A 55,287-nucleotide genomic window follows, 5' to 3' on the forward strand; every position below is an offset into this window, starting at 1 on the left:
AAGATCTCGATCGACTACGCGGTGATGGAGCGCACGACGCGCGCCGGCGTGCTGCCGGTGTCGTTCCCGTGGTCGGACGTCGGCACCTGGGACGCGGTCTGGCAGGTGCTGCCGCAGGACGCCGCCGGCAACGCGGTGCGCGGCCGGGTCGAGCTCCTGGGCACGCGCAACAGCCTGGTGCACAGCGAGGGCGAGGGGCTGACCACGGTGGTCGGCCTCGACGACGTGGTGGTGGTGGCGACCCCCGATGCGGTGCTGGTCGCCTCGAAGTCGCAGTCCGGCCGGGTGAAGGATCTGGTCGGGGTGCTGCGTTCGCGGGCCCATCCGGAGGCGGACGCGCACCGGCGGATGTACCGGCCCTGGGGCTGGTACCAGCGCGTCGACATCGGCGAGCGCTTCCAGGTCAAGCGCATCATGGTGACGCCGGGCGGGCGCCTGTCGCTGCAGAAGCACCATCACCGCGCCGAGCACTGGGTGGTGGTGAAGGGCACGGCGGAGGTGACGCTGGGCGAGCGCCTGGTCCTCGTGCACGAGAACGAGGCGGTGTACCTGCCGATCGGCTCGCTGCACCGCCTGACCAATCCCGGCAGGATCCCGCTCGAGCTGATCGAGGTCCAGGTCGGCTCCTATACCGGCGAGGACGACATCATCCGCGTCGAGGACGTCTACGGGCGGTGACGCGCCGGCGCGCCCGGCAGATGCATCCGATCCTCTGAACGACCCGGCCGCCGTCGGCGCGGAAATTGCCGGCGCTCAGTTGCGCAGCATCGCGATCCAGGACGAGACCGGGTCGACGACGTAGGCGGCGACCGAGGCCGCCCAGGCGCGGGCACGGGCCGGGAGCGAGCGGGCATCGCGTCCGGCCTCGACGTCGCGGGCGGCCATCAGCGCCGCGACGACGGCGTCCTCGCGCTCCTTGCATTCGTCGAGGGCGTTGCGCTGCGAGCCGGCGCGCCCCTGGGCCGGCGGCTGGTGCGCATAGGCTTCCCGCACGCAGTCGCGCCACGCCTGCTCCAGCGCCGCCGGGTCGGCCGCCCGCGGCGCCTGCGCAGCCGCGCAGGGCAGGGCGTTCAGGGACAGGAGGACAGCGAGGACGGGCATCCGCATGCGCGACGGTATCGCCGATTCGGGGCCGGCTCGGCAAGAACGAAGCGGCAACACGTTCGCGTGCATGCGCATGCCCCCGCTTATCCCCGCGCCGCGCGGGTCGAGCGGGTCGAGCGAGACGCTGCCGATCATCGCCGCGCCGGCGCACGGGTCTCGCGGGTTTTCGCGCGCGATCCGCACGCGTCGGCCGGCGGCTTAGGGGCGGATTAACCAAACGCGCGCCCAATACGGATCAGTCGCAGTTCTCTCGATCCCCGCACGGCCGACCCCATCGGCCGGCCCGCCGCCCGCCGATCCGTCGCGGGCGCGGGCCGGACGCTGCGCGGCTGCGGGCACCGGGTCGCCTTCGAGTCGAGTCCGCATGCCTCATCACCCGCGCTCCTCCTGCGGCCTCACGCGTCCCGCCCGCCGCCGGCGGGCACGCCGCCACCCGATCCTTCGCAACACGCTCGCCGCCCTGCTCTGCCTCGTCACCCTTGAGGGCGTGCCGCCGGGCGGCGGGACCGAGCCGGTGCCGCAGGTCGCGAGCCTCCAGGCCCGCAGCACCGGGTCGACCGCCCTCGCCGCCCTGTTCGATCCCCGGCCGATGCTGGGCCCGGAGGCCGGCGCGGACCGTCAGGGCGCGCCCCTCGGCGCCGCGCTCACCCCGCCCGAGCCGCGTTTCGCCCCGCCGGTCGCGACGCTCGCGGCCGCCGAGCCGCGTTCGACGGAAGCCGCGCCCCCGGTGCAGACCGGCCGGCAGGCCCAGGTCGTGGAGCAGGTGCGGGCCCTGCGGGCAAACCAGGTCTTACGGGACACGCAGGTCCTGCGGGTTACCCAGGTCCTGCGGGACACCGAGGTCGTGCGGCAGGCCCAGATCGTGCCGCTGCCGGTCGCCCGCCCGGCGGACCTGATCGCCGCCCCCGTGCCGCAGCGCCTCGCCCTGCGCCGCGCTCCGCGCCGGGTGCCCGAGGCGGTCCCGGCGCCCACCGCCGAGACGCCGTCGTTCTTCGAGGAGCTGTTCGCCGCGCGGAAGGATTCGGGCCCGGCTTTGGCCTACGCCGCCCTCGAGAGCCCCGGGCTGGAGCGGTCGCGCGGCCGCCTGTTCCCCGGCCCCGACGCGGGCGCCGGCACGGCGATCTACGACATCACCGCCCGCACCGTCCGCCTGCCGAACGGCGAGGTGCTGGAAGCCCATTCCGGCCTCGGCGCCAGCATGGACCATCCCGACTTCGTGCACCTGCGGATGCGCGGCTCGACCCCGCCGGGCACCTACGACCTCACCGAGCGCGAGGCTTTGTTCCACGGCGTGCGGGCGATCCGCCTCAACCCGGTGGGCGGCGCCGCCGCGATCCACGGCCGCGACGGGCTGCTGGCCCACACCTACATGCTCGGGCCGAGCGGCGCCTCGAACGGCTGCGTGTCCTTCCGCAACTACGACCGCTTCCTGCAGGCGTTCCTGCGCGGCGAGATCCGCCGCCTCGTCGTGGTGACCGGCCGCGGCGACGGCCCGGCCCGCTTCGCCGCGAGCCGCTGACGCCGTCACCGATCGGCCACACCCGGCGACGGCGTCCGAAAGCCGGATTGACGGGCCGGCGGCGCCCGACGCAACCTGCACGCGACGGTTCCTCATCGAGGATCAAAAGGGAACGCGGTGAGGGGAGGGCCCGACGGGGCCTTGCCCGAAGCCGCGGCTGCCCCCGCAACTGTAAGCGGCGAGCCTTCCACCACTGGACGTCACTGGATGCGCCGCATCCGGGAAGACGGTGGCGGGCGATGACCCGCGAGCCAGGAGACCTGCCGTCAGTCGTGGTCACACGCGAAGCGCGTCGGGCGGGGTGTTCCGGCGGGTGTCGAAGCCCCCGGCCGTCCGACGGACGGAGCGGTGGATCGGCCTCGTTCGCGGTGACGTGCCACGTCCGCGTCGCCCGAGGTCCCGTGTCCGCGTCCCAGTCCCCGCCCGTCTTCCGAACGCCAACCCTGCTCGCTCTCGCCTGCGCCGCCGCCCTCTCGGGCCCGGCCGCGCTGGCGCGCCCCGCCGCCGGGGAGGCCGAGGCGAACCTCGCCGAGATCTCCGTGACGGCCGACGATCCCAGGCCCGCCGCCGGGGCGGCGGCGAGCGCCGGCTACGTCGGCGGCACCATCGGCGCCGGCGGGGCGCTTCGGACGGTGGATGCGGCGAGCGCCGGCATCGTTTCCGGCGCCGAGATCAACAGCCGCCCGATCACGCGGCCGGGCGAGGTGCTCGAATCCGTGCCCGGCCTGATCGTCACCCAGCATTCGGGGGAGGGCAAGGCCAACCAGTTCTTCCTGCGCGGCTTCAACCTCGACCACGGCACCGACATCGCGATCGAGGTCGACGGGATGCCGGTGAACATGCGCACGCACGCGCACGGCCAGGGCTACGCCGACATCAACTTCCTGATCCCCGAGCTCGTCGGCGCGGTGGCGTTCCACAAGGGGCCGTACTTCGTCCGCGACGGCGACTTCGCCTCGGCCGGCTCGGTACGGATCGACTACCTCGACACCGTCGCCAAGAACGTCGCGCTGACCGCGTTCGGCAGCTTCGGCTACGCGCGGGCGCTGACCATCGCCTCGGCCCCCCTCGGCCAGGGCAACCTGCTCGTGGCGGGCGAGGCGCAGGTCTACGACGGCCCGTGGGACGTGCCGGATGCGCTGCGCAAGGTGAACGGCGTGGTGCGCTACAGCCAGGGCACGGCGCTCGACGGGTTCTCGGTCACCGGCATGGCCTATGCCAGCCGCTGGACCGCGACCAACCAGATCGCATCGCGCGCGGTGTCGGAGGGGATCATCGGCCGCTTCGGCACCCTGAACCCGACCGACGGCGGCGACAGCAGCCGGTTCTCGCTCTCGGGCCGCTGGAGCATGACCGACGACACCGGCGTCACGCGGGCCTCGGCCTACGTCATCCGCTCGCAGCTCAACCTGTTCAACGACTTCACCTACTTCCTCAACGATCCGGTCAACGGAGACCAGTTCCACCAGCTCGACCAGCGCATCCTCGGCGGCGGCGAGGTGAGCCACGTCTTCCAAGGCGACCTGTTCGGGCATCCGATGGAGAACGAGATCGGGGTGCAGACCCGCACCGACGCGATCCGCGTCGGGCTGTTCAACACCGCGAACCGCCAGTTCCGCACGGGCGTCCTCGACGACCGGGTGCTGGAGGCGAGCGGGGCGTTCTACGTCGACAACCGCGTGCGCTGGACCGACTGGCTGCGCACCAGCGTCGGCTTCCGGGCCGACGGCTACTACGGCGACGTGGTCTCCGACACGGCGGCCAATTCCGGCAAGGCACGGGACGGCATCGTCAACCCGAAGCTCGGGCTGGTGCTGGGGCCGTGGTTCGACACCGAGCTCTACGTGAACTACGGCGGCGGCTTCCACTCGAACGACGTGCGCGGCGTGACCGCGACGGTCGACCCGGCGAGCCCCCTCTTCAACATCGCGCGCTCGCCCTTCCTCGTGCCCTCGACCGGCTACGAGGTCGGCATCCGCAACCGCTCGATCGCCGGGCTGGAGACGGCATTGGCCCTGTTCCGCCTCGATTTCGCGTCGGAGAACCTGTTCCAGGGCGACACCGGCACGACGGAGCCGAGCCGGCCGAGCCGCCGCTTCGGCATCGAGTGGACCAACCGCTACGCGGTGACGCCGTGGCTGAGGCTGGAGGGGGACCTCACCGTCACCAATGCCCGCTTCTCCGACGTCGACCCGGTCGGCAACCGCATCCCCGAGGCGCCGACCACGATCGCGTCGGCCGGGTTCACCTTCGGCGAGGGCCTCGGCTGGTTCGGCGCGATGCGGCTGCGCTACTTCGGCCCGCGCCCGCTGATCGAGGACAATTCCGTGCGCTCGAAGCCGACGGCGCTGCTCAACGGCCGCGTCGGCTACCATTTCGACAACGGCCTCAGCCTGTCGCTCGACGTGCTGAACCTGACAAACGCCAAGTCGGACCAGATCACCTACTACTATATCTCGCGCCTGCCGGGCGAACCGGCCGACGGCGTCGCCGACCGGCACTTCCACCCGGTCGAGCCCACCGCCGTGCGGCTGACGCTGGCCGGGCGGTTCTGAGCGGCGGCCCTCGATCCGAGCGGCAGGCCCGGCGAAAACGGCCTCGCACGGTTCTGCCGCATTGACGGGGTGGCGGCCGGCGCCCTAGGCGTGGGACATGCGCATGTGGCGGCCAGATTGGCGGGTCTGCCGCGCGGTCATCGCCGTGACCGCGCTCTACGCGCTCGCCCTGCAGGCCGTCCTCGGCGGGATGACGGGCGTGCGCACCCTCGACCCGGCGCACGCGCTCTGCCTGCAGGAATCCGGCGCGGACGGGCAGGGCCCGGCCGACGCGCCCCATCACGGCGACCACCTGGCATGCTGCACGGCCGCGCAGGCGATGCCGATGGCGGACGTGCCGGTTCCGGCGGCCGTCGCGGTCGCCCGGTCCGCTCCCCCGGCCGTCGACGTTCCGTGGCGTCCCGTCCTCGCCGCCGCCGCCCGCGCTCCGCCGGGCATCGGCGCCGGCGCACGCGCCCCACCCGCCGCCTGATCCACCGCCCGGCCGCCGCCCAGCCGGAACGCGGCGTCGCGCCCTGCCTCACGGTTGCGCGCCGAAAGCCGTGCTCCGGGAAGGCCTCGGCCCGCATCGACCGATGCAGCCTGCCGCATCGCCGTCGCTCGGCCCCTCGCGATCGCGCGAGCCGGCATGCCCGGGACGCCGTCCCCCAACCGCCCGGCCGCCCGCGGCCGCGACCGATACCGCCCCCTTCAGGAGAGTTGCCATGTCCAAGCTGTTCCGTCGCCGCGCGACCGGCTCCCTCGTCGCCCTCGCGCTGCTCGCGGTCCCGGCCGGCGCCCACGAGTACAAGGCCGGCGCGCTCGCGATCGCCCATCCCTGGACGCGGGCGACCCCGAACGGCGCCAAGGTCGGCGGCGGCTACCTCAGCGTCACGAACACCGGCACCGCGCCGGACACGCTGCTCGGCGCCACGGTGACCGGGGCGGACCACGTCGAGATCCATTCGATGACGATGGACGGCACCGTGATGAAGATGGCTCCGGTCCCGGGCGGCCTGGTCATCGCCCCCGGCGCCACGGTGACGCTCGCGCCGGGCGGCTACCACATGATGTTCGTCGACCTGACGGCGCCCCTGAAGAAGGGCGAGCGCGTCAAGGGCACGCTGCGGTTCGAGAAGGCGGGGACCGTCCCGGTCGAGTTCGCGGTCGAGGCGATCGGCGCGAAGGCCCCCGAGGGCGCGCAAGGGGCGGCCGGCGGCCACGATCATGCCCATTGATCCGCCGCCCGTCACGCCGGCCCAGCGCCGGGCGGGCTACGGCATCCTCGCGGCGGTGCTCGTCGGCATCCTCGGCATCGCCGGGGGCGTCGTGGCGATGCTGCCGCGCGGGCCCGCCAAGCCGGCGATGTCGGTGGTCGGCGGCCCGTTCCGGCTGCAATCGTCCAAGGGTGGGATCCTCGATTCGGCGACGCTGGCCAACCGGCCCTTCCTGGTGTTCTTCGGGTTCACCCGCTGCCCGAACGTCTGCCCGACGACGCTGGCCGACCTCTCCAACCTGATCGACGACCTGCACAAGGCCGGCGGCGACATCGGCGCCTACTACATCACCCTCGATCCCGAGCGCGACGACGCCGCGGTGCTGCGCGACTACATGGGCTCGTTCAGCGATTCGATCACGGGGCTGACCGGGACCCGCGAGGAGATCGACCGGGTGGCGCGGTCCTACCGCGTCTTCTCCAAGAAGGTCCCGCTGCCGGGGGGCGACTACACCCTGGAGCACACGCTGATGGTCTACCTGATGGACCGGAACGGCGGCTTCGTCGGCCCGCTCGATCTCGCGGCCGGGCACGGGCTCGCCCTCCGGCAGATCCAGGCCGTCCTGTGACGGGTCGGGCGAAGCGCGTCGGCGCCCTCGGCACCGCGCTGATCCTGCTGGCGATCTGGGCGCAGTCGATCGTGCCGCTCGCCGCCCTGCGGATGGCGCCCGACGCCGCGCCGCTCGGCCTGTCGGCGATCTGCGGCCATGCCGGCGCAGCCGACGCCGCGGGGGAGCCGGCTCCGCTCGTTCCCGGCTGCCACGCCTGCCCGCTCTGCGCCGTGGGGCTCGCCGCGCCGGTCGTCGCCGCACCGCAGCCGGCGGCGCGGGTCCTGCGCTGGTCGCCCGTCGCCTGGCCGACCCCGCCGCCCGCCCGCACCCCGCATCGCCCCCGGATCGCCGGCCGGCCGAGGGCACCGCCGACCCTGCTCTGATCGAATCGCGAACCTCTTCCGGCGGGCCGATCCCGCCTGCCTCCCGATCAGACGAGCCCGCCCGATGCCCTTCCTGCCCAAGCTCCGGCTGCGCGCCGGCCTCCTCCTCCTGTCCGCCAGCCCGCTCGCCGTCGCGCAGGCGCAGGCGCAGGCACAGGCACAGGCACAGGAGAGCGTCACGCTCTCCGAGCTCTCGGTGGTCGGCGAGCGCGACGGGCCGGCACCGGCGGCCGGCATTCCCTTCGGCGTCGCCGCGCCGCAGGGCTCGGCGCCCAGCGTCATCGAGCATCCGGTCGGGCAGGTCGTGACCGGGATCGGGCGGCGCGACACGATCGAGAACCGGCCGGCGACGAGCGTCGGCGCGGTGCTCGCCAACAGCCCCGGCGTCACCGTGCGCCAGGGCAACGGCGGGCGCGACGTGATCATCTCGATCCGCGGCAACAACGCCCGCTCCACCGGCGTGATCAAGAACACGGTGGTGCTGGAGGACGGCTTCGTCCTGACCCAGCCCGACGGCGCCGCGCGCTTCGACCTCGCCGACCCGCGGGCCTATTCCCGCATCGACGTGTTCCGCGGGCCGCAATCGGCCCTGTTCGGCAACTACGCCACGGGCGGCGCGCTGGCCTTCCGCACCCGCACCGGCCGCGAGATCGACGGCTACGAGATCGGCACCGATGCCGGCAGCTTCGGCTATCTCAGCACCTCCTTCACGGTCGGCGGCGTCAGCGGCCCGTTCGAGATCAGCCTGTTCTCCAGCGACGTGCGCGCCAACGGCTACCAGGACCATTCGTCCTACGACACGCAGACCATCGACCTGCTGGCGAGCTACACCCCGACGCCGGACAACCGCTTCACCCTCAAGGTGATCAACAACGACCTGCACGCGGACCTCGCCGCCCGGTCGTCGCTGGCCGAGTTCCGCACCAACCCCTATCAGCGCGGCTGCGCGGCGGCGGCGACCGCGGCGGCGGGCTGCTCGCTCACCAACCTCTTCGTCAACGGCGCCTACGGCCGAAGGGTCGGCGTCACCGCCGACGAGGCCGGCTTCGAGCGCAAGGACCGGCGCACGATCGTGGCGGCGCGCTACGAGCACGACATCGACGCCCAGACCACCTGGCGCACGCAACTCGGCTTCGACGAGCGCAATTTCAACCAGCCGTTCTACGCGACCGCGTCACGGGGCTCGTACCCGTCCTGGAACTTTCTCACCGACCTCACCCGGCGCTACGACCTGTTCGGCCTGCCGGCGGTCGGCTACGTGGCTTTGGCCTACAGCACCATCGACAACCGGATCTCGACCTACAACCGCGCGCCCTACGGCGGCCCGCGGCTGGGCGCGTTGATCGGCGACCAGGAGGCGGTGCAGTCGAACCTCGGCGGCCGCGCCCGCACCGAGGTCGCGCTCTCCGAGCAGTGGACGGGCGTCGTCGGCATCGGCGCCGAGACCACGTCGATCACCGGGCGCAGCCTCGCCTACGCCTACGCGGCCGCGGGCGCGACCACGACGATCGCGGACGCGAACCGCAGCTTCCTCAACGTCGCCCCGGAACTGGCGCTGGTCTACCGCCCGAGCGCCGAATGGGCGTTCCGCGGCCACGTCGCCACCGGCTACACCACGCCGGCGGCGAGCAACCTGTTCGTGACCTCGGCGGGCCTGCCCGGCAACAACACCGGGCTGCAGACCCAGGAGAACCTCGGCTTCGACCTCGGCACCGACTGGACGCCGGTCGAGGGGCTGCGCCTCAGCGTCACCGGCTTCTACGAGATCTTCCGCAACGAGCTCGTCTCGCAATCGCCCGGGGCCGGCCTGCAGAGCTACACCTTCAACGCCCCGGCCTCGGAGCACCGCGGCCTCGAGGTCGGCGCCGACTGGGCCTTCGCGCCGGGCTGGCGCATCGTCGCCGCCTACACCTTCGACGACCAGGTCTACACCCGCTACGTCGAGCAGCTCAGCGCCGGAGCGCTGACCCGCCGCCTCGACCGCGCCGGCAACCGCATCCCCGGCGTGCCGGCCAACCAGCTGCTCGCCCGCGTCGGCTACGACGTCCCGGCCGGGCCGCTCACCGGGCTCGGCGCCTTCGTCGAGACCGTGTTCCAGGACGACTTCTACCTCGACAACGCCAACCAGCTGAAGGCGCCGGGCTACGCGATCGTCAACGCCAACGTCCACTACGCGACGGAACTCCCCGGCGGCTACGCCAAGCGCCTCACGCTCTACGCCGAGGTGCGCAACCTGTTCGACACGGTCTACGCCGCCTCGGCCCAGAACCTCGCCGACACGATCAGCGCGACGACCGGGCTGCAGAACGGCGCGGGCGTGCTCGCCGGCACCACCGGCTCGATCTATGCCGGCGCCCCGCGCAACCTCGTCGCCGGGATGAAGCTGGCGTTCTGATGCCGACCCTCGGTGAGCCCGGCTCATCGAGGTTCGGCCCCCGCGACCGCCGGGCGGCGGTCGTCCGCCGGACCTCATGGGTTCTCACCTACGAGGCTTGGCCTGAAGACTCGGCATGAGCCTCAGATCACCGCCTCGATCAGGCCGAGGGTGCGGGCCTCCTCGGCCTCGATGTACCAATTGTAGGGAGCCCGCTCGATCACCTGATCGAGGGTCACGCTCGAGCCCTCGACGAGGTTGGCGAAGCCCTCGTTCTGGATCGCGATCGAGCACTCGATCTCGTGGAGCGTCGCCTTCACCGTGGCGATGCAGGTGGTCAGCGGACCGTTGATCCGGAGCTCCTTGGCGAGCTTGCGCTCGTGGATCATCAGCCGCGTGCCGGGGGTGAGGTAGCGGTTCTGCCGGGTGAAGAAGCTCATGAAGGTGGTGCCGGCGGAGTAGATCGCCGCCTTGCCGAGGAAGGCGTAGCGGCATTGCGGGTTCATCGCGCTCTTGAAGCGGATGTCCTCGCCCATCATCCGCGCGACCTCCGGGTCGCCGCCGAGCGTGGTCAGCTCGACGACGACCAGCCCCTCGCACGGGGCCTTTCCGATCTGGGCCCGGAAGTCCCGGTACATGTCGTAATCCACCGTGCCGGCGAGCAGGACGGTTGGAGCCGCGAAGTCGGCGGCTTTCAGGGTCGTATCCGGGGTCGTGGTGTTCATGGGGCGGGGCGGCCTTGCGATGCGGACGGGTTTGCGATCCGAACGGGATCGCGGCCTGCACAACCCGCGCCGGACCTGTTCGTTCAGGAAAAGATCCGCATCGGGGACGCCGTCAGCGCGACAGCCCGTCGTCGGGCGCGCGCAGGCGGTAGCCGACGCCGGTCTCGGTGAGCAGCAGGCGCGGGCGCTCGGGATCGGCCTCCAGCTTCTGCCGGAGCTGGCGCATGTAGACCCGGAGGTATTGCGGGTCGGACGAGGCCGAGACCGCGCCCATCAGCTGGGCATGGGTCAGCACCTTGCCGGCATGCTGCACCAGCACCCGCAGGAAGTCGTACTCGCGCGGCGTCAGCTTCACCTCGCGCCCCTCCACCCGGACGATGCGGCGCACGAGGTCGACGCTCAGGGGCCCGACCTGGAACAGCGGGCGCTGCCCTTCCGTCGCGAGCTGGTGGCGGAGCGCCGTGCGGATGCGGGCCAGCAGCTCGCCCATGCCGAAGGGCTTGGTGACGTAGTCGTCGGCCCCGAGGTCGAGCGCCTCGACCTTGCCGGTCTCGTCGTCGCGGCTCGACAGCACCACCACCGGCAGGGCGGGATGCGCCGCGCGGATCCGGGCGAGGAGGTCGTGCCCGCGCATGTCGGGCAGCCCGAGATCGAGGATCACGAGGTCCACCGTCTCGTGGCCGGACGCCTTGCGGCCCAGGGTCTCCAGGGCGGTGCGGCCGTCGGGCGCCTCCAGCACGGCGTAGCCCTGGGTCCCGAGCCCGGTGCGCAGCAGCCGCCGGATCGGCGGCTCGTCGTCGACGACGAGGATGTGCAGGGTCATGCCGCCCGATCCGAGGCGGTCCGCGCGGGCTCGGCGGGGACCGGCAGGGTGATGGTGAACACCGCGCCGGAGCGGTCGCGGCGGTTGGCGCCGACGACCGTGCCGGCCATCGCCTCGATGAAGCCGCGGGAGATCGGCAGGCCGAGGCCGGTTCCGGCCCGCACGCTGTCGGCCTTGGCGACGCGGTAGAACGTGTCGAACACCCGTTCCAGGTCCGCCTCCGGCAGGCCGCCGCCCTCGTCGAGGATCTCGATCCGCACCCGCATCCCGTCCCGCCGCCCGCGCAGGCGGATGGTCGATCCCTCGGGGGCGTACTTGCCGGCGTTGTCGAGGAGGTTGACCAGCACCTGCTCGAACAGCACCGGATCGAGCCGCAGCGGCGGCAGGCCGGGCGCGATCTCCACCACGACGCGGTGGCCGGACAGGATCGCCTCCAGGCGGCGCAAGGCCGTGTCGGCGATCTCGGCGACGTCGTGCAGCGCGACGTTGGGCACCACGGCGCCGGCCTCCAGGCGGGTCATGTCGAGGAGGTTGGCGATGAAGCGGTTGAGGCGCTCGGATTCCGCGATGACGGTCGCGAGGAGATCCGCCTTCGCGGGGGCGTCGAGGGCGTCGTCGAGGTCGCGCAGCGTCGTGGCCGCGCCGAGCACGGCGGCGAGCGGCGTGCGCAGGTCGTGCGAGATCGAGGTGAGCAGCGCCTGGCGCAGGCGGTCGGTCTCGGCCGCGCGCTCGGCCCGGTCGAGGTCCTCGACGAGGCGGACGCGCTCGATGGCCAGCGCGCCCTGGTCGGAGAGCGCGTCGACGAGGCGCCGGCTCTCCGGTGAGAGGATCGGCCCGGCCCGGTCGGCGTCGAGGCCGATGACGCCGAGCGTCCCCCGGCCGGTCCGCATCGGCAGGAACAGGCGCTTGGCGCCGGGCAGGGTGTCGGCGCCGCGGCCTGCCGCCCGGTCGTTGTCGAAGGCCCACTTGGCGGCGGCGAGGTCGGCCGCGTCGAGGGTGTCCTCCGGCGGGTAGCCGGCGCGCACCGCGATCGCGCCGGCCTCGGGCAGGAGCAGCACGACGCGGACGTCGAGGCTCGCGGCGATCTGGTAGGCGGTCGCCCACAGCACGTCGTCGAGGGTGCCGCAGCCGGCGAGCTTGCGGCTGAAGCCGTAGAGCCGCTCGCTCGCCACGGCCCGCGCCCGCGAGACCACCGCCTCCTGGCGGGTGCGCGCGGCGAGGTTCGAGACCAGCACGGCGACCAGCGTGAACAGGCAGAAGGCGGCGACGTTGGTCGGGTCGGCGATGGTGAAGGTGTAGAGCGGCGGCAGGAAGAAGAAGTTGTAGGCGAGCGAGGCCGCCACCACGGCGGCGAGCGAGGGCCCGAGGCCGAAGCGCACCGCCACGGCGACCACGGCGGTGAGCAGGACGAGGTCGGCGTTCTCGACGCCGAGCATCGGCTGCAGCGCGAGCGCGATCCCGAGGGCGCCCCCGACGGCCGCGAGCGCGACCGCGTAGGGCCAGGCCGAGCGGGACGGCTCCGCGGCCGTGCGCACGCTCTTCGGCCCGGCCGCGTCCCCGCCCTGCGCCTCCCCACTCTGCGCCTCGCCCGCGATGACGTGGACGCTGATCTGCCCTGAGCCGCGCACGAGGTCGTGCACCACCGAGCCGTTCAGGATCTCGAAGAGCCGCGAGCGCTCGGACTTGCCCACCACGACGTGGTTGGCGTTGGCGCTCCGCGCATAGGCCAGGATGTCGTCGGCGATCCGCCGCGAGCCCGGCACGGTCGCCGCCTCGCCGCCGAGCCGGTCGGCCAGCCGCAAGGTGTCGGCGATGCGGTCGCGCGCGGCCTCCGACAGCGCCTGCGCCCGCGGCCCCTCGACCGAGAGCGCGGTCCAGGGCGCGTGCAGGCGGTCGGCCAGGCGCTTGGCGTAGCGCACCAGCCCGGCCGCGCGCGGATCCTCGCTGACGCAGACCAGCACCCGCTCGCCCGCGCCCCAGGGCCCGGGGATGGCGTTGGCCCGCATGTGGCTCAGGAGCTCGTCGTCGACCCGGTCGGCGGTGCGGCGGAGCGCCAGCTCGCGCAAGGCCGTGAGGTTGCCGCGGGAAAAGTAGTGCCGCAGCGCGCGGGCGGCGTTGCGGGGCAGGTAGACCTTGCCGTCCTCGAGGCGCCGGATCAGGTCGTCGGGGTTGAGGTCGATCACCTCGATGTCGTCGGCCCGGTCGAGGATGCCGTCGGGCACGGTCTCGCGCACCCGGATGCGGGTGATCTGGGCGACGACGTCGTTCAGGCTCTCGACGTGCTGGATGTTGAGGGTGGTGTCGACGTCGATGCCGGCGTCGAGCAATTCCTCGACGTCCTGGTAGCGCTTCGGGTGGCGCGAGCCCGGCGCGTTGGTGTGGGCGAGCTCGTCGACCAGCGCCAGGGCCGGGCGCCGGGCCAGCAGCGCGTCGAGATCCATCTCGTCGAGGCGGGTGCCCTTGTAGGCGACGGCGCGGCGCGGGACGACCTCCAGCCCGGCGAGCAGGCTCTCCGTCTCCGCGCGGCCATGGGTCTCGACCACGCCGATCACCACGTCGAGGCCGGCGCGGGCCTTGGCCTGGGCCGTGGTCAGCATCTCGTAGGTCTTGCCGACCCCCGGCGCGGCGCCGAGGAAGATCTTCAGCCGGCCGCGCGACCGGCTTTCGCGGCGCGCGGCTTCGAGCAGCGCGTCGGGGGAGGGGCGGGACGGGTCTCGGCTCGGCTCGGGCATCGGGGGCGCATCCTACCCGCAACGGGGCCCGAATGGGCCAGCGCCTATTTCGCCAGCCCGTCCAGCGCGAGGTTGAGCGCCAGCACGTTCACCCGCGGCTCGCCGAGGATGCCGAGCCAGCGACCGCGGACCTGCCCCTCGACGAGGTCGCGCACGGCCGGCTCGGGGAGCCCGCGCGCGGCCGCCACGCGCTTCACCTGGAACAGGGCGGCGGCGGGCGAGAGGTCGGGGTCGAGGCCCGAACCGCTCGTGGTCACGAGGTCGACCGGCACCGGCACGCCCGGGTTCTCGGCCTTCAGGCGGGCGAGGTCGGCGCCGACCCGCTCGGCGAGCGCCGCGCTCGTCGGGCCGAGGTTGGAGCCCGACGAGTTCGCGGCGTTGTAGGGCGCCGGCACGGTCTTGGCGGGGTCGGCCGGGTCGGCGGCGCTGGTCGCGGACGGCCGGCCCTGGAAGTAGCGCGCGCCGGCGAAGGCCTGGCCGATCAGGCTCGACCCGACGGGCTTGCCGTCGCGCAGGACGATCGAGCCGGCGGCCTGGCTCGGGAAGGCGAGGCCGGCGATCCCGGTCATCGCGAGCGGATAGGCGAGCCCGGTGAGCGCGGTCAGCGCGATCAGCAGGACGAGGGCGGGGCGAAGCTGGGTCAGCATGGCGGGGTCTCGTGACGCGAAGGGGGAGGATCAGGCGAGGCGGAGCGCGGTGACGGCGAGGTCGATCGCCTTGATGCCGACGAAGGGCACCAGGATTCCGCCCAGGCCGTAGACCGCCAGGTTCCGGCGCAGCAGCGCGCCGGCGCCGACCGCGCGGTAGGCCACGCCGCGCAGGGCCAGCGGGATCAGCGCGACGATGATCAACGCGTTGAAGATGATCGCCGACAGGATCGCGCTCTGGGGCGAGGCGAGCCCCATCACGTTCAGTGCCTGGAGCTGCGGATAGAGCCCGAGGAACATCGCCGGGATGATGGCGAAGTACTTCGCCACGTCGTTGGCGATCGAGAAGGTGGTCAGCGCGCCGCGCGTCATCAGCAGCTGCTTGCCGATGCCGACGATCTCGATGAGCTTGGTCGGGTCGGAATCGAGGTCGACCATGTTGCCGGCCTCGCGCGCCGCCACCGTGCCGGTGTTCATCGCGACGCCGACGTCGGCCTGGGCGAGGGCGGGGGCGTCGTTGGTGCCGTCGCCGCACATCGCGACGAGCTTGCCCTGCGCCTGCTCGCGGCGGATCAGCGCCAGCTTGTCCTCGGGGGTGGCCTGGGCGAGGAAGTCGTCGACGCCGGCCTCGGCGGCGATCGCGGCGGCGGTGACCGGGTTGTCGCCGGTGATCATCACCGTGCGGATGCCCATGCGGCGCAGCTCGGAGAAGCGCTCCCGGATGCCGCCCTTCACGATGTCCTTCAGCGTCACCACGCCGAGGAGGCGTCCGTCGCGGGCGACGGCGAGCGGCGTGCCGCCGGCCTTGGCGACGTCGTCGGCGATGGCGCGGACCTCCTCGACGCTCTCGGCCGAGGCGGTCGGCGCGTAGGCCAGGGCCGCGCTGGAGCCCCGGGTCGCGACCGGGCCGCCGCTCACCGCCGCGACGATCGAATCGACGGCGCCCTTTCGGATCTGCGAGCCGGCGAGGTCGACGCCGCTCATCCGGGTCTGTGCGGTGAACGGCACGAAGGTGGCGTCGAGGCTTGCCATGTCGCGGGCGCGGATCCCGTAGCTCTCCTTGGCCAGCACCACGATCGAGCGGCCCTCCGGCGTCTCGTCGGCGAGGGAGGCGAGCTGCGCCGCGTCGGCGAGCTCCTGCTCGGTGACGCCGCGGACGGGGCGGAACGCGGTGGCCTGACGGTTGCCCAGCGTGATCGTGCCGGTCTTGTCCAAGAGCAGCGTGTCGACGTCGCCGGCCGCCTCCACGGCGCGGCCCGACATGGCGAGCACGTTGAAGCGCACCAGCCGGTCCATGCCGGCAATGCCGATGGCCGAGAGCAGCGCGCCGATGGTGGTCGGGATCAGCGTCACGAACAGCGCGACCAGCACGATCAGCGGGATCGCGCCGCCGGCATAGGAGGCGAAGCTCGGGATCGAGGCGACGGCGAAGACGAAGATCAGGGTCAGGCCGGCGAGCAGGATGTTGAGCGCGATCTCGTTCGGGGTCTTCTGGCGGGCGGCGCCCTCGACGAGCGCGATCATCCGGTCGACGAAGGTCGAGCCGGCCGCGGCCGTGATCCGCACCCGGATCTCGTCGGAGAGCACCTGCGTGCCGCCGGTCACCGCCGAGCGGTCGCCGCCCGATTCGCGGATCACCGGGGCGGATTCGCCGGTGATCGCCGCCTCGTTGACCGAGGCGATGCCGAGGATCACCTCGCCGTCCGAGGGGATGATGTCGCCGGCCTCGACCAGCACCACGTCGCCGACCTTGAGGTCGTTGCCGGGGACGGTCTCGAAGGCGCGGCCCGCACCCGTCAGCCGCTTGGCCATGGTCTCGGTGCGGGTGCGCCGCAGGGAATCCGCCTGCGCCTTGCCGCGCCCCTCGGCGATCGCCTCGGCGAAGTTGGCGAACAGCACCGTGAACCAGAGCCACAGGATGATCTGCCCGGAGAAGGCGAGGTTCTCGGCGCCCGTCGCGGCGTCGCGGACGAACAGCACCGTGGTGAGCGCGGCGACGACCTCGACGACGAACATCACCGGGTTGCGCACCATGAGGCGCGGATCGAGCTTCCGCAGCGCGCCGAGGAGGGCCGGGCCGACGAGGGCGGCGCTGAGCAGGGTCTGGGAGGGGCGGGACATGGGGTTTCGTCCGGATGCGGGGGAGGGCCGGCGGGCTCAGTGTCCGAGCGCGCGGCCGAGGAGGGCGGCGCCGGCCATCAGGCCGAGGGCGCCGAGGAGGGTGAGGCTCAGCATCGCCAGGATCAGGTCGGAGACCCGGACCGGCGGGCGGCGCCCGGCGACGGCCGGGCGCGGGCGCTGCGCGCCCCGCTTGCGCCGCGGCAAGGGGCGGGGTGCTGTGCGGGGGGCGGCGTGGAGGAGGGTGCGGCCCACGGGTCAGCCCCCCGCCGCGAAGGTCTGGCCGAGGCCGCCGGCGAGGTGCTCGACGATCGGCCCCAGCGCCAGCGCCGGGAAGAAGGTCAGGCCGCCGACGATGAGGATCACGCCGACGAGGAGCCCGACGAACAGGCCGCCGTCGGTGGGGAACGTTCCGGACGAGGCCGGCACGGTCTTCTTGGCGGCGAGCGCGCCGGCGATGGCGAGCGCCGGGACGATCACGAAGAACCGCCCGACCAGCATGCCGGCCGCCAGCGTGGTGTTGTAGAAGGTCGTGTTCGCCGTCAGGCCGCCGAAGGCCGAGCCGTTGTTGGCCGCCGCCGAGGTGAAGGCGTAGAGCATCTCGGAGAAGCCGTGCGGGCCGGCATTGGCGGGCCCCGCGAGCCCCGCCGCGACCACGGTGGCGAGCGCGGTGCCGCCGAGCATCATCAGCGGCAGGCAGAGGATGGCGAGCATCGCCATCTTCACCTCGCGCGCCTCGATCTTCTTGCCGAGGTATTCCGGCGTGCGCCCGACCATCAGCCCGGCGACGAAGATCGTGACGATGACGAAGACCAGCATGCCGTAGAGCCCGGCGCCGACGCCGCCGACGATGATCTCGCCGAGCTCCATGTTGATCAGCGGGATCATGCCGCCGAGCGCGGTGAACGAGTCGTGCATGGCGTTGACCGCGCCGCAGGAGGCGGCGGTGGTGACGACGGCAAACAGCGCCGAGGCCACGATCCCGAACCGGATCTCCTTGCCCTCCATGTTGCCGCCGGGAAGCCCGAGCGCGTTCAGGACCGGGCTGCCGGCGGCTTCGGCGCCGTAGGTGACCGCGATCCCGGCCCCGAACAGCACGGCCATCGCGGCCAGGATCGCCCAGCCCTGACGCTCGTCGCCGACGCTGCGGCCGAACAGGTTGGTGAGCGCGGCGCCGATCGCGAAGATCGAGACCATCTGCACGAAGTTCGACAGCGCGGTCGGGTTCTCGAACGGGTGGGCGGCGTTGGCGTTGAAGAAGCCGCCGCCGTTGGTGCCGAGCATCTTGATCGCGACCTGGCTCGCCACCGGCCCGACCGCGATGGTCTGGGGCGCGCCCTCGAGCGTCGTCGCCGCGACGGCGCCGCCGAAGGTCTGCGGGATGCCCTGCCAGACCAGGAACAGCGTGAACACGACGCAGAGCGGCAGCAGCAGGTAGAGGGTGCAGCGGGTGAGATCGACCCAGAACGAGCCCACCGTCCGCGCCGAGGCCCGCGAGAATCCCCGGACGAGGGCGACGGCCAGGGCGATGCCGGTCGCGGCCGACAGGAAGTTCTGGTGGGTCAGCCCCAGCATCTGCGACAGGTACGAGAGCGTGGTCTCACCGCCGTAGGACTGCCAGTTGGTGTTGGTGACGAAGCTCGCCGCGGTGTTGAAGGCGAGGTCCGGCGCCACGGCGCCCTGCCCGTCCGGGTTCAGCGGCAGGGCCGCCTGCAGCCGCAGCAGGCCGTAGAGCAGCACGAAGCCGGCCGCGTGGAAGACGAGCATCGCGGTGGCGTAGGCGAGCCAGTGCTGCTCGTGGGTCCGGTCGATGCCGGCCAGGCGATAGAGCCCGCGCTCGATCGGCTTGAGCACGGGCGAGAGCAACGTCCGCTCGCCCGCGAACACGCGGGTCATGTAGCCGCCGAGGGGGCGCACGAGCGCCAGCACGACCGCGCAGAAGAGCGCGATCTGGATCCAGCCGTTCACGGTCATGGGCTTGGTGTCCTTCAGAACCGCTCGGGGCGGACGAGGGCGTAGGCGAGGTAGGCGAGGAGGCCGACCGTCACGAGGGCGCCGAGGGTCAGGTCGAGAGACAGGCCGTAGGGCATGGCGGGGCCCTCACAGGCGCGCGCACAGGCCGGCATAGCCGACCGCGAGGGCGAAGAAGGCGAGGCCTCCGGCGAGGAAGACGAGGTCGAGCATGGCGGGCGTCCGGACGAGGAGCCGGCAACGCGGTCGTGGGCCGACCGGTCCGCTTCGACCGATCCGCCCCGGCGACCTGCTTGCCGTGATCGTCAGAGTGGCCGGACGCGCCGTAGGAATGCGAGAGGGAGGCGGCGCCGAATCCATAAGGATCCCATCAGGATCGGGCCGGCTCGGCGGTGTCGGGCACGGACGACCGCGTCCGGTCGAAGGCGCGGCGGATCGCGCGCTGTCCCGGCGTCTCGACGGCGTAGCGGATCACGGTCGCGAGCCCGACCGAGGCGAGGACGGCCGCGAGGATCGCCGATCCGGACGACCATCCGCCGGCCTCCAGCGCCCGGATGATCGCGTAGCCGAGGATCTGGTGGACGAGGTAGAGCGGGTAGGAGATCGCCCCGAGGAAAACCAGGGGCGCGCAGCCGAGCCAGGGCAGCCGCCCGGTCGCGGCGGCGAGGACCGTGCCGGCAAAGCCGAGCACGAGCAGGACGTAGAGGCCCGTCCCGACGCCGCCGTGGTCGACGGCGGGCCCGAGGGCGGTGAAGCCGAACGCGGCGGCGAGCGCCCCGAGGCCGAGGGGGGTCAGCGCGCCCGCCGCGAGGCGCGCGAGCATCGCCCCGATCACGAACAGCAGCGCGAAGGGAAGGTTGAGGAGCACGACCACCTGCAGCGTCCGGACCGGAAGGACCAGCGTGCCGACGAACGCCGCGGCGAGCCATCCGGCGCAGATCCGCTCCAGGCGCAGCCCGGGATCGGTCGCCGGGCCCCTATGGATCAGGGCGAGGGCGGCGAGGGCGTAGAAGGCGACCTCGTAGGTCAGCGTCCAGTGGGACGGATCGATCGGCGGCACCCGGATCAGCGAACTGAGCATCGTCAGACCCGCGAGGGCCGCGCCCGGCGTGATCCCCACGGGATTCGGGCCGCCGAGGGCGAAGATCCCCAGCGTGACCCCCGAGCAGACGAGGAAGGCGGGATACAGCCGCGCGACCCGCCGCACGGCGTAGTCTCCGAGGGACGGCGTCCGCCCGAGCGTACCGGCAATCACGAAACCGCTCAGGATGAAGAACAGCTCGACGCCGAAATGCCCGGCGGCGAAGCTCGGAACGCGGTCGACATGCGGCCCGATGCGGCCTTCGTAGCTAAAGAGGTAATGGTGCAGCATCACCATCGTTGCGGCGAGACCACGCAGGGCGTCGATGGATCGGATTCGGCCGATGGGGCGGACGGGGGTGTTGCCCGAATCAATCGACATACTTTAGGTACGTTTTCCGCAACGCGTTCCCGTCACGCCATGACAGCGCGGTTGCCTTAAGAAACGTCGACCCCTGCCGTGCGGGATACCGGCCATTCGAAAAAAGCGTGGCTGCACCGTTGGAAAGGTATAGATTGATACCACGATTACAGTGCTCCTCTTGATTGTATTCCGAGAGCGCCGGTTACACCGCACATCCGGGCATCCCGCCCGACAGCACGAACCCTGTGAGGCCAGCCCCATGACGACCGCGGAACAGAAGAAGCCGACCGATGCCGACCACACCGTCGGCAACCGCATCGCGGTGCTTCGGGCCGCCCGCGGGATCAGCCAGACCGCCCTGGGCCAGGCGCTGGGGGTGAGCTTCCAGCAGGTCCAGAAGTACGAGAAGGGCCGCAACCGCGTCGGCGCCGGCCGCCTGCAGACGATCGCCGACCATCTCGGCGTCCCGGTCTCGACCTTCTTCGAGAGCGAGCCCGGCGAGGCCCGCAGCTTCGAGGACGGCACGAGCCTGCCCTTCCTCGGCATCGCCGGCGCCGCGGAGCTGCTGAAGGCCTACGCCGCGATCGCCGACCTGCAGATGCGCCGCGACGTCCTGGCGATGGTGAAGTCCGCCGCCCGGATCGCCCGCGCCAGCACGCCCGACGCGTCCGCTTCCGACATCGCCTGACACGCGGGCCGACGCCACGGCGCCGGCCGCACGCGACAACGTGATCGCCGGGCGCTCCGATGCGCCTATCTTCCCGGATGCGAGCCACGCCGGCTTGCCGAAAGGGAGGATCCGATGATCCGCACCGTCCGCGGCGGCTTCGCCGCATTGGCGCTGTCCGCCTTCGCGCTGTCCGCGACCGTCTCCGGGGCGTCGGCAGCCGAAGGCCTGGCGTACCGGGCTGCGCTGAAGGCAAGCTCGGAAGTGCCCGCCAACGACAGCAAGGGCACCGGCGAGATCTCGGCGACCTACGATCCGGCGAGCAAGACGCTGACCTGGAAGGGCAGCTACAATGGGCTGACCGGGCCCGTGACGGCCGCGCATTTCCACGGTCCGGCCGAGGCCGGCGCCAATGCCGGCGTGCTGATCCCGGTGACCGCCGCCGCCAGCCCGTTCGAGGGCTCGGCCACGATCGACGACGCCAAGGCGGCAGACCTCGTCGCGGGCAAGATCTACGTCAACCTCCACACCGCCGCGAACCCGAAGGGCGAGATCCGCGGGCAGGTGGTGCGCGCGCCGTAGGCCTTTTCCGGGCCGCGCGCTTTCTGTAGGCCGTTCGCCGGGGGACGGCATGCGGAGGCTCGGTCGGTGAAGCAATCGGACGCCATCATCGCCTGGACGCCGGCGCGCTGGGCGGAGCTGCGCCCGGACACCGCCGGCCAGGTCGCGGTGCTGCCCCTCCCCGACACGGAGGGCGCGGCCAAGCGCTTCATGATGCGCGGCGGGGCCGGCTCCTCGGCCCTCCAAGCCCTGACGGGGGAGGCGCGCATCGCCCGCCTGTTCATCGACTTCCAGACCCTGGTGGTGCGCGACGGCCTCGACCCGCAGGCGGTGCACCGGGCGTTCCTCGCCATCGACGAGTACCGGTTCCGCATCGCCCCCGACACGGAGGGCGCGGAGTTCGAGGATCCGCCGGAAGAGGATTGATCGCAGAGCCGCCCGAACGGCTCGCGAAGTCACGATCGAGAAAAGGCGGGCGCTTACTCACGGTTGCCCTAGTTGAGTCCCGGCACGCCTTGCGCCACGGAGCCTTCCGCGATGCCTCTCGCAGCCTTTCCCGCCCCCAGCGGCCTGTCCCGCCGCGCGCTGATCGCCGCCGCCGGGCTGATGCCCTTGGCCCAAACCCTCGCGGCGGAGGAGGCGCTGATCCGCCGGCCGATCCCGTCGACGGGCGAGCTGCTGCCGGTGGTCGGCATCGGCACCTCGCGCCGCTACGAGGTCGCGCCGACGCCGGACGCCGTCGCGCCGCTGCGGGCGGCGGTGGAGCGCTTCGTGGCGCTCGGCGGATCGGTGATCGACACCGCCCCGAGCTACGGCACGGCGGAGGACGTGCTCGGCCTCATCCTCCCGGACGGGGCCCTGCGCGAGAAGGTGTTCCTGGCGAGCAAGGTGGACACCACCGGCCGCGAGGCGACGCGCGCCGAGTTCGAGCGCTCGCTGGCGCGGATGAAGGTCGCGCGGATCGATCTGCTGGCCGTGCACAACCTGATCGACGCGACCGAGAACCTCGCGGTGCTGCGCGACCTCAAGGCCGAGAAGCGGATCCGCTACCTCGGCGTCACGGTCTGGCGCGACGGGCAGTTCGACGGGCTGGAGCGGGTGATGCGCGGCGAGACCCTCGACGCGATCCAGGTCAACTACGCGATCGACAACCGCGAGGCCGCCGAGCGCATCCTGCCGCTCGCCGCCGACCGGGGGCAGGCGGTGATGGTCAACGTGCCGTTCGGGCGCGACCGCCTGTTCAAGGCGGTCCAGGGCAAGGCGGTGCCGGACTTCGCCAAGGGCTTCGGCTGCGAGACCTGGCCGCAATTCTTCCTGAAATACGTCCTCGGCCACCCGGCCGTGACCTGCCCGATCCCCGGCATGGCGAAGGTCGCCTACGTCGAGGACAACCTCGCCGCAGCCCGCGGGCGCCTGCCCGACGCGGCCGAGCGGAAACGGATGGAGGCCTTCATCGATGCGCTCTGACCTTTTGGGACTTTCCCGTCGTGCCGCGCTCATCGCCGGCCTCGCATGCCTCGCGTTTCCGGCGATGGCGCAGGAAGCATCCAAGAAAATCCGGATCGGCGTGATCGGCTCGGGCAACATCGGCGGCACGATCGGGAGCCTCTGGGTCAAGGACGGGCACGAGGTGATGTTCTCCTCCCGCCATCCCGAGACCCTGAAGGCCCTGATCGAGGCCCTCGGGAGCAAGGCCAAGGCCGGCACGCCCGAGGAGGCGATCGCCTTCGGCGACGCGGTGCTCGTGGCGGTGCCGTACAAGGCCTATCCGGAGCTCTCGACATCCTACGCCGCCGCGCTCAAGGGCAAGGTCGTGCTCGATGCCGGCAACGCCACCAAGGCGCGCGACGGCGAGCTCTACGACGAGGTCCAGGCCAACGGCATCGGCGCCACCTCGGAGAAGTACTTCCCCGGCGCCAGGCTCGTCCGGGCGTTCAACGCCGCCAACTACAAGGTCTTCGCCAAGGAGGGCGCCAACGGCGGGGCCGACCGGGCCGGCGGCCGCATGGCGATCCCGATCGCCGGCGACGACGCCAGCGCCCTCAAGGTCGCCGAGGGCCTCGTGCACGATGCCGGCTTCGACCCGGTGGTGGTCGGCGGCCTGAAGGACGCGAGCAAGTTCGCCATGGGCTCGCCGGGCTTCGGCCACGAGAAGACCGCGCCGGAGCTGCGCAAGACCCTCGGGCTGACGCCGTGACGATGGCCACCGGGCAACTCCCTCTCCCCTCTGCGGGGGAGGGCGCGTCGGAGCCGGTCCTTGCAACAAGTTGACCCGATGAATCACGCAACGCCGCCGAGCGAGGCCGCGCCTTCGAACGCCCTCGCGCGCCTGATCGGCGTCCGGCCCGGAGAGGGGCCGGCCCTGGCCTGGTCCTGGGCCTACATCTTCTCGATCCTGGCCGCCTACTACGTGCTGCGGCCGATCCGCGACCAGATGGGCGTGGCCGGCGGCATCGAGAACCTGCCCTGGCTGTTCACGGCGACGCTGGTCGGGATGCTGGCGCTGAACCTGCCCTTCGCCTGGCTGGTCAAGCGCATGCCGCGCGCGCGCTTCGTGCCGCTGACCTACCGGTTCTTCGGCGCCAACATCCTTTTGTTCGCGCTGGCGCTCTACCTCGCCCCGCCGGACTGGGACGTGTGGATCGGGCGGGTGTTCTTCGTCTGGCTCTCGATCTTCAACCTGTTCGTGGTGTCGATCTTCTGGGCGACCATCGTCGACGTGTTCTCGACGAGCCAGGGCAAGCGCCTGTTCGGCTTCATCGCGGCCGGCGCGACGCTCGGGGCGATCGCCGGCTCGGCGACGACCGCGCTGCTCGCCAAGACCGTGCCGACCTGGGGCCTGATGCTCGGCGCGGTCGCGCTGCTCGAATGCGCCGTGTTCAGCATGCGCGGGCTCGCCCGCCTGTCGGAACGGCTGCGGCAGGCGCCGTCCGGCGGGCCGGAGCAGGGGACGGGACAGGTGATCGGCGGCAGCGTGTTCGCCGGCGTCACCCGGACGTTCGCCTCGCCCTACCTCCTGAACATCTCGCTGTTCCTGCTGCTGTTCTCGGTGACCTCGACCTACCTGTATTTCCAGCAGGCGGCGATCGCCAAGGCGAGCTTCCCCGACCGGGCGGCGCAGACGGCGTTCTTCGCCGGCGTCGACCTGGCGGTGAACGTGCTGACGCTGGGGGTGCAGTTCTTCCTCACCGGGCGGATCGTGCGCCGGATCGGCGTCGGGCTCACCCTGGCGATCCTGCCCGCGCTGAGCATCCTCGGCTTCGGGCTGCTGGCGCTGGCGCCGTCCATCGCCGCCATCGTCGGCTTCCAGGTGCTGCGGCGGGCGGGCAACTTCGCGATCAGCCGGCCGATCCGCGAGGTGCTGTTCACGGTGGTGCCGCGGGAGGACCGCTACAAGGCCAAGAGCTTCATCGACACGGTAGTCTACCGCCTGGGCGACCAGGCCGGCGCGTGGTCCTATGCCGGCCTCGGGGCGCTCGGGTTCGGCGCGGCGGCGGCCTCGGTGGTGGCGGTGCCGCTCTCGGCGGCCTGGCTCGTCAACAGCCTGTGGCTCGGGCGGGCGCAGGAGCGGCGCCACCGCGCCGCGCGGGCGGCCGAAGCCCCCGGCTACGCCGACGGGATCTAAGGACCGGCCGGCGGCTCAGCGGCGGCGGGCGCGCACCCGGACCGGCCGCAGGACGGGCGCGCCCGCGTGGCGGTCGCCGAGCGCCCGGCCAACGAGGCCCGCGACGCCGATCGCCGCGCATCCGGCGAGCGCCGCGGCGACGCCCTGGCCGAGCCATTCGACAAACCCGAGGATCGCCATGCAACAGCCCTCCGAATCCTGCTCCAGGCTGAGCGCCCGATGGTTAACGAAAGGTTAATGCGCCGACGCCGCATCCCCGCCGCACAGCCGCCGCCCCGGGACGGGATCTGTCCGGCACCGCAACCGTTAAGCCGACGTTAACCCTGGCGCTTCGATGGAGCGTCGGACGCGACCGGCCTAGGGGAGGTCTCGAAGGCATGACCTGCTGGTCCGATTCGCGGCCCGTCCTGTGGCTCGCCCCGGCGCTCGCCCTCGTGAGCCTGCCCCTTATGATCGGGCCCCTTGCGATCGGGCCCCTTGCGATCGGGCCCGCCTCGGCGCAGGAACCGCTCTTCCTGCGCATCCGCCCCTCGGATGCGCCTCCGCCCGCGATCGGCTCCGGCGGGGTCGATCCGGAGATCGCGGCAGCGCGGGCGGCGCGCGAGGCGGTGTGGGAGCGCAGCACCGTCCGCGCGAACATCGCGATCGCCTCGGTCTGCACCGGCTGCCTCGGACGGCCGCCGGCGCCGACGCCCCTGCGGCCGGACCGGCCGCGGCCCGCCACCCCGCCGGAGAGCGCGCGCGCCGCGCTCGCTCCGGCCGAACCTTCCCCCGACGCGGCCGCCGGCCCCGCCGCGGACCCGACATCGACCCGAGGTGATCCATGACCCAAGCCCATCCGACCAGCGGCGCCGAGCCCGATGCCGCCTGCCCGGTCTCCCTGGAACTGCTCGGCGAGGTCTACCGGGCCGACGAGTACGACTTCCCCGAGATCGTCGCCGGCATCGCGCCGCTGAAGCGGGCGCAGCTCGCCGCCTACCTCTACGGCAAGAGCCACATGCACCAGCTCGGCCTGAAGGTGGCCCGCGCCTGCGAGCGCGAGGACCTGATCCGGGTCGCCGGCGAGGTCGGATCGGTGATCCACGGGCAGGCGCATCTCAAGCCCGCGCCCGCGCCCGTCCCGGTGGTCGAGGCCGGCGCGCCCAAGCCGAAGAAGGTCAGCCTCGGCGGGCCTGCCAAGAAGATCAGCCTTGGCGGCTCGGCCGCCAAGGGCCGCAGCTTCGACTGAAGCCCCTCTTTCTCGTCGGCCCGGATACGGCACCGGTGCCGCGCGGAGGGAGCCCGCGGCGCGCCGGTGCCGCTCGTCGCGCGCGCCTCGCCTGGAGTGTCAACGCATGTACGGTTCCTGGTTCAAGCTCGGGATGGACGCCACGATGCTGGCGTTCGAATCGCAGCAGGTGATCGGCATGCGGCTGATGATGCTCTCGGCGGGCGGGGCCGTCGGCCAGGCCGAGGCGCAGCGCATGGTCACCGAGAAGGTCGTGGCGGCGGGCGAAGCCGCGCTGATGATGGCGTCCGGCGCCTCGACCGCCAAGGTCATCGCCGGCTACCGGCGTAAGGTCCGGGCGAACGCGCTCCGCCTGTCGAAGCGCTGACGACCCCGCGCCGGCGCACGGATTCACGCCGGCTTCGCACCGCAACACCCGTTAACCCTGCCTTAACCACCGGCTTTCATCGTTTCCCCGGGACAGCAACGGGAGACGAGACATGGATCTGATCGAGCACCGGGTGCGCGAGCGCGCCTACTACATCTGGGAGGACGAAGGCCGCATCCACGGCCGGGCGGACGCCCACTGGCTGCGCGCCGAAGCCGAGATCGCCGCGCCCGCGCCGATCCTCACGATCGAAGCCGTCGCCGAGACCAGCCTCGCCCCGAGCCCGGCCAAGACCCTGAAGCCCCGCGCCAGCCGCGCCAAGGCCATTGCGAAGCCCGCCGAGGCCGCCGCGAAGCCTGCCGGCAAGACCGCTGCCAGCAAGACCGCTGCCGCCAAGCCGGCCCCGAAGGCCGCCGCGTCCAAGATCGCGGCCCCCAAGGCTCCGAAGGCGCTCGCGGCCGCCAGCCTCTCTGCCAAGCCGAAAGCCGCCCGCGCCTCGACCGGCGCCAGCCTGCACTGAGCCGCCGCCGAGGCCTCGAAACTCGACCGCAAGAGCCCGCCCCTCGACCGAGGGGCGGGCTCTTGCCGTTTCGAGGACCCGCTCGGCCCCTTCCCGGATGGCCGCGGATGCGGGATACGCCGATCCTGCAGGCGCGAGGGACGGATCCCCGAATCTCCGTAAGCCAGGGGTTGTGGTTCGCATGCCAGACGCCGTGAGCGGGGCCGACGCGCCCGCATCCGCCAAGCCGTCGGTCCTGACCCACCTCGCGGATCGCCGCATCGTGGCGATGCTCGGGCTCGGCTTCAGCTCCGGGCTTCCGTTCCTGCTGGTCTACGTCACGCAGTCGGCGTGGCTGTCGGAGGCGAAGGTGCCGATCGGCATCCTCGGGCTGCTGAGCGAGCTGACGCTGGCCTACAAGTTCAAGTTCCTCTGGGCGCCGTTCCTCGACCGCTACGACGCCCCGATCCTCGGGCGCTGGCTCGGGCGGCGGCGCGGCTGGATCGTGGCGACGCAGCTCGGCGTGGCGCTGACGCTCGCCGGCATCGCCTTCGGCGACCCGGCCGACTTCCTCGCCTGGACGGTGGTGTTCTCGCTGGCGCTGGGATTCGCCGGCGCGACGCAGGACGTGGTGATCGACGGCTGGCGCATCACCGCGGCGCCGCCCGAGCGGCAGGCGCTGATGTCGTCCTTCGCCGAGGTCGGCTGGCGGGTCGGCAACCTCGCGGCGGGCGCCGGGGCGCTCTACCTCGCCGACGCCTACGGCTGGCGCGCCGCCTACCTGTGCATGGCCGTGCTGATGGCGCCCGGGATGATCGCGGCCCTGATCGCCCCCGAGCCGGAGCCCGCCCGGCCCGCGACGCACGAGCGCGCCGGCTTCGTCGAGACCGTGGTCGCGCCGATCCGCGAGCTGGTGACGCGGCTCGGGCCGATGGCGGTGCCGATCCTCGTGATGGTCGCGGGCTTCCGCATGCCCGGCTACGTGTCGAGCGCGATGGCGATGCCGCTGTTCAAGAGCCTGCACTACTCCAACACCGACATCGCCACGGTGACCAAGCTGTTCGGCTTCGGCGTCGCGCTGGCCGGCACGTTCCTGGCGAGCTTCGTCGTGCCGCGGATCGGGATCCTCGCGAGCCTCGTCGCAGGCACCGTGTTCGGCTCGGCCTCGCACCTCGCGCTCGCCTACCTCGCGATCCACGGCGGTGACGGGGGAGCGGCGTTCTGGACCTTCGCGATCGCCGTCAGCGTCGACAGCTTCGCCTACGCCTTCGCCTCGATCGTGCTGATCACCTACATGTCGTCGCTGGCCGCGAGCGAGCACGCCGCCAGCCAGTACGCGCTGCTGACCTCGCTGTGCGCGCTCCCCGGCAGCCTGCTGGCCGGCGCCTCCGGCTTCATCATCGCCGATGTCGGCTTCGCCTGGTTCTTCGTCGGCACGGCGCTGATCGGCGTGCCGGTGGCGCTCCTGTGCGCCTATGTCTGGCACGTCCATCCGCGGACGGAGGCGCCGGCGGCGTGAGTCCGCGACGAGGGCCGTGGAACGGCGGCGAAGCTGTGCCGTTGTCCGACGAGAACCCTGCACCGGCCGGGATACGCGCGCGCCCCGCGCGCCGCCCTTTCCGACACGAGGACCCGATGACGCTCCGCACAGCCGGCCTTCTGCTCGCCCTGCTCGCCGTCCCGGCCGCCGCGCAGGCGCAGGTCTATCGCGACCGCGCGCCGGCTGGCCCGCTCGGCGAGACCGTGCCGATCACCGTCGGCGGCCGCGCGCCCTGGCAGCCGGCCTGGGCCTACGATTCCGGCGGCGACAACGACCGGCGGCCGGAGCTGCCCTATTACCAGCAGGGCCGCGGCCAGCAGACCGGCGGCCCCACGCGCAACCTGCTGCCCGACGACGGCCTGCGCCTCGTCCCGATCCCGCGCTGAGCCGATGAAAGCCGCGATCTTCGACATCGACGGGACGCTGCTCGACAGCGTCGACCTTCACGCGGAGGCCTGGGTCGAGGCCTTCCGCCACTTCGGCGTCGAGACCGACGTCGCCAAGGTCCGCAGCCAGATCGGCAAGGGCGGCGACGAGCTGATGCCGGTCTTCCTGTCGGAGGCGCAGCTGCGCGACCAGGGCGAGGCGATCGAGGCCTACCGCTCCGACCTGTTCAAGCGCGCCTACCGCGACCGGGTGAAGCCGTTCCCGGGCGTGCGCGCCCTGTTCGAGCGGATCCGCGCCGACGGCACGACGATCGCGCTGGCCTCCTCGGGCAAGCGCAGCGAGGTCGAGCACTACCAGGACGTGCTCGGCATCGCGGACCTCGTCGACGCGGCGACGAGCTCGGACGACGCCGAGCGCTCGAAGCCCCATCCCGACATCTTCGAGGCGGCGCTGAAGCGGCTCGAAGGCATCGACCCCGCCGAGATCGTGGTCCTGGGCGACACGCCCTACGATGCGCAGGCCGCCGGCAAGGCCGGGCTCGCCACCGTCGGCCTGCTGTGCGGCGGGTTCCCCGAAACCGACCTGAAGGCGGCCGGCTGCATCGCGATCTATCGCAGCCCGCAGCACCTGCTCGAAGACTTCGAATCCTCGCCGCTGGCAAAGCGCAACACGATCTGACGTCGAATCCGGTGCGCGCCCGCAATTGTCCCCGCAATCCTGGCATGCGTGTGGCCCGGATGCGACGCGGTCTCGCGCCGGCTACGGACAACGCAGGATAAGACTGGCGCGGGTGGCGCGAAAGGCGTAGCCACCCCGCCGGAACTTCCTGGGATCCTTCTAAGGACGGGGCGGATCATGCGTCAGACGGCCGAGACCAGCGTACAGACCTGGAATCCCTGCAGCGACAGGCCTCTCCACGAGCGGATCGCGGAGGCGGTCCAGAGCCGCGCCACGCCGATCAGCCAGCTCCTGCGCCTGATGTCGGCCCTCGACGCCGAGGGCAACGCCAACGAGAACCTGCGGCTTCAGCTGCGTGCCCGCATCGGCGCGCCGCTCAGCGCCTGAGGCCGACCCGCCCCGATGGGGGCCCGGCGTCGACGACGGTCCCGGCGATGCGCCCGCCGCCGGGGTGAGCCGGAGCAGGACGGCTGCCGGCGCCTCCCCGCATCTCGGCGCGACGCATCGACCGACCCGCAGGCCGTCGTCCTGACTTCAGCTCCTCAAGGCTGAACCCAGAGGCAGGCCGGCTCGCCCTTCACCGCAAGGCATTCGAACGGCGCGCCGCCGATCATCGCGCGGTGCTCGACCGCGCCGACGTCGGCGCGCCGGATCGCCTTGCAGCCGGGCCGGGTGCCGGCCCGGGCGAGGGCGGCGGCGCGGTCGGGGGCGGCGGTCGTAAGGAGGCGGAGCGACACGAGGGTATCGCAGGCCGCGACCCGATCGTCCGGCTGCGCGAGCGCGGGGGTGACGAGCATCGCGGCCAGCCCGATGCCGGCCCGGCACGCACGCCGTCGGAAATGCCGCTCGATCATATTTCCCTCGGCGGTCTGCGGACAGGCGGGACGGCCGCGCGAGGCGCGAAGGTCCGGAAGAAACGGCAACGCCGTCCGCGGCGGGCGGACGGCGCTGTCTGGCGGCCGATGCGACGCAGCGTCCGCGTCAGCGCTTGGTCTTCACCTTGGCCTTGCGGGCGGCATAGCGGGCGTCGCGGAGTTCCTTCTTCGCGGCGAGCTCGGCGGCCTTGCGCTCCTGCAACGCCGCGGCCTCGGCGGCCTCGCGGGCGATCTGGGCGGCGAGCTCGGCCTCCTCGCGGGCGCGCTTCTCTTCCGCGGCCTGCTTCTCGGCGGCGATGCGGGCGGCTTCGCGCTCGCGGAGACGGGTCTCGCGGGCCTGGACGAGCTCGGCCCGGGCCTTGGCCTTGGCGATCATCTCGGGGTCGTCGGCCGGGGGGCGCGCCTTGAACTTGGCGAGCAGGGCAGCCTTGGCGGCTGCGGAATTCTGGCGGCGGTCGTCGAAATTACGATAGTCGAATGCGCTCATCTGACCTTTCTCGTACGGTGTCTCACTTCGGGTTTCGGGAGCGTCCGCGACGGATCAATCCGCGGGACGGGGCCGGGGGAACGGGCCCTTCAGCAAATCGGATTCGGCAAGCCTGATTCCGCCTCGCGGCGAATCGAAAAAGCCAATGACCGACGGATGGGCGGCGTGCAACCTGAGCTGCATTCGGAAGTCGCCGCGATGGGTGACAATCGTCGTCGCGCCGTCGCAAATCCAGGGACAGATGCGGATATGCCGCAGCGGGACGATCGACGCCCCCGGACCGCTCCGTCCGGAGGCGTCGCTGTCGCGGATCAGGCCGCCTGGAGGTTTCCGGCCGACTGCTTGCCGGTGCGCCGGTCGTTCTCGATCTCGTAGGAGAGCTTCTGGCCCTCGATCAGGTTGCGCATGCCGGCGCGCTCGACGGCGGAGATGTGGACGAACACGTCCTTGCCGCCGTCATCCGGCTGGATGAAGCCGTAACCCTTGGTCTCGTTGAACCATTTCACGGTGCCCGTGCTCATGGCGCCTACCTCCGTCGTATCGATGTGTTGAGCCTGCCGGCCCGAGCGGCTGTCCACGCGCGGGGGTGGGCGAAGCAGGTTGGATGTCGAGATGGAATGTCAGTCGAAGCGACGCCCTTGCAAGTGGCTAAAGGGACAGCGGGCGGAGCAACCCGGCGGCGGCCGGCAAGCATCGACGCACGCTGGAGTTAGGTCGCGGCCTGCCGTCTGACAAGAGTCCGGCCGACAGTCCCGGCGCCGCCCCCTGCGAAGGCCGCCGAAGGTTGCCGCAGCCGGCCCGGCCGTCTAGGTTCGGCCCGGTGCGCGATGGGGTCCGGACGGAGGGTCCGGCGCCCGATCACCCCGGATCCGGCTCGGGCGGGGGACCACCGGCAGCGACCTTCCTTAAGGCCTGCTCCGGCATGATCGGCATCGCGACGAGGGGGGACTTCGAGATGAGCGCGACGGAATTTCCGCACGCCGCGGACGTGCAGCGGACGGCCGGCCCCTGCGCGTGACGCGACGGAACCCGGATCGCGCCACCACCGTCCCGCGCGGCCGCAACGGCGCCTTCGCCGGCGCCGTCATGGCCGCCGGCCTGTCCCTGGCCGCCTCGCCGGCCGCGGCCTTCGACCTGTTCGGGTTGTTCGGCTCCGAGGAGGAGCCCCTGGCGCCGAGCGCCACCGCGCTGCCCTACGCGCTGAAGATCCAGGGCACCGACGATTCCGACCTGGAGAAGACGCTGGAGGACACCTCGACCCTCCACCGCCTGCGCCGCGAGCCGCCGCCGGACGGGGAAGGGCTGGTGCGCCGCGCCGAGGCCGACCTGCGGCGCCTGCCCGACGCGCTCTCCGGCTACGGCTACTACGCCGGCCGTGTCACCGTCCGGATCGAGGAGGTGGTGCTCGGCGGCGAGGCCTCGCTGATCGCCGCCGCGCGGGCGGCGGATGCCGAGCGCGCCCGCGCCCTGGTCCCGGTCCGCATCGCGGTCGATGCCGGGCCGCTCTACACCCTGCGCACCGTCACCGTGCGCGACCCGCAAGGCGCCGCCTTCCCCGAGGAGGTGCTGCCGAAGCGCTTCAGCCGCGTCGACGACGAGACGCCGGCGCGCTCCAGCCTCGTGCTCGCCCGCGAGGCGAAGATCGTCGACCGCTTCCGCGAGCGCGGCCACCCCTTCGCCAAGGTGGTGTCGCGCGATCCCGTCGTGGACGACGCCGCCCACGTCATGGACGTGAACTTCACCGTCGATCCCGGCCCGCAGGCCGGCCTCGGCGCGGTCACGGTCCGCGGCACGAAGGACATCGACCCGGCGGTGGTGCGCTCCTTCATCGACGCGGAGCCGGGCGACCCGTACTCGCCGAAGGCGCTCACCGACATGCGCCGGGCTCTGGTGAAGGTCGAGGGCCTCGGCTCGGTGCGGGTGCGCGAGGGCGAGGCGCTGGATGCGCAGGGCAACCTGCCGATCTTCGTCGACGTGACCGAGCGCGACCGCAACCTGATCGGCGTCTCGGCCCGCTACTCCACCGTCGACGGCCCCGGCATCCGCGCGACCTACGCCAACCGCAACCTGTTCGGCGGCGGCGAGACGATCCGGCTCGACGCCGACCTGTTCTACCTCGGCAACGATCTCTACGCCACGCAGCGCAAGCTCGCCGGCATCGAGTCGAACGGGCTCGGCGGGCGGTTGTCGGCCACCTTCGTGAAGCCGGCCCTGTGGGGCACCCGCAACGACCTGATCGCCAACCTGTTCGCGGGTCGCGAGGCGCAGCAGAGCTACGTCGCGGACGCCGCCGGCGGGACGCTCGGCGTCCGCCACCGCTTCTCGGACACGTTCTACGCGCAGGTCGGCGTCGAGGGGCAGGCGGGCCGCGCCCAGGACGCGCTCGGCAAGGTCGATTACCGCCTGGTCGGCATCCCGGTCTCGATGTCCTACGATTCGACCGACAACCTGCTGGACCCGACCAGGGGCGTCCGGCTGACGGCCTCGGCGACGCCCTATGCCGGCTTCCTCGGCTCCGATCCGTCGATCTTCGTCGCCAAGGCGCAGGGCTCGACCTACTACGCCCTGGACGAGGACGCGCGGTACATCCTCGCCGGCCGCCTCGGCTTCGGCTCGATCTCCGGCGCGAGCCTGGAGGACATCCCGGCCAACATCCGCTTCTTCGCCGGCGGCGGCGGCTCGGTGCGCGGCTTCCCCTATCGCACGCTCGGCCCGCGCGGGCCGTTCAACCTGCCGGTCGGCGGCCGAAGCCTGCTGGAAGCCTCGTTCGAGGCCCGGATCAAGGTCACCGACACGATCGGCGTGGTGCCGTTCTTCGATGCGGGCACGGCGTTCGCCGGCTCGCTCCCCGACTTCGACGAGCGCATCCGCACCGCGGTGGGCCTCGGGCTTCGCTACTACACCGGCATCGGCCCGATCCGCGTCGACGTCGCATTCCCCCTCGACCGGATCAAGGGCAACCACGAGCGCCCGGTCGCCCTCTACATCAGCCTCGGGCAGTCGTTCTGATGGGGATTCGGGATCGGTTCGCGCGCGTTCTCCCTCCCCCCGCAGGGGGGGGAGGGATCCGCGTCGCCGTCGCGATCCTGCTCGTCCTCGGCCTCGCCGCGCCCGCGGCCGTCACCCAGGCCGCCGACGAGGCCGAGAAGACCGTGCTCGGCGGGCTGCTGTCGCGCGCGCTCTCCACCCCGTCGTCGCGCGTCGCCATCGGCGCGGTCGACGGCGCCCTCTCGTCGGACGCCACGATCCGCGACGTGGCGATCAGCGACCGCGACGGCGTCTGGCTGAAGCTCGACCGGGCGCGCATCGTCTGGCGCCGCCTCGCGCTGCTCTCCGGCCGGCTCGAGGTCGACACCCTCGAGGTCGGCCGGCTCGACGTGCTGCGGCGCCCGGTGCCCTCCGCCGTCGCCGCGACGCCGGAGCCCGACGGCACCCTGCTGCCGGACCTACCGGTCAAGGTCGAGATCAAGGACTTCTCGCTCGCCGAGCTCGTCCTCGGCGAAGGGCTCGCCGGGCAGCCGGCGCGGCTCTCGGCCAAGGGCCGGGCGAAGCTCGGCGCGCCGTCCGAAGGGCTCGACCTCGACGCGGCGGTGCAGCGCCAGGATGCCGGCGGCCGGTTCGGCCTCAAGCTGCTGTTCGTGCCGCAGGGCGTGCGCCTGGAGCTGAAGGCGACCCTGAACGAGCCGGCCGGCGGCCTGCTCTCCAGGGGCCTGAACATGCCCGGCGCCCCGCCTGTCGACCTCGACCTCGACGGCCGCGGGACGCTGGACGCCTGGAACGCCCGCCTCGACTTCTCCGCCGGCGAGACCATCGGCGCCCAGGGCGGCGCCCGGATCTCGCGGGTCGGGGCCGAGCGGCGCCTCGCCCTCGACCTCGCCGCGCGCATCGAGGGCCTGCTTCCAGGCCCGGCCGCGGCGGTGTTCTCCGGCACGACCAAGCTCGACGGCGCCCTCGGGTTTTCCGATGGCGGCGCGCTCAGAATCGACCGGCTCGAGCTGACCTCGCGGACCGCCCGCCTCGACGCGCGCGGCACCCTGGACGCGGCACGGAACGCCGACTTCACCCTCCAGGCCCGCGCCGTGCCGACCGAGGGCGGGGTGACCCGGGCCGCCGACAGCGAGCTCAAGACCCTGGTGTTCGACGGCAGCCTGAAAGGCCCGCTCGCCCGGCCGCACGTGGCGGGCAGCCTGAAGGCCGCCGGCCTGCGCACCCGGGACAGCGCCCTGGACCTCGTCGAAGCCCGGCTCGCGGCCGAGCCCGCCGCGGCCGACCGCTTCGACCTCAGCGCCGACGCCCGGGTCGAGGGGCTGACGCTGCCCGACCCCGCCCTGCGGCGGGCGCTCGGCGCACGCGCCGCCTTCGACATCCGCGGGACCCTGGAGCCCGACAACGCGGTTTCGGTCTCGCGCCTGCACGTCGAGGCGCCGACGATGCGGGCGGACTATGCCGGCCGTGTCGGGCGCAACACGCTCACCGGCACGGTCGAGGCCGCGCTGTCAGACCTTTCGGCCTTCTCCGACCTCGCGGGTCGGCCGCTCGCCGGAAGGCTGTCGGGCACGGCCAAGCTCGGCGGCGATCCGGCGCGGAAGGCCGTGACCGCGGAGGTGGATGTCCGCACCGAGGCGCTGTCCCTCGGGCGACCGGCGCTCGACGGGCTGCTCGGGGCGGCTCCGCGCGTCACCGGGCGCCTGTCCCAGGTCTACGACGGCTACGCCTTCGACGGCGCGAAGCTCGAGGGCGCGGCCGTCGTCGCGCGCCTCGACGGCCGCGCCACCGCCCGGGTCGCCGACGCCAAGCTCGACGTCGACCTGAAGGACCTGTCCGCCCTCGACGACGCGCTCGCCGGGCGGGCCGGGCTGTCCGGGCGGCTCTCGGGGACCCTCGAGCATCCCGACCTGTTCGCCCTCGTCAGCGCGTCCGAGGCCAGCGCCATGGGCCGCCCCGTGCGGGGCCTGAAGGTCGAGGCGACCCTCAAGGACCTGACCGGCGCGCTCGACGGCACGGTCGCCCTCGGCGGCACCGTCGGCGGCAAGCCGCTGCAGGGAGGGGCCCACCTCGCGCGCTCGGGGGCCGACTGGCGCCTCGACCGGCTCGGTCTCGGACTCGGCTCGGTGACCCTCGACGGCAGCGCCGCGCTCGACGCCGCGACCCGGCTGACGGAGGGCGCGGTCCGGCTCAAGGCGGCCGACCTCGACGACCTCACGCCGCTGGCGCTGACGCGGCTCGCCGGCCACCTCGACGCCGACATCGCACTGTCCCGCGCGAGCGGCCGGCAGGACGCGACGATCCGCGCGACCGGCGCGCGCCTGCAGGCCGGCGCGATCGGCCTCGCCCGGCTCGACGCGGACCTGACGGGACAGGACCTTCTCGGGGCGCCGCGGATCGACGGGCGGGCCGAGGCCGACCGCATCGTCGCCGCCGACCAGATCCTCGACACGGTGCGCCTGACGGCGGCGGGCTCCCCGGCGGCGACCGATCTCGTGCTCAAGGCGCGCGCCCGCGGCTTCGACCTCGACGGCGCCGCCCGCCTCGTGCCGGGCCACGGCTCGGACGCGGCCACCCGGATCGACCTGCTGCGCGTCTCCGCCGCGCGGGGCGCCGACCGGCTGGCGCTCGCGGGCCCTGCGACGGTGACCCTCGAAGGCGGCGGCGCGCGGATCGATGACCTGACGATCGCCGCGGGCGGCGGCCGCGTCACCGTCGCGGGCAAGGCCGGGCGCGACAACGACCTGACGATCGGCATCCGCGCCCTGCCGCTGGCGCTCGCGCGCATCGCCGCGCCCGGCCTGGCGCTGAGCGGCACCCTGGACGGCGAGGCCGCGATCCGGGGGCCGACGGATCGGCCGCAGGGGCACTACGCCCTCACCGTCGCCCGCCTCGTCACGCCGGAGACGCGCAAGGCCGGCCTGCCGCCGATCGAGGCCCGGGCGTCGGGCGACCTCGGCGACGGGCGGATCGGGCTCGACGGCCGCATCACCGCGGGGCCCGGCGTCGCGATGACCCTGTCCGGCTCGCTGCCGGCGGCGGCCGGCGGCAGCCTCGCGGTGAAGGCGCGGGGAACGCTCGACGCGGCGCTGGCCAACAGCCTGCTCAGCGTCGGCGGCCAGCGGGTCGCCGGGCGGGTGGCGATCGATGCGGGGGTGACGGGCACGCTCGCCGCACCGCGGGCGGAGGGCAGCGCGACGCTCTCGGGCGGCAGCTTCACCGACCCGCTCAACGGCATCCGGCTGACCAACATCGAGGGCCGCGCCACGGGGCGCGGCGACGCGGTCGTGCTGGAACGCCTCACCCTGGCGACCCGCAACGGCGGGACGCTGCGCGCCGACGGCCGCGTGGCGCTCGAGCCCCAGGCCGGGTTCCCGGGCACGATCCGCATCGCGGGCGAGCGCGCCGAGCTGATCTCGAGCCCGCTGATGACGGCGGTGGCGAGCCTGAACCTCGCGCTCTCCGGCCCGCTGTCGCGCACGCCGCGGATCGCCGGCCGCGTCGACGTGGTCTCGATCGACGTGTCGGTGCCTGACCGGCTGCCCGCGACGGTGCAGCCGCTGCCGGGCATCCGCCGGGTCAACACCCCGCCCGACATCCGCGCCCGGCTCGACGCCAAGGCCCTACGCGGGGCGCAGGTGGCGGCCGTGGGAAGACGCGGCGCGCGCGGCAAGCCCGCCGTGCCGTTCGACGCCACCCTCGACGTCGCGGTGAGCGCTCCGAACCGCATCTTCGTGCGCGGGCGCGGCATCGACGCCGAGCTCGGCGGGAGCTTGCGCGTCACCGGCACCTCGCGCGACCCGAACGCGAACGGCGCGTTCGAGCTTCGGCGCGGGCGTCTCGCGGTGATCGGGCAGCGCCTCGACTTCACCCGCGGCCGCGTGACCTTCGGCGGCGCCATCGCGGCCCCCGACCTCGACTTCGTCGCCGAGACCAAGGCCACCGACATCACCGCCCGCATCGCGGTCTCGGGGCCGGCCGACAGCCCGGTCTTCGCGATCTCCTCGGACCCGAGCCTGCCGCAGGACGAGGTGCTGTCGCGGCTGCTGTTCAAGAAGGCGTCGGGCAGCCTGTCGCCGTTCCAGGCGCTGCAGCTGGCGCAGGCCGTGTCGCAGCTCTCGGGCGGGGCAGGGGGCGTCGACGTGTTCGAGGCGGCGCGCAAGGGCCTCGGGCTCGACAGCCTCGACGTCTCGACCGGGACCAGCGGCGGCCCGGCGCTCGGCGCCTCGCGCTACCTCAGCGATCGCCTCAGCGTCGGCATCAAGGCCGGCGCCAAGCCGGCCGACACGGGCGCGACCATCGACTACGACGTGACGCGCCGGGTGAAGATCCAGGGCGAGGCCGGCAGCGACGGCCGCACCAGCGTCGGCGTCGGCGCGGAATGGGAATACTGAGCGCGCGACGCGCTCAGTGGCGGGCGAGGCCGGCCTGCTTCGGGCCGACGGCCTGGGCGAGGCGCCGGCCGACATGCAGCATCGCCCTCTCGATCAGGGCGAGCGTCGGCGGATCGTTGTCGAGCTTGGCGTACTCGTAGGCGACGATCAGGCCGTCGGCGATGCCTTCGAGCAGGCTGACGGTCTCGCTGGCCGCGTCGGCCAGTTGACGGAACGGATCGCCGGACGTCCCCTCGGCGGCCCGAGCCTCCGCACTGTGAGCCTCGGCGACGTGAGCCGTGCAGCGGTCGAGGATCCCCTGCGACGCCTCGATCGTCTTGCGGGTCTCCTCGATGATCTCGCGCATCTCCGCGACGAGGGAAGGCTGGTCCGCGACCTTCGGGTGATCGATGCTCATGCTGATATTGCCCCCACGACGGAGCAAGCTTGCATCCTATGGTTGAGATGCGTCAACAGGATTCGCATGTCGCGCGACGTCGCACGGTCGGCCGCAAGGGGCCGGTGCCAAGGGGCCGGTGCAAGGGTCCGGTGGAGACGGGTGCAGGACGGGAAGCGGAACCGGACGTGCGTCAGGAAGCGTCCGAACGAAAACGAGCCGCGCCCGTTTCCGGGGCGGCTCGCAGGTGGCACATCCGACGCGACCCCGCAGGGTCGCGCCCGAGGGTCACTTGATCAGCATCAGCAGGGCCTTGCCGGCGGGGGACTTCAGCTCCTTGGCGTCGAGCGTGCCGTCGTTGTCCGGGTCGGCGGCCTGGAAGCGGTCGGCGACGGCGGCGAGGTATTCCTTCTTGTCGATCGTGCCGTCGTTGTCTGGGTCGGCCTTCTTCAGGCCGGCGGCGCTCAGGCGGCCCTTCAGCTCCTTCTTGTCGAGGGTGCCGTCGGCATCCTTCTCGAGGCGATCGAAGGTCGCCGAGGCGGTCGCCTCGATCTCCTTCATGTCGACGGTGCCGTCGTTGTCGGTGTCGATCATCTTGACCGCCTGGGCGCCGGTCATCGGCTTGGCGAAGGCGACGGGGGCGGTCATGGTGGCCGAGGCCAGGACGAGAGCGGCGAAGGTGCTGGAAAGACGAAGGGTCATTGCCGAATTATCCCGAAATGTGTTGCGCGAACTTCCTACGCGTGACGATTGCACTGCACAAGCGATTTCTCTCGATCGATTGCTGAGGTTGCCCATGGCGCGTCCCACGCCGAAGGCGGGGCGAGCCCGGCGCGACATCCCTGCGGGCGCGGGCGCGAGCCCAACGCGCCATCGTCCGCGTCGTTGCGAAGGCTCGCCGAATCGCTATCGTCCCGACGCACGGTGCGCCCCGAACGGCCGACGCGGGGGCCGGCGTGCCGCCCGCCCCACCCTCCAGCGCGAGACCCCGATCCGATGGCAGCCCGTCCGCTGATCTTCTATCCCGACCCGCGGCTGGACGTGCCGTCCGACCCCGTGACGGCCTTCGATGCCGATCTCGGCGACCTCGCCCGGGACGTGACGGAGACCCTCGATTCGGCCGCGGCCGCCGGGTTGACTGCGGCGCATCTCGGCGTGCGGCGGCGCCTCGTCGTGCTGCGCCCGGAGCCGGGCGGGCCGGCCATGGTCTACGTCAACCCCGAGATCGTCGACCGCTCGCCCGAGCGCGTCACGGCGCGGGAGGGCAGCGTCTCGATGCCGGGCGTGTCCGAGCCGGTCGAGCGGGCGGCCACGATCCGGGTGCGGTTCCAGGATCTCGACGGCGTCGAGCAGGAGGAGGCGGCCGAGGGGTTTCGGGCCGCCTGCCTCCAGCACGAGATCGACCAGCTCGACGGCATCTTCTGGATCGCCCGCCTCTCGCGCCTGCGCCGGGAGCGGGCGGTGAAGCGCTTCGCCAAGCTGCGGGCGCAACCGTGAGCGCGATCCCGTCTTGAGGCCATCCGGCCTTGGGCCGCGCCGTGCCGGCCACGCCGGCTCGATCACGGAGGCTTGACGCCGGGACAGAGGCTTGGCCCGATGCCGGCCTGCGCTTAGGAGGAGGCATGCGTCTCGCGATCCTGCTCGCCACGTCCCTGTCCGCCCTGGCCGTATCCCGGCCCGTGCAAGCCCAGGCGCCGGGCAGGCCGGCCAAGCCGGCGCCGGCCGTGCAGGGGCCGGTCTCCGCACCGGTGATCGCGTGCCCGTCGCTGGCGAACTACCGTCTCCTGCGGCGGGAAGCGCCCGACGAGGCCGCCGCGCTCGCACGCCTGGGCGATGCCAAGGCCGACCACCTCGGCTGCACGGCGTTTCCGCGGGATCGGATCGCCGCGCTCGCCGAGCACGTCGCCCTCGGCGGCGCGCAGTACGATTGCCTGGCCCTGCAGGGCACCGCGATCTGCCAGTGGACGGCGACCGGCACCGTCGACCTGCCGGTGCCGGCCAAGTCGCAGCCGAAGCCGTCGGCCGCCGACAGGGGCCGACGCTGAGGCACCGTCCGGCGCGCGCGGCGGCGATGCCGGGGACGGCGCCGGGAGCGCGTTCGCGACCGGGCCCGGCTGCGCTCGCGTCCTGGACCGGATGCACGCGCCGGTTGTAACGTTTCGGTCCCGGCCGCATTTCGCGGCGCGGATCAGGACGCGAGACCGATGGCACCGACCGACTCCGAGACCGTCCCCTGCGCCTGCCCCGACTGCGTCTGCGCGGTCGCGCCGGGCCATGGCATCGCGCGCGCGGGCAAGACCTTCTGCTGCGAGGACTGCGCCGCCGGCCACCCGGACCATGCCGGCTGCGGCCATTCGGGCTGCGCCTGCCACGGCTGAGGCCGCGGGTTCCTGAGCCGGTCAGAACCGCGCGGTCAGGAAGATCCGGACGTTGCGCCCGGCGAGCAGGATCTCGTCCTTCTTGAACGAGGCCGAGTTGCGGATGCGGTCGTCGAGCAGGTTGCGGCCGGCAAGGCCGAGCGTCACCGCGCTCGCGCCGTAGACCGCCGGGTCGAGGGGCTCGGTGTAGCTCACCTCGGCGCGCAGGTCGTCGAAGCCGGGCGTCGTCGTCTCCAGCGGCGCGACCTCGGTGTGGGCGAAGGCGTGCAGCAGGAAGACGCGGGCGTACCAGCCGTCCGCCCGCACGAACGCGCCGCCGCCGACCCGGTGGGGCGGGATCCGCGGCACGTAGGTGTTGTCGTCGAACTGCGCGCGGACGAAGTCGTACTGCGCCTCGAGGCCGGCCCAGCCGTCGCCCACCGGGATCAGGTCGAGCTGCGCGCCGATCTCGGCACCGTAGAAGGTGGCGTTGCGCTGGGAGTAGACGATCTGCTGCAGCGCGTCGTCGGAGCCGCAGGAGGCGAAGTCGTCGCCGCAGCGGGTGCCGGTCTCGCGCTTGTAGATGAAGCCGGTGTAGCGGGTGTAGTAGCCCGTCGCGTCGAGGCGCAGCGGACCTTCCGCCCGGCGGATGCTGGCCTCGACGGTGCGCGCCCGCTCCTTCTTGAGGTCGGGATCGCCGATCTCGAAGGTCGCGGTCGCGTCGTGCGCCCCGCGCGAGTACAGCTCGAAGGCGGTGGGCGCGCGCTCGACGTAGGACCCGTTCAGGCTCGCGACGAAGCCGTAGGGCAGGTCCTGCAGGGCGCCGAAGCTGAGGCTCTTGGGGGCGAACTTGCGCCGCCGCCCGAAGGCGAGCGGATCCTCGCCCTCGACCGGCAGGTAGCTCCCCGGGAACTGCGTCGCCGTGCCGGTGGAGCGGTCGCCCTCGATCCGCCCGGCGGCCTGGAAGCGCAGGCCGTGGCCGACGTTCAGCTCCTCGAACAGGTAGACGGCGTTCGAGCGGGAATCGGTCGGTGCCAGCAGGGTGCCGGCCTCGCCCGAGGTCCCGATCTCGCGCCGCCCGGCCTGGAGCCCGAGCGCCCCGGTCAGCGTGCCGAGGGCGGTGAAGACCGGCACGTGCTGCAGCTCGACGCGGCCCTCGGCCTCGCGGTTCTTGAAGGTCGCCTGCACCCCGTCGAGGCCGTCCTCGCCGAGGCCGATCTCCTGGTGCTTGTAGACCGAGCCCCCGGCCCAGAACCGGATCACCTCGAACGGTCCCTCGAGCGGCCGAACTTCGCCGCGCGCCAGCACCCGGTCCTGGTTCGGGTTCAGGCGCGTGCGGCTCTCGGCCGCCTCGCCGCCGGGGATCTGGTAGAGCGCGTCGTAGTGGCTGTACGAGATCCCGACGAAGCCGCGGTCGCCGATCACCGACATGCCGACCGCGCCGCCCTGCGAGCGGTTGGCGGAGTTGGCCTGGATGCCGGCGGGCGTGTCGTAGCTGTCGGCGCCGGTCCGGAAGCCGTCGGCATGGACCGCGACGTTCTCCGAGCCCGCATCGACGGTGCCGGCCACGAGCCGGCCGTTGTCGACGCTGGAATAGCCGGTGGTGACCTGGCCGGCATAGCCGCGCGGCGGGATGAAGGTCGGCACACGGTTGTTCTCGGAGGAGACCACGCCGCCGATCGCCTGGCTGCCGTAGCGCAGGGTCGCGGGCCCGCGGATCACCTCGATCCGGTCGGAGACCAGCGGGTTGATCGGCACGCCGTGGTCCTCGCCGAGCTCCGAGACGTCCTGGATGCCGACGCCGTTCTCCTGGATCCGCACCCGGCTGTTGTCGAGGCCGCGGATGATCGGCCGGCTGGCCGCGCCCGGCGCGTAGGTCGAGGCCGAGATGCCGGGCCGGTCCATCAGCGCGTCGCCGAGCGTGCGCGGCTGCTCGCGGGCGATCTGGTCGCGCGTCACCACCGTCACCGGCGAGAAGGTGTCGACGGCCACCGGCAGGATGCCCGCCGGCAGGCTCGCCTCGGGCGCCGCCTTCGGCCCGGGCTGGATCGGGCTCGCCGTGGTGACGCTGAGCTCGGACAGGGCGACCGCGTCCTGCGCCCGCGCCGCACCCGGCAGCAGGCCCAGGCTCAGTCCCAACAGCGTCGCCCGGAATCTCGCTTGCCCGCTTCGCATCACGCCTCGTCACATTATGTTATAATGTTTCAATATGCGGATGTAACACAATAACAAGACAAGAAACGAACCGTGGCGCCGCTCGCGCCCCGGGCGTTGCGGTGCGGCCACAGCCGTATCCCCCGGTCAGCGGATGGCGGCGAGGTAGCCCGAGACGGTGAGGATCGAGACGATCGTCGAGACCAGCACGACGTTCGAGGTCACGGCGGCCTCGCGCCGGTAGAACTCGGCGAGCATGAACGGCCCGGTCCCGGTCGGCAAAGCCGCCATCAGCACGGCGGTGTGCAGCAGCAGCGGCGGCAGGCCGAAGGCACGCGCGAGGCCGTAGGCCAGCAGCGGATGCGCCACGAGCTTGAGCCCGACGAGCAGGGCGGTCGCGGCGACCGGGCGTTCGTCCGACACCCTCGGGCGGGCGAGGAACAGGCCGAGCGCGACGAGCGCGCACGGGGCGGCCGAGCCGCCGAGCAGCTTCAGGAAGGTCTCGGCGGGAAGCGGCACGGCCGCGCCCGAGAGCGGGACCAGCGCGCCGAGGGCGGGCGCGATCAGCAGCGGGTTGCGCACGAGCGAGCGGGCGACCTTCAGGATCAGGTCGGAGCGCCGCCCCTCGGCCTGAAGCCCGATCTCGATCAGGACGATGGCGAGCGCGAACACCACGCAGACGGTCATGATCGCGGCGATGGTGGTCGGCGCCAGCGCCGCCGGGCCGAGCGCCACCAGCGCCAGGGGAAAGCCCATGAACCCGGTGTTGGCGTAGGCCGCGTTGAGGCCGTCGATCGCCGCGTCCGCGAGCGGCAGCGGCCGGCGCAGGCGGAACGTCACGGTGGCGGCGAAGACGATCACGCTGCTCAGGCCGAACACCGCGATGAAGCCGGGCTGCCAGATCTCGGCGGCATGGGTGTGGGCGATCACGTCGAAGAGCAGCGCCGGCAGCGCCAGGTAGACGACGTAGCGGTTGAGCTCCGCCGTGGCGCCGTCGCCGAGCACGTCGAGCCGCCGCACCAGCCACCCCGCGAAGATCAGCGCGAAGATCGGCAGCACGACCATCAGGGTCGAGAACATCAGGAAAACCGCGTCCGGGACAGGTCCGTCGCGTCCTAGCCGCGACGGCCGTCCGCACCAAGGCGCGAGCCCCGTCCGGAGGGGCGCGTGGATCGATACGGGGGAGGGCGGTTGGCGGAAGCGGATGTCCGCCGAAGCGCCTGAAATTTCGCAGTTTCTGAGTATACTTAGCTTTACATACATAATCCCTACCCACATCTAGACCCATGCTGGTGATGCGGATGGCCGCGGACAAAGGCGAACGTCAGATCGATGTGCAAGAGTGCGGGAGCGGCGTTCGTGAGGCCCGGCCGGGCTCGGCTACCGCGCGAGCGGCCGGGCTGGGAAGATCAGCGGCGTGTGTCGAGCATCGCCCCGAGGTCGGCGCGTCGAGCTAGGCCCTCGGTGACACGGCGTCGGGCGACAGCCCGATCAAGCGCGGCATCCGCCTCGTCGCTCAGCCTCTCGGTGCGAGCGAAGTCGGCGACGGCCCAGCGAATCTGGAAGATAGCGAGCGCAGTGAGGATCGCCTTCATGGGACGCCTCCCGCCGCCGGAAGTAGATCTTTGAGCGCTGGCCCTGCTTGGCCACATGGGCTTCGTTGGTTTTCGAACGATAGGCGGTGTCGGCCCAGACGTCGCGCCGTGTTGGCTGGATCGAGGACGTTGGCCAGTTGCGCTCCGTCGTGGGCAGCCGCGCTGGTGACGGTGAAGCGGCGGACGAACCCGTGCTTCCGGTCGATCGAGCCATGCGTCTTGTACCCGAACCTCGGGATGGCGATCTCTGCCCTGGCCTTCGAGCCGTCCACCTTCGCTGGGCGCGCCTTGGCCCGCTTCAGCGTTCAGCGGGCGTCGCGATCTCATCTCGAGAGAGCTCCTTCGGCTTGGACGCCCATGCCTCCGGGATCCGGCTCTCCTTCAGATCCGCCTTCTCCGCATCCGTGTTGCGTTGGCGCGGGGCCGCGATGATCGAAGCGTCGATGATCTGGCCCGACATTGCGAGATAACCCTTGCCCTTTATCCAGGCGTCGAAGGCGGCAAACAGCTCCTCGATCGCGCCGGCCCGGGTCAGGTGCTTCCGGAACAGCCCCACCGTCTTGGCGTCGGGCAAGCCATTCTCGAAGCCGAGGCCGAGGAAGCGCATGAAAGACAGCCTGTCCCGGATTTGGAACTCGGTCGCGTCATCCGACAGCGTGTAGAGCGTCTGAAGGATTAGGATCTTGAACATCAGCACCGGGTCGTAGGGTGGGCGACCACCCTTCGATCCGTCGGACCGCTTCAGCGCGGTCGCTAACATCGGCCGGAACGCCTCGAAGTCGATCAGCGCCGCGAGCTACACCAACGGATCGCCGTTCTCCGACAAACGCTGATACCGCTTTAAGGATGGAACGCTCCTCGCTGGCGGTCGATCTCCGCGAACGTGGCTTCGACCGAAACGAAGCGTTCGTGGGCCTGAGCTTTGCGATGCTGGGGATGGCAATCTGGATGCAGTGCGACTCGGTAGGCGCGGCGCGCGGCCGTGAGTACGAACGCCGGACATTGCGGGTGCAATCCGACCCTGCGGTAGGTCGGATCCTCGCCTTGGCTTGCGCGTGGCATAGTACGGGCGTCAGCCAGCTCGCTCTGAAGATGGCCGATCTGGAGTTGGGCTGTGCGCAGCTCCGCGCCGATCGCACGCGCCTGTCGTTCGGCAAGGCCATGAGCCTTCTCCCGATCTTCAATCTCCTCGCGCAGGGCGACGTAGGCCGGCAGTGCCCAGGCGATCATTGCGAGGGTCAAGACGGCATACAGCGCGGGCGCGTGGATCAGCAGCGCGATAGCCAATCCCAGAGCGACGGTACGACCAGGAAACCCAAGTGCGCGGCGCAGCCAAGCACCTTGTCGCATGTTGAGCGCGAACATCGTCACTCGCCGAGCTCGTCCTCGAGGTTGCCCCACTGCATGTCGCCGCCCCGCCCGCGCCAATCGTAGATGCTCAACAGCTTGGCGGTGGCGGTCAGTTGCTCTTCGTTTCCAGGCGCATGTCCACGGATTGCCACGCCGCAGCATGCCAAGCGCGCGCGAAGAGCCATCGCACGGTCCTGAGGCAGAGTGCGATTGTTCTTAAGATACAATCCGTCGAGCACGTAGCCTTTGCTTGTGTAGCGTAACTCGGCAATCGCGCCTGGCTCATCTAGATCAGGCCGATGCTCAACAAAGACGTAGCGTCCAGTCATCACTTCGGCCACCTTGCTTCGAAGGCAGTTGCCGAACCGCCGCCCAGCATCGATCAGGGCAGGACCGCTGTCCAGGACATGCAACGACGGGTCGGTTTCGAAGATCGATGTGCGGTCCGGCAGGCGGTCGAACCGCTCTGCCCAACGCTTGAGCCAATGGCTGACCGTGAGTTTGACCGCGATGCCATCGAGGGACTGACGCAAGGCTTGATCGGTCGCTGTCCGACAACGAGCACGCAGATACGCGACGGCGGCGTTGAGGGTTTTCGCGTCCGCGATGCTTCGAGTCCTGGCAAAAACGCTGGGATGCAGCAGAACTAGGTCAAGCACGGCGAGTGCCTGGATCTGCCCAAATTTCAAAGGACCGGTCGATTGGGCAATGAGACGGACCCTAAGGCGATCGACGGCGTCGTCCGAGGCGAAGATCCGCAGCAGGGTGCCGTAGCACTCCGGGTGTGTTGCCGGTTCGAGCCCAAGGCGGCGCAGAGCGCCGATCAAGCCCTTCGGCACCGCTCCAAGGATAGCGCGCAGGACGTGCTGGGGCCGCTGGGTAGTGAGCGCCGCGCCGATCCGTCCGAGGGGGTTGGTAGAAATGCCGGGCCGATCGTTGCCGCATTGACCCGCAAATTCGACAAGATCAAAGTCGGTGTCGGTCCGGGAGATCTGATCGATGATCAGGAACATGACCTGCCGGCGCAGTGCACTCCACCGGAACGAGGTCGCTAGAAACGATGGCACCTGAGCATCGATCTGGATGGCAGTGTCGAGGGCCCATCCGGAGTAGGGCTGAAGAGCATGCGAAATCTTGTTCTGGCTTGGTAGGTGAGGATCCAAGAGCATCTCCCATCAGGATGACTTGGAATGTCCCACAATTTCCACGAGCGTCAAATAATTCGACAATTTTATTTTTGATTGGGGGTGCATCGCTTCCCCTCAGCTTTGCCGATCGCGTTTTGGGCGTCCTGGAGGGCGCAGGGTCCCGGCAGCTCTTCGCTTGGCACGCTCAGCTTCTCGCCGACGTCGGCCACGCTCGCATTCGGCTAGGCGCCTTCGCTGGCGATGTGCGTCGATCGAAGCGGGATCGGTCTTGGGAGTGATCGCGCCATTGACCTGCGTAGGGCGAACAACGTCCATGATCCCGGCTTCCTGTACCGCCACGAGCGCGACGTCGGCGAACCTTTGCTCGATTAGACGAGCTTGCAAGCGCTCAGCCTGAGCGCGATCGTAGATATAGACGTCGTACCGACCATCGTAGTCGCCGTTTCGAATAGCACCGCGCATGATGAATTGGTAGTTATCCTCATCCTCCCGCGCAGCCTGCACATCACTGCGATCGATACCAAAGCTTGAGAGCAATGGCTCATCGGCAGCCTGAGCCTTGGAGGAGTAAATGATCGCGCAGGCAGTATGGTGGCGAAGTGCGTTGCTACCGGCCTGCTTCGGCGGATACCATTCGCCGGGAAACCTTTCGACGAAGTACGGCATGATGCTCTCGTTGCAAGTCCAGAACCCATCAAATGCGATGGCTTCGAGATGTTTCGAGATTTTTACAAGGCAGCGCCGACCTTCGTCAGTCTTCCAGTATATTGTCGAGCCTGAGTGCTCGCAGTAGTAGTGCAATCGAACCTGTGGATTTCCAATACGAGGATTGGTGGCATCGACCTCGCGTACATCGACTTCTAAAGTTCCAGCCTGGCAAACAGCATGCGCGACGAGGCTGCCCGTGTAGCTGGCTCCGGCCATCGTCAGACTGGCGCAGCCGATGAGATCGGCTGGCGACCAGATCGACCACCATCGCAGGGGACGTCGCGGCAAGCTCGCATCTGCCCAGTCCGTAGCATCGACGTAGACGGTACGCGATGGAGTTGCGATCGCACGATGCAGACCGATCAGATCCTGCGCCGCGTCGGCTGTAACCGTCGAGAGTGGGAGGGGCGCCAAATCCTTGCGAGGCTGCGCCACGGACCAGCCTGGGCGATCCGAAGAAGAGAGTGTGTACTGTCGCTCCAGAGCCGGCCACGTTGCGCCGAGCGACACGCTGCCAGAGACGATCCCGCTCTCGGGCAGTTCATCGATGCGAACATGCCAAGCGTACAGGATCTCCGGATCGAGCGCGATTAAGGCTTGATGGGTGACCCCGATGACGACGTGGTCATCGAATGCGGTCGCTTTGATTGTATCGGTGATCCGACGTCCAATGGACTCGCGGGCTTGCTGGTCCGAATGGATGGTAGCGACCACCAGGGGCGTCGATCGCTGCATGCCCAGTTCCCTCAGGTGGGTCGCGTGTTCCTCCAGGAGATTGCGGCGTGGAGCGGCAAGGATGTAGCGGCCGGGCTGCCGTATGATCTCTTCGAGCATGAATGAGGTTTTACCGCTACCTGCTCGCCCGGTCAGCACAGTGCAACGTAGCGTTCGCAGATGTTCGGTCATGATTCAAATTAAATTCCGTCCACCGCATGTCTATAAGAAGCAATGCTGGATGGTATTAGAATCGTACAAATTCGAGCGCTAAGCCATATGAACTCGTCGTTATTACTCCAAGAGGCGGCGTCAAGCTTGTCCGGGGCAGCGAGCGACGCGAGTTGGGCCGGGAGAGGCCGGACGCACAGTGGTATCCGCTGTGGATCGGCGCAGCCGGGACCGGCGGACTGCCCTGTCATGACGAGTGTCTCTGTCGGGACGACGGCATCAGCAATACGAATTTCGTTATGCCAGATCGGTAGAGGCCCCTCCGATCGCAGCATCGCGGTGCTGCGCCCGGATGTCCCGTCTCGGTGCTGCAGGCCCCTACGCCGCGCTCCGGGTCCTGACCTCGCACCTCGTCACCAATCGTTCATTACGAATACGACAGGCAACTCGCTGAGCGGAACCGATCCCATTCGAGTTCGATCTACGACCAGATTTTGAGACCAAGCCATGGCGCTTCACGGTCATCGGCTCCGCCGACGACCGTGACCACGCCACCTTGGTTCACTTCACCATCATGATGGTCGATGTGGCCTCGAACATCTCCGCCTCCTTCTTCCACGCCGCAGGCGCTTTCAGACATGCAGCGGATGGATATCTGCGCCGAGGAGATACCCTCGTTTAAAACCGACCTTTAGCAGATTAACATCGATTGGAGTTCGTTGATCATGTCGGTTGCATGCGACATGGTCATCAGGTCGGAGCAATTCAGCTCTACCAATTTGTTGAGAAACGAAGTCGTTATGAACTATAGCTACGCCAATACCGACGGCTTATTTGATGATCTATCCATATCCCATGCCGAGAAAATCTATATCTGTCATACCTACGATATTGACGGATCAAACATAGACGAGATTTCTCTGTTTGCGACACATGATGGTGCTCGATCTCATTATCGCAAGACGCTGATGGACACATTGATCTGGTCTCTGTGCAACGATGATTTTCCATCCATCGATGATGCATACAGCCACCTTGCTAGCCTAACTGACGAGCAGCTCTACGAGATTTGGACTCGTGGTGAGGACGCCGACAGAAAGCTTCGCTATCACGCATGCATTGTTACACCATAGCTGGCTTGACAGGCACCGAGACGTAATCCTGGCTGAGATGGGTGTCACCATTATACCCATCTCCTAGAGAGATCGATCCAATCGCTTTTGAGAAAATACATTTAGTAACGCAGATGAACACAATTATTTTAGAAAATAACCGCAAAATGTCACCGAATAGAACAAAGCCGAACAAATCAAATCGAGAAGCTATTTCTAATCTTAGCAAGAAGAATGTACTCATTGCGGAAATGATCGGCATACGCGCGATCGTAGAGGCGGAGCAGGAAATCATACGTCCGATTGGACTAGATACGGTCGACTGCAAGGGATTTATCTTCACCCCACTCTGTATCAAGCTTCTCCACGGAACTCATGGTATCAAGTTCACCCATAACGATACAAAAGCGACGATGAGTTCGGTGTGTAAGCATGCGCATCACTTATCATGTATGATCGATCCGGCTTCCACACTTCCAAGAAACCACTTTGCGGAAAACCTACTGGAGAAAGGGGGCGTCGAAAAAGATACATACTTTGATCACAAAAGTTCTAATCTTTATGGAGATGCTATTGTAGTGAGTGATGTTCGACGTCATTGGTGTATCAGGCCATACTATGCGCCGAACACCGATCTTACCGACCTTATAGATGATCTTACGACACCGCGTCGTTTGCGGTGCTACTCAAACGAGAAAATTCATTCCATCCTTTTCGAGGAAGAGCCGAATTCCGACGATCTGCTCTTGCTTGCGATGAAATTCTTATAGCCGGTCAAACCAGTCTATCTACTGCGTAGCTTGATGCATCTGTTTGATGTATGCATGTCGAGGAAGTGCGGATTTAAGCCGCGCTTCCTCAAGCTTATCTGGCATTTGTCCGCGGAGTGGATAGCTCAGGAATAAGACTGCGATGCAACTGCCACACAACAAATTAAAGCGTTTTCGTTCATGTCCGGTTGCCGTTGTTGAAGAGGTCCTAACTGGGCAGTTTGCCCGTTGAACTGCGGCGCATCCTGCGCTTCCAAGTCGAGGGTTCCGGTGCCTATTCCACAGCGCCAGCTTGCCCGTCCATCCGGACGGCGCTGCATATCGCCAATCGGGACGCGATCGCTGCCTTCATCCTGGTCGAGAGCAGGGTGTTTGCGGCCTACAATCCGTTCTCGCAGACAAACGTCGGCTCCCCGCATCAGATCTGGACGGGCTACCAGCGCGAATTCGCGTTTTTGAACGTTGCCTCCTTAAGCTTGGGCTGTCTCATGGCGAAGCTTCGTGAGCTGCCTGACGACACGTGCATCGTCCAGGAAATCCTCCAGGCAGGTGGGTGCCGTTCCTACGTCTACCATCATGGCGACGGTTGCAGGATTGTAGGGGCCGTTTTGGGTTCTGACTCACTCTCGCTGATGCCGGCGGCGTTGAGGTGGCGGATATCTATGATGGAGCCGCAGCATGCGCCCTCGCTTCCGGTCATCGAGCCTCGTACCCGCTGGATTTATCGTCGAGCATCTCGACATCGGCATCGGCCGGATCGGTCTGGTCGTTAGGTCGGGAGCCGCGGTGACGGCCTGCCCAAACTGCCGAACCTCTTCGCATCGCATTCAAAGCCGCTACCGGCGTCGTGCCGCCGACCTGCCGCTCGGTGGCCGGCGCGTCGAGCTCCAGGTCGTCGTACGACGCTTCCGGTGCGACGCGGCGACCTGCGAGCGGAAGATCTTCGCCGAGCGCTTTCCCGACGGGTTCCTGCCCTCCTTCGCGCGACGCACCGCGCGGCTGGAGCAGATCGTCCATCACCTCGGTCTCGCGCTCGGTGGTCGGCCCGGTGCGGGCCTCGCCCAGCGCCTCATGCTGCCGGTCAGTCGCGACACGCTCCTGCACGTCATCCGCCGTCGGGCGGCCACACCGTCCGATCCGCTCGGCGTAATCGGCATCGACGACTTCGCCTGGCGACGCAACCACCGCTACGGCACCCTGGTCTGCGATCTCGAACGTCGCCGCATCGTGGCGCTCCTACCGGACCGCGAGCAGGCCACCGCGCAGACCTGGCTGAAGCAGAACACCTCGATCCAGATCGTCGCCCGCGACCGCGGCGGCGGATATGGTGAAGCCATCGCCCGCGCTCTACCGCAGGCGATCCAGGTCGCCGACCGCTGGCACCTCATGGAGAACGCCAGCCGCGGCTTCCTCGACGCCGTGCGCAAATCGATGCGGCAGGTTCGCGAGGTCGTTGGAGCGGCCACCCTCGATCCTGCGCTTCTCACGGCGGCTGAGCACATCCAGTACGAGGGTTACCTGCGAAGGGAAGAGGCGGACGCGGCCATCCGCGCGCTCGCCGAAGCTGGCATTCCAATACGCCGGATCGGCCAGCGCCTGGGCCACAGCCGCAAGGTGGTGCGTGCGGTCCTGCGCGGCGAGCGCACGGACGTCTTCCGGGTCCGCCAAAGCTCGCTCGACGCCTTTCTGCCCTGGCTCGACGCCCAGTGGGACGCAGGCAGCCGTAATGCCACCGAGCTTTGGCGAATGGCGAAGGCGCAAGGCTTCCGAGGATCGCTCCGCGTGGTCGGGGAATGCGCGACGCGCCGCCGGCGCGCGGAGCAGGCCAACATCGAGCGGCTTCAGCGTGTGCCGTCGGCGCGAACCTTGGCGCGGCTGCTGACGACGGATCGCGACCGGTTGACCAAGGCGGAGACGCTGACCGTGGCCGCGGTCGAGGAAGGGGTGCCAGCGCTGGTCGAGGCACGCGAGGTGGTCAGCGCCTTCCGGACGATGGTGCGAGGGAACGAGCCCGGCCGGCTCGAAGGATGGCTCAGGCGGGCCGAGGCGAGTCTCGTCGCCTCCTTCGCGCGCGGCATCGGTCAGGATCGATCTGCAGTTCAGGCCGCGATCATGCTGCCATGGTCAAACGGCCAGACCGAAGGACAGGTCACGAAGCTCAAGCTCGTGAAGCGCCAGATGTACGGCCGCGGCAAGATCGACCTGCTGCAAGCTCGCCTGATCGGCCTCTCGCCTTGATCATCACCGAAAGTGCGTCAGAGCCCGTTTTGCACGCCAAGGGAAGCGGCGCCTTGCCAGTCATCAAGCCGCTTCCAAAGGGTTGTACGCGGCGAAGGATGCGAGGATCAACTCTTCAGCTTGACCTGTTCGCGATCGGGTAGGGTCCGCGAAACAGGTCGCCCATCACCTTGCGCCGGAACAGTGTCCGCCATCGACGGCGACGATGCTCAGGGCGATCATGGTTCATGTGGCAGCGCTGGCAGAAGGCAGCGAGGTTGCGGTCGGAGTGGTTGGCGGTGTCGTGATCGCGGTGGGCGGCGGCCAGCACCACGCGGGTCGTCTTGATGACGCCGAGATCTTCGATCGTCGGGAGGGTGCGCGAGCTTCGTCCCCGGCCATCGCGCCAGGCACCGATGCTCGGATCCCACCAGCGCCCGTCACCGAGATGGTAGATCCTCTGCCGATGCGGTTGCCCGCAGACCTCGCAAGCCCCGCCGGCACGCCGAAAGCGGATCTCGCGCGACAGCTGCGACCAGTCGATCGGGTAGAAAAAGCGGTGTTCGGGACGGATCGGCATCGGCTCAGCTTGCCTTGGCGGTAGCCGCAGCTTGGCTGCGTGCCCGGGCCTGCGGGAAGTAGCTGTAGAACGTGTCCCGACCGACCCCAAGACGCTTGGCGATCGCCGCGATCGAGATGGTTCCGCTCTGCATCAAGGCGCGACCGACCTCGATGTCGGCCTCAGTCAGCTTCTTCGGCCGGCCACCCTTGCGTCCGTGAGCCAGCGCCGCCTTGAGCCCTTCCATCGTGCGCTCGCGGTTGAGGTCGAGGAAGTACTCCGCCATCGCGCCGTGCATCTGCAGGGCAAAGCGCCCGTGCGCGGTATCGCTGTCGAACTGCTCGGTCAGCGAGCGGAAGTGGACCTCCTTCAGGCGCAGGCTGTCGATGGTGCGCATCATCTCGACCAGCGACCGACCAAGCCGATCGAGCTTCCACACGACGAGGACGTCGGTTGGCGCAGGTAGGCGAGTGCTGCCTCGAACTCCGGCCGCTTGGTCCCGACCTTGCCGGACTTCTTCTCCTCGAACAGCTTCTCGCAGCCGGCGCCTTTCAGCGCGTCACGTTGCAGGTCGAGGTTCTGGTCGAGGGTAGAGACGCGGGCATATCCGACGAGCATGTCGGGATAGTGATCTAAGAGCATTTTATCTGCAATAGAAAGTCGGTCATAGTTTCCCGACAGAAACGGAGCGGTTTGGGTCTGCTAACCAGCCACTGACGCCGCTCGTCGGGAAAACGGTCGTTTTTCCGACGTCTTACCACAACGCCGATGATGCCATTTCTGATCTCCTCAATTTGACAGCATCGCTCAAGCTACCTACCAAGATAGGCAATTCACTATGAGACTTATCATGCTTATATCTTATGCAACTGAGCCCAAAGCAATCCTTGTAAACCTTCTCTAATTCTTGACTTTGCTTGCTATCGATCAGACAAAAATGTTGGCCAAACCCTTTAGAAACTGATGCAAGGTCCTCTAGCATAAGGATCATATCTGGATCTCGAAGTCCGCATCCAATAAATATTAAGGTATTAGTTACAGCTAAGGATGCTATTACCTTCTGATATAAGGGGAACTCGTTTCTAAGGCCAATATAATCAGAGCGAGTAAAAATCATCGATCCGATGTCATCAATGCTACCATGAGCCTTGAGCAAAACACGGGATTTTGCGCTTCCCCTTGCGAGTATAGCGAGATCTCTATCACGATATGTTTTAACTTTGACAGTAGATGCTGACAGCTTAGCTGCCGCACTTTGATATACCTTATCAAAATTAGTGGTCATTACGATAGGAAGATCTAATTCGTACACTTTGGTGTGTAGATCGCCTGGTTCTAACCGCTGATCTCCGAAGGCAGCCTCTACGCATAAAGTCCAATCGCCTAATAAATGGCTTTTGACAATTTCGCAGGCTGACAGGTATTCTCCAGCCTTGATTAGTCGCTTTGCTTCTATTTTCGGCGCAACCATCAATCTGTCGGCGGCTTGTCCCAGAAATGTTGGCCAATCGGGCGGATGCTTGGATCCGGCAAGCGGAGTTGAGTGAAAAGAGCTACCTGCT

At 70.1% G+C, this 55,287-nt stretch carries 54 protein-coding genes, 2 pseudogenes and 1 riboswitch (1 of these 57 only partly in view); of the genes and pseudogenes, 30 read left to right on the top strand and 26 right to left on the bottom strand.

The window, feature by feature from the left end:
* Positions 1 to 678: cupin domain-containing protein (locus tag MKK70_RS13165; protein ID WP_243948258.1), on the top strand; the 678-nt coding region annotated here is incomplete at its 5' end.
* Between the two features lie 75 nt (positions 679 to 753).
* On the opposite strand, the gene MKK70_RS13170 is transcribed toward MKK70_RS13165, so the two are convergent.
* Positions 754 to 1,107 carry a hypothetical protein gene (locus MKK70_RS13170; protein ID WP_147729975.1) on the bottom strand — a complete coding sequence of 118 codons (354 nt, stop codon included), beginning with the start codon at positions 1,105 to 1,107 and terminating at the stop codon, positions 754 to 756.
* A 361-nt stretch (positions 1,108 to 1,468) separates the two neighbouring features.
* Between MKK70_RS13170 and MKK70_RS13175 the strand changes: the two genes are divergently transcribed.
* The 7 genes from MKK70_RS13175 (at position 1,469) to MKK70_RS13205 (ending at position 9,762) form a co-directional block, all read left to right on the top strand.
* Positions 1,469 to 2,623 carry a DUF2778 domain-containing protein gene (locus MKK70_RS13175; RefSeq protein WP_243948260.1) on the top strand — a complete coding sequence of 385 codons (1,155 nt, stop codon included), beginning with the start codon at positions 1,469 to 1,471 and terminating at the stop codon, positions 2,621 to 2,623.
* Positions 2,624 to 2,691: 68 nt separating this feature from the next.
* Positions 2,692 to 2,906, top strand: a riboswitch (cobalamin riboswitch).
* 118 nt (positions 2,907 to 3,024) lie between these two features.
* On the top strand, positions 3,025 to 5,178 hold the full coding sequence (locus tag MKK70_RS13180; protein WP_409568272.1) for a TonB-dependent receptor: 2,154 nt from the start codon (positions 3,025 to 3,027) through the stop codon (positions 5,176 to 5,178).
* A 103-nt stretch (positions 5,179 to 5,281) separates the two neighbouring features.
* A complete protein-coding gene (locus MKK70_RS13185; RefSeq protein WP_147862925.1) occupies positions 5,282 to 5,650 on the top strand; it encodes a hypothetical protein in 369 nt (122 codons plus the stop codon).
* Positions 5,651 to 5,882: 232 nt separating this feature from the next.
* A complete protein-coding gene (locus tag MKK70_RS13190) occupies positions 5,883 to 6,395 on the top strand; it encodes a copper chaperone PCu(A)C (RefSeq protein ID WP_147729784.1) in 513 nt (170 codons plus the stop codon).
* Positions 6,385 to 7,002: an SCO family protein gene (locus MKK70_RS13195; RefSeq protein ID WP_243948262.1), complete on the top strand. Its 618-nt coding sequence runs from the start codon at positions 6,385 to 6,387 to the stop codon at positions 7,000 to 7,002. Before MKK70_RS13190 ends, MKK70_RS13195 begins: the two co-directional genes overlap by 11 nt.
* Positions 6,999 to 7,367 (top strand): DUF2946 family protein, encoded by a 369-nt coding sequence (locus tag MKK70_RS13200; RefSeq protein ID WP_243933474.1) that lies wholly within the window; start codon positions 6,999 to 7,001, stop codon positions 7,365 to 7,367. Before MKK70_RS13195 ends, MKK70_RS13200 begins: the two co-directional genes overlap by 4 nt.
* A 64-nt stretch (positions 7,368 to 7,431) precedes the next feature.
* Positions 7,432 to 9,762, top strand: a complete 2,331-nt coding sequence (locus tag MKK70_RS13205) for a TonB-dependent receptor family protein (RefSeq protein WP_243948264.1) — start codon at positions 7,432 to 7,434, stop codon at positions 9,760 to 9,762.
* A gap of 122 nt (positions 9,763 to 9,884) precedes the next feature.
* Here MKK70_RS13205 and MKK70_RS13210 read toward each other — a convergent pair whose 3' ends face one another.
* From MKK70_RS13210 to MKK70_RS13250, 9 genes are all read right to left on the bottom strand, one after another.
* Entirely contained in the window at positions 9,885 to 10,466 is a 582-nt protein-coding gene (locus MKK70_RS13210) for a peptidase S14 (RefSeq protein WP_147728117.1), read from the bottom strand.
* 112 nt (positions 10,467 to 10,578) lie between these two features.
* Positions 10,579 to 11,289: a response regulator gene (locus tag MKK70_RS13215; RefSeq protein ID WP_147728118.1), complete on the bottom strand. Its 711-nt coding sequence runs from the start codon at positions 11,287 to 11,289 to the stop codon at positions 10,579 to 10,581.
* A complete protein-coding gene (locus MKK70_RS13220; protein WP_243948266.1) occupies positions 11,286 to 14,021 on the bottom strand; it encodes a sensor histidine kinase in 2,736 nt (911 codons plus the stop codon). Before MKK70_RS13220 ends, MKK70_RS13215 begins: the two co-directional genes overlap by 4 nt.
* A 44-nt stretch (positions 14,022 to 14,065) precedes the next feature.
* A complete protein-coding gene (locus MKK70_RS13225) occupies positions 14,066 to 14,668 on the bottom strand; it encodes a K(+)-transporting ATPase subunit C (RefSeq protein WP_147729400.1) in 603 nt (200 codons plus the stop codon).
* Between the two features lie 30 nt (positions 14,669 to 14,698).
* A complete protein-coding gene (gene kdpB / locus MKK70_RS13230) occupies positions 14,699 to 16,789 on the bottom strand; it encodes a potassium-transporting ATPase subunit KdpB (RefSeq protein ID WP_243933468.1) in 2,091 nt (696 codons plus the stop codon).
* Between the two features lie 36 nt (positions 16,790 to 16,825).
* A complete protein-coding gene (locus tag MKK70_RS13235) occupies positions 16,826 to 17,041 on the bottom strand; it encodes a hypothetical protein (RefSeq protein WP_243933467.1) in 216 nt (71 codons plus the stop codon).
* A 3-nt stretch (positions 17,042 to 17,044) separates the two neighbouring features.
* Positions 17,045 to 18,760, bottom strand: a complete 1,716-nt coding sequence (kdpA, locus tag MKK70_RS13240) for a potassium-transporting ATPase subunit KdpA (RefSeq protein ID WP_243933466.1) — start codon at positions 18,758 to 18,760, stop codon at positions 17,045 to 17,047.
* Between the two features lie 14 nt (positions 18,761 to 18,774).
* Positions 18,775 to 18,876 carry a K(+)-transporting ATPase subunit F gene (locus MKK70_RS13245; RefSeq protein WP_210246746.1) on the bottom strand — a complete coding sequence of 34 codons (102 nt, stop codon included), beginning with the start codon at positions 18,874 to 18,876 and terminating at the stop codon, positions 18,775 to 18,777.
* 251 nt (positions 18,877 to 19,127) lie between these two features.
* Positions 19,128 to 20,219, bottom strand: coding sequence for an acyltransferase family protein (locus MKK70_RS13250; RefSeq protein WP_243948268.1), 1,092 nt, complete (start codon positions 20,217 to 20,219; stop codon positions 19,128 to 19,130).
* 241 nt (positions 20,220 to 20,460) lie between these two features.
* Between MKK70_RS13250 and MKK70_RS13255 the strand changes: the two genes are divergently transcribed.
* The 6 genes from MKK70_RS13255 (at position 20,461) to MKK70_RS13280 (ending at position 25,054) form a co-directional block, all read left to right on the top strand.
* The gene (locus MKK70_RS13255; protein ID WP_147727688.1) at positions 20,461 to 20,889 is read left to right on the top strand and encodes a helix-turn-helix domain-containing protein; all 429 of its coding nucleotides are present in this window, start codon (positions 20,461 to 20,463) and stop codon (positions 20,887 to 20,889) included.
* A gap of 114 nt (positions 20,890 to 21,003) precedes the next feature.
* Positions 21,004 to 21,450, top strand: a complete 447-nt coding sequence (locus MKK70_RS13260) for a CHRD domain-containing protein (RefSeq protein ID WP_243948270.1) — start codon at positions 21,004 to 21,006, stop codon at positions 21,448 to 21,450.
* Positions 21,451 to 21,516: 66 nt separating this feature from the next.
* Entirely contained in the window at positions 21,517 to 21,855 is a 339-nt protein-coding gene (locus MKK70_RS13265) for a hypothetical protein (RefSeq protein WP_147727690.1), read from the top strand.
* A 111-nt stretch (positions 21,856 to 21,966) separates the two neighbouring features.
* Complete coding sequence (locus MKK70_RS13270; protein WP_243935695.1) at positions 21,967 to 22,896, top strand: aldo/keto reductase; 930 nt, start codon at positions 21,967 to 21,969, stop codon at positions 22,894 to 22,896.
* The gene (locus MKK70_RS13275) at positions 22,886 to 23,626 is read left to right on the top strand and encodes an NADPH-dependent F420 reductase (RefSeq protein ID WP_147727692.1); all 741 of its coding nucleotides are present in this window, start codon (positions 22,886 to 22,888) and stop codon (positions 23,624 to 23,626) included. Before MKK70_RS13270 ends, MKK70_RS13275 begins: the two co-directional genes overlap by 11 nt.
* Before the next feature lie 78 nt (positions 23,627 to 23,704).
* Positions 23,705 to 25,054, top strand: a complete 1,350-nt coding sequence (locus MKK70_RS13280; RefSeq protein WP_147860323.1) for an NTP/NDP exchange transporter — start codon at positions 23,705 to 23,707, stop codon at positions 25,052 to 25,054.
* A 15-nt stretch (positions 25,055 to 25,069) separates the two neighbouring features.
* On the opposite strand, the gene MKK70_RS13285 is transcribed toward MKK70_RS13280, so the two are convergent.
* Positions 25,070 to 25,234 carry a hypothetical protein gene (locus tag MKK70_RS13285; protein WP_187276682.1) on the bottom strand — a complete coding sequence of 55 codons (165 nt, stop codon included), beginning with the start codon at positions 25,232 to 25,234 and terminating at the stop codon, positions 25,070 to 25,072.
* Positions 25,235 to 25,431: 197 nt separating this feature from the next.
* On the opposite strand from MKK70_RS13285, the gene MKK70_RS13290 reads away from it, so the two are divergent.
* From MKK70_RS13290 to MKK70_RS13325, 8 genes are all read left to right on the top strand, one after another.
* Positions 25,432 to 25,881, top strand: coding sequence for a hypothetical protein (locus MKK70_RS13290; RefSeq protein ID WP_243948272.1), 450 nt, complete (start codon positions 25,432 to 25,434; stop codon positions 25,879 to 25,881).
* Complete coding sequence (locus MKK70_RS13295) at positions 25,878 to 26,282, top strand: hypothetical protein (RefSeq protein ID WP_147727278.1); 405 nt, start codon at positions 25,878 to 25,880, stop codon at positions 26,280 to 26,282. The genes MKK70_RS13290 and MKK70_RS13295 overlap by 4 nt, the downstream gene beginning before the upstream one ends.
* Positions 26,283 to 26,388: 106 nt before the next feature.
* The gene (locus MKK70_RS13300; RefSeq protein WP_147859544.1) at positions 26,389 to 26,649 is read left to right on the top strand and encodes a hypothetical protein; all 261 of its coding nucleotides are present in this window, start codon (positions 26,389 to 26,391) and stop codon (positions 26,647 to 26,649) included.
* A gap of 112 nt (positions 26,650 to 26,761) precedes the next feature.
* Positions 26,762 to 27,169, top strand: coding sequence for a DUF2934 domain-containing protein (locus tag MKK70_RS13305; RefSeq protein ID WP_243948274.1), 408 nt, complete (start codon positions 26,762 to 26,764; stop codon positions 27,167 to 27,169).
* A 181-nt stretch (positions 27,170 to 27,350) separates the two neighbouring features.
* On the top strand, positions 27,351 to 28,667 hold the full coding sequence (locus tag MKK70_RS13310; RefSeq protein ID WP_243933458.1) for an AmpG family muropeptide MFS transporter: 1,317 nt from the start codon (positions 27,351 to 27,353) through the stop codon (positions 28,665 to 28,667).
* Between the two features lie 116 nt (positions 28,668 to 28,783).
* Entirely contained in the window at positions 28,784 to 29,074 is a 291-nt protein-coding gene (locus MKK70_RS13315; protein ID WP_147727282.1) for a hypothetical protein, read from the top strand.
* A gap of 4 nt (positions 29,075 to 29,078) precedes the next feature.
* Positions 29,079 to 29,753 carry an HAD family hydrolase gene (locus tag MKK70_RS13320; RefSeq protein ID WP_243948276.1) on the top strand — a complete coding sequence of 225 codons (675 nt, stop codon included), beginning with the start codon at positions 29,079 to 29,081 and terminating at the stop codon, positions 29,751 to 29,753.
* Between the two features lie 177 nt (positions 29,754 to 29,930).
* On the top strand, positions 29,931 to 30,140 hold the full coding sequence (locus tag MKK70_RS13325) for a hypothetical protein (RefSeq protein ID WP_147843412.1): 210 nt from the start codon (positions 29,931 to 29,933) through the stop codon (positions 30,138 to 30,140).
* Between the two features lie 155 nt (positions 30,141 to 30,295).
* On the opposite strand, the gene MKK70_RS13330 is transcribed toward MKK70_RS13325, so the two are convergent.
* From MKK70_RS13330 to MKK70_RS13340, 3 genes are all read right to left on the bottom strand, one after another.
* Complete coding sequence (locus MKK70_RS13330) at positions 30,296 to 30,607, bottom strand: hypothetical protein (RefSeq protein WP_243948278.1); 312 nt, start codon at positions 30,605 to 30,607, stop codon at positions 30,296 to 30,298.
* 127 nt (positions 30,608 to 30,734) lie between these two features.
* Positions 30,735 to 31,115 (bottom strand): DUF6481 family protein, encoded by a 381-nt coding sequence (locus tag MKK70_RS13335; protein WP_147727286.1) that lies wholly within the window; start codon positions 31,113 to 31,115, stop codon positions 30,735 to 30,737.
* A 311-nt stretch (positions 31,116 to 31,426) separates the two neighbouring features.
* Complete coding sequence (locus MKK70_RS13340) at positions 31,427 to 31,636, bottom strand: cold-shock protein (RefSeq protein ID WP_018043862.1); 210 nt, start codon at positions 31,634 to 31,636, stop codon at positions 31,427 to 31,429.
* A 565-nt stretch (positions 31,637 to 32,201) separates the two neighbouring features.
* On the opposite strand from MKK70_RS13340, the gene MKK70_RS13345 reads away from it, so the two are divergent.
* Both MKK70_RS13345 and MKK70_RS13350 read left to right on the top strand, forming a co-directional pair.
* Positions 32,202 to 34,124, top strand: a complete 1,923-nt coding sequence (locus MKK70_RS13345; protein ID WP_243948323.1) for an autotransporter assembly complex protein TamA — start codon at positions 32,202 to 32,204, stop codon at positions 34,122 to 34,124.
* Complete coding sequence (locus tag MKK70_RS13350) at positions 34,124 to 38,494, top strand: translocation/assembly module TamB domain-containing protein (protein ID WP_243948279.1); 4,371 nt, start codon at positions 34,124 to 34,126, stop codon at positions 38,492 to 38,494. Before MKK70_RS13345 ends, MKK70_RS13350 begins: the two co-directional genes overlap by 1 nt.
* A 13-nt stretch (positions 38,495 to 38,507) precedes the next feature.
* Here MKK70_RS13350 and MKK70_RS13355 read toward each other — a convergent pair whose 3' ends face one another.
* Together MKK70_RS13355 and MKK70_RS13360 are read right to left on the bottom strand one after the other, a co-directional pair.
* Positions 38,508 to 38,891 carry a hypothetical protein gene (locus MKK70_RS13355; RefSeq protein WP_147726352.1) on the bottom strand — a complete coding sequence of 128 codons (384 nt, stop codon included), beginning with the start codon at positions 38,889 to 38,891 and terminating at the stop codon, positions 38,508 to 38,510.
* A 267-nt stretch (positions 38,892 to 39,158) separates the two neighbouring features.
* Positions 39,159 to 39,572, bottom strand: a complete 414-nt coding sequence (locus MKK70_RS13360) for an EF-hand domain-containing protein (protein WP_147726351.1) — start codon at positions 39,570 to 39,572, stop codon at positions 39,159 to 39,161.
* Positions 39,573 to 39,866: 294 nt separating this feature from the next.
* Between MKK70_RS13360 and MKK70_RS13365 the strand changes: the two genes are divergently transcribed.
* From MKK70_RS13365 to MKK70_RS13375, 3 genes are all read left to right on the top strand, one after another.
* Positions 39,867 to 40,367 carry a peptide deformylase gene (locus MKK70_RS13365; RefSeq protein ID WP_243948281.1) on the top strand — a complete coding sequence of 167 codons (501 nt, stop codon included), beginning with the start codon at positions 39,867 to 39,869 and terminating at the stop codon, positions 40,365 to 40,367.
* Between the two features lie 125 nt (positions 40,368 to 40,492).
* Positions 40,493 to 40,915 carry a hypothetical protein gene (locus MKK70_RS13370; protein ID WP_187275617.1) on the top strand — a complete coding sequence of 141 codons (423 nt, stop codon included), beginning with the start codon at positions 40,493 to 40,495 and terminating at the stop codon, positions 40,913 to 40,915.
* A gap of 159 nt (positions 40,916 to 41,074) precedes the next feature.
* Positions 41,075 to 41,248, top strand: a complete 174-nt coding sequence (locus MKK70_RS13375) for a metallothionein (protein WP_243948283.1) — start codon at positions 41,075 to 41,077, stop codon at positions 41,246 to 41,248.
* A 21-nt stretch (positions 41,249 to 41,269) separates the two neighbouring features.
* On the opposite strand, the gene MKK70_RS13380 is transcribed toward MKK70_RS13375, so the two are convergent.
* The 7 genes and pseudogenes from MKK70_RS13380 to MKK70_RS13410 all read right to left on the bottom strand — a co-directional run bounded on the left by MKK70_RS13380 (position 41,270) and on the right by MKK70_RS13410 (position 49,088).
* On the bottom strand, positions 41,270 to 43,402 hold the full coding sequence (locus tag MKK70_RS13380) for a TonB-dependent receptor (RefSeq protein WP_243948285.1): 2,133 nt from the start codon (positions 43,400 to 43,402) through the stop codon (positions 41,270 to 41,272).
* Positions 43,403 to 43,528: 126 nt separating this feature from the next.
* Positions 43,529 to 44,461 (bottom strand): AEC family transporter, encoded by a 933-nt coding sequence (locus MKK70_RS13385; RefSeq protein WP_243948293.1) that lies wholly within the window; start codon positions 44,459 to 44,461, stop codon positions 43,529 to 43,531.
* 329 nt (positions 44,462 to 44,790) lie between these two features.
* Positions 44,791 to 44,976, bottom strand: coding sequence for a hypothetical protein (locus MKK70_RS13390; protein WP_243933447.1), 186 nt, complete (start codon positions 44,974 to 44,976; stop codon positions 44,791 to 44,793).
* Positions 44,977 to 44,989: 13 nt separating this feature from the next.
* Positions 44,990 to 45,772: pseudogene (locus MKK70_RS31060) on the bottom strand (IS5 family transposase); the annotation flags it as partial.
* A gap of 44 nt (positions 45,773 to 45,816) precedes the next feature.
* Positions 45,817 to 46,341, bottom strand: coding sequence for a hypothetical protein (locus tag MKK70_RS13400; RefSeq protein ID WP_243948297.1), 525 nt, complete (start codon positions 46,339 to 46,341; stop codon positions 45,817 to 45,819).
* A 2-nt stretch (positions 46,342 to 46,343) separates the two neighbouring features.
* On the bottom strand, positions 46,344 to 47,489 hold the full coding sequence (locus tag MKK70_RS13405; RefSeq protein ID WP_243933445.1) for a hypothetical protein: 1,146 nt from the start codon (positions 47,487 to 47,489) through the stop codon (positions 46,344 to 46,346).
* A gap of 99 nt (positions 47,490 to 47,588) precedes the next feature.
* Positions 47,589 to 49,088, bottom strand: a complete 1,500-nt coding sequence (locus tag MKK70_RS13410) for a hypothetical protein (RefSeq protein ID WP_243948299.1) — start codon at positions 49,086 to 49,088, stop codon at positions 47,589 to 47,591.
* 779 nt (positions 49,089 to 49,867) lie between these two features.
* Here MKK70_RS13410 and MKK70_RS13415 point away from each other — a divergent pair.
* The 3 genes from MKK70_RS13415 (at position 49,868) to MKK70_RS13425 (ending at position 53,187) form a co-directional block, all read left to right on the top strand.
* Positions 49,868 to 50,200, top strand: coding sequence for a hypothetical protein (locus MKK70_RS13415; RefSeq protein WP_243948301.1), 333 nt, complete (start codon positions 49,868 to 49,870; stop codon positions 50,198 to 50,200).
* A 113-nt stretch (positions 50,201 to 50,313) separates the two neighbouring features.
* Positions 50,314 to 50,949: a hypothetical protein gene (locus MKK70_RS13420; RefSeq protein ID WP_243948303.1), complete on the top strand. Its 636-nt coding sequence runs from the start codon at positions 50,314 to 50,316 to the stop codon at positions 50,947 to 50,949.
* Between the two features lie 678 nt (positions 50,950 to 51,627).
* Positions 51,628 to 53,187, top strand: a complete 1,560-nt coding sequence (locus MKK70_RS13425) for an ISL3 family transposase (protein WP_243948304.1) — start codon at positions 51,628 to 51,630, stop codon at positions 53,185 to 53,187.
* A 115-nt stretch (positions 53,188 to 53,302) separates the two neighbouring features.
* On the opposite strand, the gene MKK70_RS13430 is transcribed toward MKK70_RS13425, so the two are convergent.
* From MKK70_RS13430 to MKK70_RS13440, 3 genes and pseudogenes are all read right to left on the bottom strand, one after another.
* Positions 53,303 to 53,746 carry a hypothetical protein gene (locus tag MKK70_RS13430; RefSeq protein ID WP_243948306.1) on the bottom strand — a complete coding sequence of 148 codons (444 nt, stop codon included), beginning with the start codon at positions 53,744 to 53,746 and terminating at the stop codon, positions 53,303 to 53,305.
* A gap of 4 nt (positions 53,747 to 53,750) precedes the next feature.
* Positions 53,751 to 54,343, bottom strand: a pseudogene (locus MKK70_RS13435) (recombinase family protein).
* Positions 54,344 to 54,479: 136 nt separating this feature from the next.
* Positions 54,480 to 55,287 carry the 3' portion of an SIR2 family protein gene (locus tag MKK70_RS13440; protein WP_243948308.1) on the bottom strand. 65 nt of this gene lie beyond the right edge of the window, so 808 of the gene's 873 nt are visible here — the last part of the coding sequence; its start codon lies off the right edge, out of view; its stop codon occupies positions 54,480 to 54,482.

It is taken from the genome of Methylobacterium sp. E-041, from assembly GCF_022829665.1.
Classification (GTDB): domain Bacteria; phylum Pseudomonadota; class Alphaproteobacteria; order Rhizobiales; family Beijerinckiaceae; genus Methylobacterium.

Bases quoted from the DNA above. Each gene is read 5' to 3' on its own strand.
- MKK70_RS13170 (WP_147729975.1), bottom strand. From the start codon at position 1,107: ATGCGGATGCCCGTCCTCGCTGTCCTCCTGTCCCTGAACGCCCTGCCC.
- MKK70_RS13175 (WP_243948260.1), top strand. From the start codon at position 1,469: ATGCCTCATCACCCGCGCTCCTCCTGCGGCCTCACGCGTCCCGCCCGC.
- MKK70_RS13185 (WP_147862925.1), top strand. From the start codon at position 5,282: ATGTGGCGGCCAGATTGGCGGGTCTGCCGCGCGGTCATCGCCGTGACC.
- MKK70_RS13190 (WP_147729784.1), top strand. From the start codon at position 5,883: ATGTCCAAGCTGTTCCGTCGCCGCGCGACCGGCTCCCTCGTCGCCCTC.
- MKK70_RS13195 (WP_243948262.1), top strand. From the start codon at position 6,385: ATGCCCATTGATCCGCCGCCCGTCACGCCGGCCCAGCGCCGGGCGGGC.
- MKK70_RS13205 (WP_243948264.1), top strand. From the start codon at position 7,432: ATGCCCTTCCTGCCCAAGCTCCGGCTGCGCGCCGGCCTCCTCCTCCTG.
- MKK70_RS13210 (WP_147728117.1), bottom strand. From the start codon at position 10,466: ATGAACACCACGACCCCGGATACGACCCTGAAAGCCGCCGACTTCGCG.
- MKK70_RS13215 (WP_147728118.1), bottom strand. From the start codon at position 11,289: ATGACCCTGCACATCCTCGTCGTCGACGACGAGCCGCCGATCCGGCGG.
- MKK70_RS13220 (WP_243948266.1), bottom strand. From the start codon at position 14,021: ATGCCCGAGCCGAGCCGAGACCCGTCCCGCCCCTCCCCCGACGCGCTG.
- MKK70_RS13225 (WP_147729400.1), bottom strand. From the start codon at position 14,668: ATGCTGACCCAGCTTCGCCCCGCCCTCGTCCTGCTGATCGCGCTGACC.
- kdpB (WP_243933468.1), bottom strand. From the start codon at position 16,789: ATGTCCCGCCCCTCCCAGACCCTGCTCAGCGCCGCCCTCGTCGGCCCG.
- kdpA (WP_243933466.1), bottom strand. From the start codon at position 18,760: ATGACCGTGAACGGCTGGATCCAGATCGCGCTCTTCTGCGCGGTCGTG.
- MKK70_RS13245 (WP_210246746.1), bottom strand. From the start codon at position 18,876: ATGCCCTACGGCCTGTCTCTCGACCTGACCCTCGGCGCCCTCGTGACG.
- MKK70_RS13250 (WP_243948268.1), bottom strand. From the start codon at position 20,219: ATGTCGATTGATTCGGGCAACACCCCCGTCCGCCCCATCGGCCGAATC.
- MKK70_RS13255 (WP_147727688.1), top strand. From the start codon at position 20,461: ATGACGACCGCGGAACAGAAGAAGCCGACCGATGCCGACCACACCGTC.
- MKK70_RS13260 (WP_243948270.1), top strand. From the start codon at position 21,004: ATGATCCGCACCGTCCGCGGCGGCTTCGCCGCATTGGCGCTGTCCGCC.
- MKK70_RS13270 (WP_243935695.1), top strand. From the start codon at position 21,967: ATGCCTCTCGCAGCCTTTCCCGCCCCCAGCGGCCTGTCCCGCCGCGCG.
- MKK70_RS13275 (WP_147727692.1), top strand. From the start codon at position 22,886: ATGCGCTCTGACCTTTTGGGACTTTCCCGTCGTGCCGCGCTCATCGCC.
- MKK70_RS13280 (WP_147860323.1), top strand. From the start codon at position 23,705: ATGAATCACGCAACGCCGCCGAGCGAGGCCGCGCCTTCGAACGCCCTC.
- MKK70_RS13285 (WP_187276682.1), bottom strand. From the start codon at position 25,234: ATGGCGATCCTCGGGTTTGTCGAATGGCTCGGCCAGGGCGTCGCCGCG.
- MKK70_RS13290 (WP_243948272.1), top strand. From the start codon at position 25,432: ATGACCTGCTGGTCCGATTCGCGGCCCGTCCTGTGGCTCGCCCCGGCG.
- MKK70_RS13295 (WP_147727278.1), top strand. From the start codon at position 25,878: ATGACCCAAGCCCATCCGACCAGCGGCGCCGAGCCCGATGCCGCCTGC.
- MKK70_RS13300 (WP_147859544.1), top strand. From the start codon at position 26,389: ATGTACGGTTCCTGGTTCAAGCTCGGGATGGACGCCACGATGCTGGCG.
- MKK70_RS13305 (WP_243948274.1), top strand. From the start codon at position 26,762: ATGGATCTGATCGAGCACCGGGTGCGCGAGCGCGCCTACTACATCTGG.
- MKK70_RS13310 (WP_243933458.1), top strand. From the start codon at position 27,351: ATGCCAGACGCCGTGAGCGGGGCCGACGCGCCCGCATCCGCCAAGCCG.
- MKK70_RS13315 (WP_147727282.1), top strand. From the start codon at position 28,784: ATGACGCTCCGCACAGCCGGCCTTCTGCTCGCCCTGCTCGCCGTCCCG.
- MKK70_RS13320 (WP_243948276.1), top strand. From the start codon at position 29,079: ATGAAAGCCGCGATCTTCGACATCGACGGGACGCTGCTCGACAGCGTC.
- MKK70_RS13325 (WP_147843412.1), top strand. From the start codon at position 29,931: ATGCGTCAGACGGCCGAGACCAGCGTACAGACCTGGAATCCCTGCAGC.
- MKK70_RS13330 (WP_243948278.1), bottom strand. From the start codon at position 30,607: ATGATCGAGCGGCATTTCCGACGGCGTGCGTGCCGGGCCGGCATCGGG.
- MKK70_RS13335 (WP_147727286.1), bottom strand. From the start codon at position 31,115: ATGAGCGCATTCGACTATCGTAATTTCGACGACCGCCGCCAGAATTCC.
- MKK70_RS13340 (WP_018043862.1), bottom strand. From the start codon at position 31,636: ATGAGCACGGGCACCGTGAAATGGTTCAACGAGACCAAGGGTTACGGC.
- MKK70_RS13345 (WP_243948323.1), top strand. From the start codon at position 32,202: ATGGCCGCCGGCCTGTCCCTGGCCGCCTCGCCGGCCGCGGCCTTCGAC.
- MKK70_RS13350 (WP_243948279.1), top strand. From the start codon at position 34,124: ATGGGGATTCGGGATCGGTTCGCGCGCGTTCTCCCTCCCCCCGCAGGG.
- MKK70_RS13355 (WP_147726352.1), bottom strand. From the start codon at position 38,891: ATGAGCATCGATCACCCGAAGGTCGCGGACCAGCCTTCCCTCGTCGCG.
- MKK70_RS13360 (WP_147726351.1), bottom strand. From the start codon at position 39,572: ATGACCCTTCGTCTTTCCAGCACCTTCGCCGCTCTCGTCCTGGCCTCG.
- MKK70_RS13365 (WP_243948281.1), top strand. From the start codon at position 39,867: ATGGCAGCCCGTCCGCTGATCTTCTATCCCGACCCGCGGCTGGACGTG.
- MKK70_RS13370 (WP_187275617.1), top strand. From the start codon at position 40,493: ATGCGTCTCGCGATCCTGCTCGCCACGTCCCTGTCCGCCCTGGCCGTA.
- MKK70_RS13375 (WP_243948283.1), top strand. From the start codon at position 41,075: ATGGCACCGACCGACTCCGAGACCGTCCCCTGCGCCTGCCCCGACTGC.
- MKK70_RS13380 (WP_243948285.1), bottom strand. From the start codon at position 43,402: ATGCGAAGCGGGCAAGCGAGATTCCGGGCGACGCTGTTGGGACTGAGC.
- MKK70_RS13385 (WP_243948293.1), bottom strand. From the start codon at position 44,461: ATGTTCTCGACCCTGATGGTCGTGCTGCCGATCTTCGCGCTGATCTTC.
- MKK70_RS13390 (WP_243933447.1), bottom strand. From the start codon at position 44,976: ATGAAGGCGATCCTCACTGCGCTCGCTATCTTCCAGATTCGCTGGGCC.
- MKK70_RS13400 (WP_243948297.1), bottom strand. From the start codon at position 46,341: ATGTTCGCGCTCAACATGCGACAAGGTGCTTGGCTGCGCCGCGCACTT.
- MKK70_RS13410 (WP_243948299.1), bottom strand. From the start codon at position 49,088: ATGACCGAACATCTGCGAACGCTACGTTGCACTGTGCTGACCGGGCGA.
- MKK70_RS13415 (WP_243948301.1), top strand. From the start codon at position 49,868: ATGAACTATAGCTACGCCAATACCGACGGCTTATTTGATGATCTATCC.
- MKK70_RS13420 (WP_243948303.1), top strand. From the start codon at position 50,314: ATGAACACAATTATTTTAGAAAATAACCGCAAAATGTCACCGAATAGA.
- MKK70_RS13425 (WP_243948304.1), top strand. From the start codon at position 51,628: ATGCGCCCTCGCTTCCGGTCATCGAGCCTCGTACCCGCTGGATTTATC.
- MKK70_RS13430 (WP_243948306.1), bottom strand. From the start codon at position 53,746: ATGCCGATCCGTCCCGAACACCGCTTTTTCTACCCGATCGACTGGTCG.